The sequence below is a fragment of the Nocardioides ferulae genome, from assembly GCF_003660455.1.
Lineage (GTDB): Bacteria > Actinomycetota > Actinomycetes > Propionibacteriales > Nocardioidaceae > Nocardioides > Nocardioides ferulae.
Genome location: NZ_QZVR01000029.1, coordinates 1 through 55,571, shown reverse-complemented (window position 1 = coordinate 55,571; position 55,571 = coordinate 1). Strand labels below are relative to the sequence as shown.

The following is a 55,571-nucleotide window of genomic DNA, read 5'->3' as shown; positions in this document are numbered from 1 at the left end:
TGCCCGGCTGCTCCACGACGTCGACGCGATCTGCGTGCCCGGTGGCTTCGGCGTCCGCGGCATCGAGGGCAAGGTCGGGGCCCTGCACTACGCCCGCACCCACAAGATCCCCACGCTGGGCCTGTGCCTGGGGCTTCAGTGCATGGTGATCGAGTTCGCGCGCAACGAGGCCGGCCTCGAACGCGCCGACTCCACGGAGTTCAGCCCCGACGCGGCCGAGCCGGTGATCGCCACGATGGAGGAGCAGAAGACGATCGTGGCGGGCGCCGGCGACCTGGGCGGCACGATGCGGCTGGGCCTCTATCCGGCCGCGCTCAAGGACGGCACCGTCGTGCGCGGCGCCTACGGAGAGCCCACGATCCAGGAGCGGCACCGGCACCGCTACGAGGTGAACAACCGCTACCGCGACCGGCTGGAGGCGGCCGGGCTGGTGTTCTCGGGCACCTCGCCGGACAACAACCTGGTCGAGTTCGTCGAGCTTCCGGCCGAGGTGCACCCCTACTACGTGTCCACCCAGGCCCACCCCGAGCTGCGCTCGCGGCCCACCCGGCCGCACCCGCTCTTCGCGGGGCTCGTCGGCGCGGCCATCGACCGGCAGCGCGAACTGCGGTTCCCCATCGACGAGTCCGCGCTGCGCCGCGAGCCCGTCGAGGACTGAGCCGTGCCCGCGCCCCAGGACCGTCCGGAGCGGTGGCCGGCCGAGACCGTCGGCTACCCCTACGACGGGGGCGGCTGGGTGGTGCGGCTGCGTGAGGACCGGGTCCGCCGGCCCGGGCCCGGCGAGGAGGAGCCGTTCACCCGGCTGGTCGTCGAGCATCCGGGAGCGGTCATCGTGCTCGCGCTCGACGACCGGGACCGGGTGCTGTGCGTGTGGCAGTACCGCCACGCGGTCTCGGCCACCCTGGTCCAGCTGCCCGCCGGACTCTGCGACGTCGAGGGCGAGCCGATCGTCGAGGTCGCCCGGCGTGAGCTGGTCGAGGAGACCGGCTACGAGGCAGCCGAGTGGAGCCACCTGGCCTCGACCTACTCCTCCCCGGGCTTCTCCTCCGAGCAGAGCCACTTCTTCCTGGCCCGCGACCTGCGCGAGGTCGGGCGGGGAGACTTCACCCCCGAGCACGAGGAGGCGGAGATGGAGCTCGGCTGGGTCCCCTTCGCCGACCTCCACGCGGCGGTCCTCGCCGGGCGGCTGGCGGACGCGCACCTGGCGGCTGCCGTGCTGTTGGCGGCCGCCCGGGGCGAGGTTCGCGGGTTCCCGCGCGCGGGGCACGTCGCGGAGTAGTGTCGCCGCGGTAGCGATCGCCACAGCGTGGTGGCGACCCCGATCCGAGGAGCACAGCAGGTGAAGGTCGGCGTCCCGAAGGAAGTCAAGGTCCACGAGTACCGCGTCGCGATCACGCCGGTCGGCGTGCACGAGCTGGTCGCGCACGGGCACGAGGTGCAGATCCAGCGGGGGGCCGGAGAGAGCTCCTCGGTCACCGACGACGAGTACGTCGCGGCGGGTGCGACCATCCTCGACGACGCCGACGAGGTGTGGGGCACCGCCGACATGGTGCTCAAGGTCAAGGAGCCGATCGCCGAGGAGTACCACCGGCTGCGTGAGGGCCTCACGCTCTTCACCTACCTGCACCTGGCCGCCGACAAGCCCCTCACCGAGGCACTGCTCGCGAGCAAGGTCACCGCGATCGCCTACGAGACCGTGCAACTCCCCTCTGGCGGGCTGCCGCTGCTCTACCCGATGTCGGAGGTCGCCGGCTGCCTGGCTCCGCAGGTGGGTGCCTACGCGCTGCTCAAGGCCCGCGGTGGCCGGGGCGTGCTGATGGGCGGGGTCGGAGGCGTCGCCAACGCGAAGGTCGTGGTGATCGGAGCCGGCGTCGCCGGGCAGAACGCCGCGAACATCGCCCTCGGGATGGGTGCCGACGTCACGCTGCTCGACACCGACCTGGACAAGCTGCGGATGTCGTTCTGGCGCTACAACAACCGGGTGCACGGCCTCGCGTCGTCGCGGCTGGCCATCGAGCAGCAGGTCAAGGAGGCCGACCTGGTGATCGGCGCGGTGCTGGTGCCGGGCGCGCGAGCACCCAAGCTGGTCAGCAACGACCTGGTCGCGCAGATGAAGCCGGGCTCGGTGCTCGTCGACATCGCCGTCGACCAGGGGGGCTGCTTCGAGGACACCCGGCCCACCACCCACGCCGACCCCACCTACCCGGTGCACGGGTCCACGTTCTACTGCGTGGCCAACATGCCGGGTGCGGTGCCGAACACCTCGACGTACGCGCTGACCAACGCCACGCTCCCGTACGCCGTCGCGCTGGCCGACAAGGGCTGGCGGCAGGCCTCGCTCGACGACCGCAGCCTGGCGCTGGGCCTGAACACCCACGCCGGGCTGCTGACCAACGCCCCGGTCGGCGACGCGGTGGGCATCGGCTCGGTCCCGCTCGAGACCGCGCTCGGCACACCGGCCTGAGGTGAGCACCGCGACGACCGAGCAGCAGCAGCCGCCCGAGCAGCGGGCGGGCGGCGTGAGCCGCGCCGTGCGCGCCTACCTCGACCACCTCACGGTGGAGCGCGGCCTGGCCACGAACACGCTGTCGTCCTACCGGCGCGACCTGCGTCGCTACCTGGCCTTCCTCGCCGCCCGGGACATCGCCGACCTCGGCGCGATCACCGAGTCGACGGTCACCGACTTCCTGCTCTCGCTACGCGAGGGCGACGCCGACCACCCGCCGCTCAGCGCGACCTCGGCGGCGCGCACGGTGGTCGCGGTCCGGGGGTTCCACAAGTTCGCGGTCCGCGACGGGTTGACCGAGGCCGATCCCGCGGCCGCGGTGAAGCCGCCCGCACCGGCGAAGCGGCTGCCGAAGGCGCTCCCGCTCTCCGACGTCGAGGCGATCCTGGACGCCGCGGGTGCGCCGGGGACGACCCTGGCACTGCGCGACCGGGCCCTGCTCGAGCTGCTCTACGGCACGGGGGCTCGGATCTCCGAGGCGGTCGGCCTCGACGTCGACGACCTCGATCTCGTCGACGGCACCGTGCTGCTGCGCGGCAAGGGCGGCAAGGAGCGGCTCGTGCCCGTCGGGTCCTATGCCCGTGAGGCGGTCTCCGGCTACCTGGTGCGGGCCCGGCCCGACCTGGTGGCAGCCGGGGTCTCGGGAGGCACCACCGAGAGGGCCGGAGCGCTGTTCCTCAACGCCCGCGGCGGCCGACTCTCACGGCAGTCGGCCTGGACCGTGCTGGTCCGTGCGGCCGACCGGGCCGGAGTCACCCGCGACGTGTCCCCGCACACGCTGCGCCACTCCTTCGCCACCCACCTGCTCGACGGCGGCGCCGACGTGCGCGTGGTCCAGGAGCTGCTGGGCCACGCCTCGGTCACCACGACGCAGGTCTACACGCTGGTCACCGTCGACAACCTGCGCGAGGTCTTCGCCACCGCCCACCCCCGGGCTCGGGACTGAGCGGCCGGTTCGGGCTGGCGACCCGCACCAGGCAGGATGGGGCGCGATGACAACTCTGCGTGCCGTCTCTCTCCCCGCCGACGACCCGGCGTTGGCCGAAGCCGGCCGGGCCGCCCGGGAGACCTTCCGCTTCTGCTGGCGCCACGTCTCCTGGCGGCAGCGGGGTGTGGACCCCGGTCTCGGTCCGGCCATGGTCAAGGCAGCGTTCCCGGGAGCACCGGGCGAGCCGGGGACGGAGCACCTGTGGGTCGAGGTCGAGAGCTTCGACGGCGTCACGGTCGCCGGTCCCGTCCTCAACGAGCCGATCGAGAACTCGGCGCCGTCGGCGGGCACGCCGGTGGAGATCCGCCTCGCCGACGTCGAGGACTGGCTCTACAGCGTGGACGGCAAGGCGTGCGGCGGCTTCACCGTCCAGCTGATCCGCCTCGCGATGGGTCGCCGGCAGCGACGCCGGCACGACCGGACCTGGGGCCTCGACTTCGGCAGGACCGGCGTGATCTCACTGGTCCCGGACGAGGCGATGCGGGCCGACACCGACGAGCATCCGCTCTCGGTGGCGGGTCGGGACCGGCTCCGGCAGATCATCGCCGAGGACCCCGCGGTGGCGACCCGCGCCGACGAGAACGGCTGGACCGTGCTGCACCAGGAGGCGGTGGCCGGGAACGCGACGCTGGTCGAGGTGCTGCTCGAGCACGGCGCCGACCCGCACGCGCGGCTGTCCGGGCCCGGCTCGCTGTCGGGGGCGACCGCTCTCGACCTGGCCGTCGGCATGGGCTGGGAGCACGTGGCCGAGGCGTTCACGACCCGGGGAGGGGCCCGGTGAGCGACCTCCTCGACGACATCACCACCGCCGTTGCCGAGCGCGGGCTGGAGCTCTACCCGCACCAGGAGGAGGCGGTGCTCGCGCTGCTGGCCGGCGACAACGTCGTGCTGGCCACGCCGACCGGCTCGGGCAAATCGCTGGTGGCCGAGGCAGCGCACCGCGCGGCGCTCGCCGAGGACCGGGTCTCGTTCTACACCGCGCCGATCAAGGCGCTGGTGAGCGAGAAGTTCTTCGCGCTGTGCGAGGTCTTCGGCGCCGACAACGTCGGCATGCTCACCGGCGACGCCGCGGTGAACTCCGACGCCCCGATCATCTGCTGCACCGCCGAGGTGCTGGCCAACATCGCGCTGCGCGAGGGCTCGGACGCCGACGTCGGGCTCGTGGTGATGGACGAGTTCCACTTCTACGCCGAGCCCGACCGGGGCTGGGCCTGGCAGGTGCCGCTGCTCGAGCTGCCACAGGCACAGTTCCTGCTGATGTCGGCGACCCTCGGTGACGTCTCCGAGCTGGCCGACGACCTGACGCTCCGCAACGGCCGCGCCACCACCGTGGTCGACGACGCCGAGCGCCCCGTGCCGCTGACGTTCAGCTATGCACTCACCCCGCTGGCGGAGACGCTGGAAGAGCTGGTGACCACCAAGCAGGCACCCGTCTACGTCGTGCACTTCACCCAGGCCGCGGCCGTCGAGCACGCCTCGGGCCTGCTCAAGGCGGGCTGGGCGGGCGCGGACCGGGAGGCGCGCGACGCGATCGCCGAGCGGCTGGCCGGCTTCCGGTTCGGGGCCGGGTTCGGCAAGACGCTCTCGAAGCTGCTGCGCCGCGGCCTCGGGGTGCACCACGCCGGCATGCTGCCGCGCTACCGGCGTCTGGTCGAGCAGCTGGCCCAGGCCGGACTGCTCACGGTGATCAGCGGCACCGACACGCTCGGCGTCGGCATCAACGTCCCGATCCGCACGGTGCTGTTCACCGGGCTGGCCAAGTTCGACGGCAGCCGGCAGCGGGTGCTGCGCACCCGCGAGTTCCTGCAGATCGCCGGCCGCGCCGGCCGCGCCGGGTTCGACACCGCCGGCTATGTCGTGGTCCAGGCCCCCGAGCACGTCATCGAGAACGAGCGCGCCAAGGCGAAGGCGGAGGCGAAGAACGCCGCCGAGAACCGCAGCGCCAAGCGCAAGAGCAAGGCGCAGCTGAAGAAGGCTCCCGAGGGTGCGGTGGTGTGGAGCGAGCAGACCTTCACCAAGCTCGTCGAGGGGGTGCCCGAGCGGCTGGTGTCGCGGATGAAGGTCGACAACGCGATGCTGCTCAACGTCATCGCGCGCGACGAGGACGCCTTCCCGGTGCTGCGCCGGCTGCTCACCGACAACCACGAGGAGCGCCGCAACCAGCTGCGGCTGGCCCGGCGCGCGCTCCGGTTGGCCCGCAGCCTGGTCCGGTCGGGGGTGCTGGTCCGGCTCGACGAGCCCGACGAGCACGGCCGCCGCTACGTGCTCACCGTCGACCTGCCCGACGACTTCGCCCTCAACCAGCCGCTGGCCCACTTCGCGCTGGCCGCCCTGGACGTGCTGGACCCCGAGTCCGAGGAGCACACCCTCGACATCGTGTCGGTCGTCGAGTCGGTGCTCGAGGCGCCGCGACAGATCCTCTTCGCCCAGCAGTTCACCGCCCGCGGCGAGGCGGTGGCCGAGATGAAGGCCGACGGCATCGAGTACGACGAGCGGATGGCGCTGCTGGACGCCGTCACCTGGCCGCAGCCGCTCGCCGAGCTGCTCGGCGCGACGTACGAGATCTACCGGCAGACCCACCCGTGGCTGCCCGAGGACGCCCTGGGCCCGAAGTCGATCGTGCGCGAGATGTTCGAGCAGGGCATGTCGTTCACCGACTTCGTGAGCCGCTACCAGCTGGCCCGCTCCGAGGGGCTAGTGCTGCGCTACCTGACCGACGCCTACCGGACCCTGCGGCACACCGTGCCCGACCAGCACCGCACCCCCGAGCTGGAGGAGCTGATCGAGTGGCTGGGGGAGACCGTGCGGCAGACCGACTCCTCGCTGCTCGACGAGTGGGAGGCGCTGAGCGATCCGGCGGCGGTGCACCGGGTGGCCCAGGAGCTGGCCGAGCACCGGCCCCCGCCCAACCCGCGCCCGATCAGCCGCCAGGAGCGCGCCTTCACGGTGATGGTGCGCAACGCGATGTGGCGCCGCGTGGAGCTGGTCGCCCGCGACGACCTCGACGGGCTGATGGCGCTCGAGCGGGCCGCGGCCGACCGCACCGACCCGGCGCGCGAGGTGGTGATGACCCGATCGTCCTGGGACGCCGCGATCGAGGACTACTACGCCGAGCACGACCGGCTGGCCACCGACGCCGACGCCCGGAGCCCGAAGCTGCTCGAGGTGGAGGCGACGACCGGCGAGCCGGTGGGGGCACCCGAGGGGACCACCGCCAGGCTGTGGCGGGTGCGGCAGACCCTGGCCGACCCCGACGGCCACCACGACTGGGTCGTCGACGCGGTCGCCGACCTCGACGCCTCCGACGAGGCCGGCGAGCTGGTGCTGGCGACGGTGGCGATGCACCGGCTCGGCGGCTGACGCCCCGCGTGGTGGTCAGCGCAGGCGGCAGGTGCCGCTGGCGCACTGCTCGTCGAGCCAGGCGCGGCCCCCGCGCAGCGAGGAGAGCTGGCGCAGGTGGCGGGGATCGTTGCCGGCCAGGTCGTCGAACCAGAACATCGCCCACACCGGGCGGATCTTCCGAGCCCGGAGCGTGCGCGTGACCACGGCCGGGTCCCACCGGCCGGTGGTGCTGTCGTAGGGGCCGACCTCGGTGAGCGCCATGCGCTTCACCTTGCCGGCCAGCTCGCCCCAGCCGGCGAGCGGCAGCCGGTCGCGCCGCACGCTGCGGTCGCCGTCCTCGAAGTCGTAGCTGTCGAGGCCGGCCAGGTCGACCCGGCCGGCCGGCAGCAGGGAGACCGGCTTGCGCACCGTCTGGTCGTTGACGACGTTCGCGGAGTAGGCCCACACGATGTTGTGGACGCCGGCATCGCTGGCGCGGTCCTGCATCCTGGCCCACAGCTCGCGGTAGACGTCTCGCTTCGGGTGACCCCACCAGAACCAGCCGCCGTTCGCCTCGTGCAGCGGCCGGAAGACCACCGCGGCGGGGGAGTAGCGGCCGTCCTCGCCGGATTGGAGGCGGGCCAGGTAGCCGAGCATCGTGTCGTAGCCGGCCCAGAAGGCCGCGGCCTCCGTGGTGTCGCGCAGCAGCGCGCCGAGGTCGTGCCAGCTGCGGTCGGCGAAGCTGTTCTCGGCGCCGGTGTGCGGGTTGCGGGCGTGCCAGGTGGCGACCAGCACCGCCCCCTCACCGCCCGCCGCGCGCGGCGCGGCCAGGGTGAGCAGCTCGGCGAGCACCGCGTCGTCGGAGGGGTACTCGTGGTTGGCCGCCTGGTCGAGCTCCTCGAGGTCGAAGCCGACGACCGGCACCGGCCGGTCGCCGAGCTCGTCGAGCGGCGCCGTCGGATCGCCGTTGGAGACGTTGAGCTGCTGGCCCACCGCCATCCGCCGCTTCGCCCGCCACCGGTCGAGCCGCGCGGCCAGGCAGCGGGCCTCCGGGGTCGCGTCGGGGTCGACCAGAGCCGGACGCGGCGTGCAGTCGTCGACGGCACCGTCGACGGAGCCGGGCGGCGCCGGCGTCACAGGGACCGCCGGGGCGACCGGGGCGAGCGCCAGCGTCGCGGCGCCGACCGCGAGCGCAGCGGCGTACCGGAGCGGACGCAGACTCTGGCGTTGCACCAGGCCATTGTCACCAATGGCTGGTCGGCTGGGGAGCGAACGACCCACGGCCGTTCGTGGGACCGCTCCGTAGGGTGGGTCCATGAGCGACGTTTCGACCCGAGACAACCCGGACCGGCAGCGCTACGAGGCCTACCTCGGCGAGGAGCTGGCCGGCTTCGCCGACTACACCCTCGACGAGGGACGGATCACCTTCACCCACACCGAGGTCGGTGACGAGTTCGGCGGCAAGGGCGTCGGCTCGGCACTGGCCCGGGGGGCGCTCGACGACGTCCGCGCCCGCGGCGGGCGCCAGGTGGTGGCCCGCTGCGAGTTCATCGCCGGCTGGATCGGCAAGCACCCCGACTACGCCGACCTGCTGGCCTGACGTCCCGGCCGGAACCCTTGCGGCGCGCCGCGCGTCGTCCCGTGTCTAGAAGTCGACAAATGCTTGACTGAGCCGTGAGGCCAGGCAGGCCTCCTGGGTGCGATGCGAGGAGCGACGGATGAGCGATGGCGGGTTCGCAGGGTTCACAGGGAGCAGCGCCCCACAGATGCCTCCGCAGGTGTCCTCTCCGGTCCGTCCACGTGAGGACCAGGCGTCCGAGGCGCTGCCGTTCGAGCGTCCGCTGACGCCGGCCCGCCCCGCCTCCGCCGGCGCGAACGGCGCCGTCGCCGAGCTCGGCCCGACCGGCCGGCCGGTCCCGGACCTGCCCGAGCCGCCGCCGCGCTCCCGGCGCGGCGACGCCCGGGTGATCTCGATGTGCAACCAGAAGGGTGGCGTCGGCAAGACGACGACCACGATCAACCTCGGTGCCGCGCTCGCCGAGTACGGCCGCAAGGTGCTGCTGGTCGACTTCGACCCGCAGGGATCGCTGTCGGTGGGCCTGGGGCTGAACCCCCACGAGATGGACCTCACCGTCTACAACCTGCTGATGGAGCGCGACGTCACCCTCGACGACGTGGTCGTCCCCTCGGGCGTGCCCGGCATGGACCTGCTGCCCTCCAACATCGACCTCTCCGCGGCCGAGGTGCAGCTGGTGCACGAGGTCGCCCGCGAGCAGACCCTGCAGCGGGTGCTGGCTCCCGCGGTCGAGAAGTACGACGTGATCCTCATCGACTGCCAGCCCTCGCTGGGCCTGCTCACGGTGAACGCGCTGACCGCCTCCGACGGCGTGATCGTGCCCTTGGAGTGCGAGTACTTCGCGCTGCGCGGGGTGGCGCTGCTCAAGACCACCATCGACAAGGTCACCGAGCGGCTCAATCCCAAGCTCCAGATCGAGGGCGTGCTCGGCACCATGTACGACGGCCGCACGTTGCACGGCCGGGAGGTCATGGAGCGGCTGGTGCAGGCCTGGGGCGACAAGGTCTTCCACACCGTGATCCGCCGCACCGTGAAGTTCTCCGACTCCACGGTGGCCGGCGAGCCGATCACCACCTACGCCTCGGCGTCGGCGGGCGCCGACTCCTACCGTCAGCTGGCGAGGGAGGTGCTGGTCCGGTGCCCCGACGCGTGACCCTGCCGTCGGCCGACGACCTGTTCCGGCCGACCAGCCCCGAGCCCAAGGCGGTCCGGGCGGTGCCCGACCAGCCCGAGTCGGCCGAGCCGGAGCCCGAGGCCCCCAAGCGGCCCAGCGGCCGGGTGCGGCACGACGAGAAGATGACCGTCTACGTCACCTCCGACGAGCTGCTCGACATCGAGCACGCCCGGCTGTCCCTGCGCCGCGCGCACGGGCTGGCCATCGACCGCGGCCGCCTGGTCCGTGAGGCGGTGGCGATGGTGCTGGCCGACTTCGAAGCCGAGGGCGAGCGCAGCGCCCTGGTGCGGCGGTTGACCGAGGAATGAGCGGCGCCCCCGCCGCTCCCGAACCGACGCACGCCGGCGACGGAGCGGAGACCCCGGGCTTCGAGGTGCGGCTGGTCAACTTCGAGGGGCCGTTCGACCTGCTGCTCTCGCTGATCGCCAAGCACAAGCTCGACATCACCGAGGTCGCACTCTCGACGGTCACCGACGAGTTCATCGCCCACGTCAAGGCCGGCGGCCCGGTGTGGGACCTCGAGCAGACCACCTCGTTCCTGCTGGTCGCCTCCACACTCCTCGACCTCAAGGCCGCACGGCTGCTGCCGAGTGGCGACGTCGAGGACGAGGAGGACCTCGCGCTGCTCGAGGCCCGCGACCTGCTCTTCGCCCGGCTCCTGCAGTACCGCGCGTTCAAGCAGGTGGCCGCCGTCTTCGGCAACCGGCTGGTCGAGGAGTCGCGCCGCCACCCCCGCGCCGTCGGGATGGAGGAGCGGTTCGCCCGCCTGCTCCCGGAGGTGCTGATCGGCATCGGGCTGGGCCAGTTCGCCCAGCTCGCGGCGAAGGCGATGGAGCCCAAGCCGGTGCCCGAGGTGTCGCTGCAGCACATCCACGCGCCGAAGGTCAGCGTCCGCGAACAGGCGGCGATCGTGGTCGACCGGCTCCGCCGCTCGCGCACGCTCACGTTCCGGTCGCTGTGCGGCGACTCGCCCGACACCCTGACCACCGTGGCCCGGTTCCTCTCGCTGCTCGAGCTGTTCCGCGAGGGCGCGGTCGCCTTCGACCAGGTCTCGCCGCTCGGCGAGCTCACCGTGCGATGGACCGGTCCCGACGACGCCGACGTCGACGACCTGATCCACGACGAGTTCGACGGCGCCCCACCCGAGGCCGACGGCGCGGCGGCGACGCCCGGGGAGCCCGACACCGCAGAGGGAGGCCACACGTGAACGAGCACGACCACGAACCGGAGGTGTCGGCAGAGGTGCCGGCGGAGACGCTCGAGGTGCCGCTGGCGCCGTTGCGGCCCGCCCTCGAGGCGGTGCTGATGGTCGCCGACCAGCCGCTCGACGTCGCCACCCTGGCCACCGCGGTGGGCCACCCGGTCTCCGACGTCGACGCCGCGCTGAGCGACCTGGCCGAGGAGTACACCGCCCAGGGCCGCGGCTTCGAGCTGCGCAACGTCGCCGGCGGGTGGCGCTACTACACCCGCGAGGAGTACGCCGCGGTCGTCGAGGGGTTCGTGCTCGAGGGCCAGCAGGCGCGACTCACCCAGGCCGCGCTCGAGACCCTCGCGGTGGTCGCCTACAAGCAGCCGGTCTCCCGGGCCCGGGTCTCGGCCATCCGCGGCGTCAACGTCGACGGCGTGATCCGCACCCTGCTGGCCCGCGGGCTGGTCGAGGAGGCCGGCCACGACGCCGACACCGGCGCGCACCTCTACCGGACCACGGGATACTTCCTGGAGAGGATCGGGATCGGCTCGCTCGAAGAACTGCCCGAGCTGGCCCCCTACCTGCCCGAGATGGACGACCTGGAGGACGAGTTGGCCGAGATGTCCGGACCCCCCGCACCCGAGCCGACGCCCGCACCGGGCAGCGAGGCGGACGCCGAGACGCAGCACGCCCCGCACCCGGCCCCGCACAACGGGCCCGGCACCGAGCCCGACGGCGGGACCGAGCCCACGTGAGCGAGCCGAGCGACCCCGTCGGCACTGGCGGCACCGGTGACCGGTTGGCCGCCCTCGGTCTGGTCCCCGACGACCAGGGGCTGGTCCGGCTGCAGAAGCTGCTCGCCCAGTCCGGTGTCGCCTCCCGGCGCCGCTGCGAGGAGCTGATGCTCGACGGCCAGGTCGAGGTCGACGGCGAGGTCGTCACCCGGCTCGGCACCAAGGTCGACCCCAGCGCCGCGGTGATCCGGGTCGGCGGCAAGCGGCTGCCCCCGGTGAGCGCCAAGGTCTACCTCGCGCTCAACAAGCCCCGCGGCGTGGTCTCCACCATGTCCGACCCCGAGGGTCGGCGCACCATCGGCGACCTGGTGGCCGACCGGCCCGAGCGGCTCTTCCACGTGGGCCGGCTCGACACCGACACCACCGGGCTGCTGCTGCTCACCAACGACGGCGACTTCGCCCAGCGCCTCGCCCACCCGTCGTACGAGGTCGACAAGGTCTACGTCGCCGAGGTCGAGGGCACGGTCAGTCGCGGCACCGTGAAGCGGTTGCTGGCCGGTGTCACCCTCGACGACGGTCCAGTCACGGTCTCGAAGGTCAAGCTGGTCGGCGGCAGCGAGCCCGCCGCCGGGCGCTCCATCGTCGAGCTGGTCATCCACGAGGGCCGCAACCGCATCGTGCGCCGGCTGCTCGACGCCGTCGGACACCCGGTGCGCCGGCTCACCCGCACCGCGATCGGGCCGGTGCGGCTGGGCAACCTCAAGCCCGGCGAGCTGCGCGACCTCACCGCCGACGAGCTCGGCGCGCTGCTCGACGGCGTCGAGCTCTAGAAACGCGCCCTGACCCGCCGTACCTTCGGCGGGTGAGCCCCCACGACCCGCGGCCGGACCCGCACCCGGCCCTGCGCGGGCACGTGGTCAGCCTGACGGCGTACGACGTCGACCTGGGCGGTCCGGGCGTGCACCGCGGGCTGCCCGGCACCACGTTGACCCTCGTGCTGCCGGTCGGGGAGCCGCTCGACGTGGGCTGGAGCGGTGACGACGCCAGCCGGGCCGCTCGCTGGGGGACGCTGGCGGGGCTGCACACCGGACCGGCGGCGATCCACCACCTCGGACACCAGGCGGGCGTGCAGCTGGAGCTCACGGTGACCGGGGCCCGAACACTGCTGGGGGCGCCGGCGGCGTCCCTGGCGGGCACGATCGTCGATCTGGAGGACGCTGCTCCGGCGCTGCGGCACCTGCCGGAGCGGCTCGCCGCAGCCCCGGCCGCCAGTCGCAGAGCGGTGGTGGAGCGGGCTCTGCTCGGCGTCCTGCGAGACCGCCCGAGCCTGCCTCGCGCCGAGGTCGCGTGGGCGCTGAGACAGCTGCGGCGCGGCGCAGGGGTCGGCGCGGTCGCGGCCGAGGTCGGCCTGAGCCGCCGGCACCTGGGCACGCTGGTGCGCCGCGAGTGCGGTGTGTCGGCGCGGGACCTGCGGCGGCTGGGCCGGTTCGAGCAGGCTCGGGCACTGGTGGGCCGGATCCCCCTGGCGGAGGCCGCCTATCGAAGCGGCTTTGCCGACCAGGCCCACCTCTCGCGGGAGTGGTCGGCGCTGGCCGGCTGCACGCCCTCGACCTGGCTGCGGGAGGAGTTCCCGTTCGTGCAAGACCGGGACGCCGACTCGGTGCCAGGGTGAGTCGATGAGCAACCCGACGCAGACCCGAACCTGGCCCGCACTGACCTTTCGAGACACCGGGGCGATGATCGCCTGGCTGAGCGCGGTCGGGTTCGTCGAGCACCAGACCCACCGCGACCCCGAGGACCCCGACGTCGTGGTGCACGCCGAGTGGCTCTGGCCCGAGGGCGGGGGCGTCATGTTCGGCAGCGAGCGGCCGGAGGGAGCGGTGACCAACGTCGGCGGCTCCGCGGTCTACCTCGTCACCGAGGACCCCGACGCGGCGTTCGACCGAGCAGTGACGGCGGGTGCCACGGTCGTGCGCGGCATGGTCGACCAGGACTACGGCGGCCGCGGGGGATCGGTGGTCGACCCCGAGGGCAACAGCTGGTCGTTCGGCAGCTACCAGCCCGGTTGAGACGCGGCTGCCGGCTGTGTCGGCGGGGTCGATAGCCTTGCCCCGTGGCAGTCAGGGCAGTGCGAGGAGCGACCCAGCTCGACGACGACGTGCGTGACCACATGCTCGAACGGGTCGCCGAGATGGTGACCGAGGTGATGACCGCCAACGGGCTCGAGGTCGACGACTTCATCTCGGTGCTGTTCACCGCCACCTCCGACCTCCACTCGGAGTTCCCGGCCTACGCAGCGCGGCGGCTCGGCTTCAGCGACGTGCCGTTGATGTGCGCCCGCGAGCTGGAGATCGACGGGTCGATGCCGCGGGTGGTGCGGATGATGGCGCACGTCGAGACCGACCTGCCGCGCGCCGACATCACCCACGTCTACCTGCACGGCGCCGCCGCGCTGCGACGTGACCTGTCGCGCACCCGTGACGTCCCCGATGCCTGACCGGGAGGGCCGGGAGGCTGCCGGAGACGTCACCGGTCCCGTCCACATCGTCGGGGTCGGCCTGATCGGCACCTCGATCGGGCTGGCCTGCCGCCGCGCCGGGCTCGAGGTGCTTCTCAGCGACGTCTCCTCCGAGAACGTGCGCACCGCGTCCGGGCTCGGTGCCGGACGCCCGTTCGTCCCGGGCGACCGGCCGGGTCTGGTGGTGGTGGCCGTGCCGCCGGACCACCTGGCCGCCGAGATCCTGCGCGCGCTCGACGACGGGTCGGCGACGGTGACCGACGTGGGCAGCGTGAAGAGTGGCCCGTCGGCTGCCGTCGAGCACCACCCCGGCGCCGCTCGCTACGTCGGCAGCCACCCGATGGCGGGCAGCGAACGGTCCGGTCCGCTGGCCGGCAGCGCCGCGCTCTTCGACGGTCGGCCGTGGGCGGTCACCCCCCACCCGGGGTCGGCGGCCGAGGCCGTGGCGGCGGTCGACGCCCTGGCGCGGCTGTGCGGCGCGGTGCCGGTGCGGCTGAGCCCCGCCGAGCACGACCGCGCGGTGGCCCGCACCTCGCACGTGCCGCACCTGCTGGCCTCGCTGGTCGCCTCCCGGCTGGCCGAGGCGCCCGCCGACCACCTCGCCCTCTCCGGGCAGGGGGTGCGCGACGTGACCCGGGTGGCCGGCGGCGACCCTGCGCTCTACGGGCAGATCGTGGCGGCGAACGCCGACGCCGTGCTCGACCTGCTCGGCCAGGTGCGGGCCCAGCTCGACGCGGTGATCGACGCCGTCGCCTCCCACGACCGCGAACGCCTGGTGGGCCTGCTGTCGCGGGGCGTCGAGGGTGCGCGGGCGATCCCGGGCAAGCACGGGGCGCCGCGGCGGCCCACCGGCACGGTCTTCGTGTCCGTGCCCGACGAGCCCGGCGAGCTGGCCCGCCTGTTCGCCGAGGCCGGCGCCAGCGGGGTCAACATCGAGGACGTGCGCATCGACCACGACCCCGGCCGGCCGGTCGGCCTGGTCGAGCTGGTCGTCGACGAGACCCGCGCCGACCACCTGCTGGCCTCCTTGGAGTCGAAGGGATGGGTCGCGCACCGGTAGGCTGACCCCCCGTGAGCGCCACCCCCCACCCCGGTCAGTCCAGCCCCGTGCCGAGCCGCGAGGTCCCCGCTGACCTGCACGGACTCGTGGTGGCGGTCGACGGCACCTCCGGCTCGGGCAAGTCCAGCACCTCGCGCGGGGTGGCCGCGAGGTTGGGGCTGCGCTACCTCGACACCGGGGCGATGTTCCGGGCGATGACGTGGTGGATGCTGCGGCACGGGGTCGACGTCCACGACGCCGACGCGGTCGCCGCCCGGTGCGGTGAGCCCGGGCTCGAGTCCGGCACCGATCCGTCGGGCCCGACGATCACCGTCGACGGCGAGGACGCCGCCGCGCCGATCCGCACCGAGGAGGTCACCCGCGCCGTCTCGCCGGTGAGCACGGTGCCGGCGGTGCGGGCCCGGCTGCTCGGGCTGCAGCGCGAGATCATCACCGCTGCGCTGGACGGCCCCGGCATCGTCGTCGAGGGCCGCGACATCGGCTCGGTCGTGTGGCCCGACGCCCCGGTCAAGCTCTACCTCTCCGCCGACCCCGCGGCGCGGGCCGAGCGACGGGCCGCCGAGGAGGGCGGCGCCGATCTCTCCGCGACCCGGCAGCTGCTGCTCGACCGTGACCGCATCGACTCCTCACGGGCCACCGCCCCGCTGGTGATGGCCGACGGGGCGGTGCACCTCGACACCACGCCCTACACGCTGGACGAGGTGATCGCGCTGGTCGTCGGGATGGTGGCCGAGGCCTGCTCGTGAGTCCGCATCGGCTGCCTCCGCGCAGCGACCGGGTGCGGCATCCGTGGCGGGTCCTCCTGGCCAGCCCGCTGCGTCCGCTGGCCCGGTTCCTGATCCGGTTGCTGGTCCCGGTGCGCGTGCACGGTGCCGACCTGGTGCCGCAGAGCGGGCCGGTGATCTTCGCCGCGAACCACATCGGGGTCGCCGACGGCCCGCTGCTGGCGATCTTCGCGCCGGGCCGACCCGTGCACGCCCTGACCAAGGCCGAGATGTTCCGGGGCTTCCTGGGGCGGTTCCTGCGTGCCTCGGGCCAGATCCCGATCGACCGGTTCCACGTCGACGCGCGGGCGGTGCGGGAGTCGCTGCGCGTGCTGCGCGACGGCGGGGCGATCGGCGTGTTCCCCGAGGGACGCCGCGACGCCGGCGACCTGTCCCGCTTCCACCGCGGCGCGGCGTACTTCGCGCTGGTGACGGGCGCGCCGGTGGTGCCGGTGATCATCCTCGGCACCCGCCGTCCCGGGGGGCACGCGGGCGAGCTGCCGCGGCGCGGGAGCCGCGTCGACCTGGTCTTCGGGGCCCCCATCACGCTGGAGCCGCAGCCCTGGCCACGCACCAAGGAACAAGTGGGGCGGGCCTCGATGTTGCTCCGGGAGCACATGCTGGTCCACTTGGACCATGCGCGGACGTTGACCGGCCAGCAACTGCCTGGGCCACTGCCGTCCGCTGAAGTCGAACCAGACCCCGCCACCGGGGTCACCGAGCAAGGAGCACCATGAGCCAGGACCTTCCCGTCGCGCGTCCCGAACCCGGGGCGGAGGTCGACGGCACCGCAGATGCGCCCCTCGGGCCGGTGCCGGTGCTCGCGGTCGTCGGCCGCCCCAACGTCGGCAAGTCGACGCTGGTGAACCGGATCATCGGCCGCCGCGAGGCGGTCGTGCAGGACGTCCCCGGGGTCACCCGCGACCGGATCTCCTACGACGCCACCTGGAACGGCCGCGCGTTCACCGTGGTCGACACCGGCGGCTGGGACCCGGACGCCCGCGGGCTGGCGGAGCGGATCGCCGCGCAGGCCGAGGTCGCGGTGACGCTGGCCGACGCGGTGCTCTTCGTCGTCGACGCGACCGTGGGCATCACCGACGCCGACGAGGCGGTGGTGAAGATCCTGCGCCGCTCGGGCAAGCCGGTGGTGCTGGCGGCCAACAAGGTCGACGACATGCGCGCCGAGGCCGAGGCCTACGGCCTGTGGAACCTCGGGCTGGGGGAGCCGTGGCCGGTCTCGGCGCTGCACGGGCGGGGGTCGGGCGACATGCTGGACGCCGTCCTCGCCGCGCTGCCCGAGCCGCCGCCCGAGCGCGAGGTCGAGGTCGGCGGGCCGCGGCGGATCGCGATCGTCGGCAAGCCGAACGTGGGCAAGTCCTCGCTGCTGAACAAGCTGGCCGGCTCCGAGCGGGCGGTCGTCGACAACGTCGCGGGCACCACCGTCGACCCGGTCGACGAGCTGGTCGAGCTGGGGGGCAAGACCTGGCGGTTCATCGACACCGCCGGCATCCGCAAGCGGGTCAAGGAGGCCTCGGGCCACGAGTACTACGCCTCCCTGCGCACCTCCACCGCGATCGACCGGGCCGAGGTCGCGGTGCTGGTCATCGACGGCGGTCAGCCGATCTCCGAGCAGGACCAGCGGATCATCCAGACCGTGCGCGAGGCCGGCCGCGCGCTGGTGATCGCGTTCAACAAGTGGGACCTCGTCGACGAGGAGCGCCGCCACTACCTGGAGCGAGAGATCGAGCGCGAGCTGGTGCAGGTGCAGTGGGCGCCGCGGATCAACGTCACCGCCCGCACCGGGTGGCACATCGACCGGCTGGTGCCGGCGATCGAGCGGGCCATCGAGGGCTGGGAGACCCGGGTCGGCACCGGGGCGCTCAACGGGTTCCTGGGCCGGCTGGTCGCCGAGCACCCGCACCCGGTGCGCAGCGGCAAGCAGCCCAAGATCCTGTTCGGCACCCAGGCCTCGACCGCGCCGCCGACGTTCGTGCTGTTTACCAGCGGCAAGCTCGACGCCGGCTACGAGAGGTTCATCGAGCGGCGGCTGCGCGAGGAGTTCGGCTTCGTCGGCACCCCGATCGTGCTGCAGCAGCGGCCGCGGGAGAAGCGCAAGCGCTGAGCCCTCGTTCCGGCAGGACTGCCGCATCCTCCCGGCGTACCGTCGGGGGATGCGGCGTCGTGCGTGGTCTCCGGTCCTGCTCGCTCTGGCGGGGCTGCTCGCCGTTCCCCTGCTGGCGGGGGCGACGCCGGTGGAGGCCCCGCGCGGCCCGGCGAGGCCGGTCGCGGGCACTGGTTGCGCGGTGTTCCCCGACGACAACTGGTGGCACGCCGACGTGCGCGGGCTGCCCGTGCACCCGCGGAGCAAGCGGTGGCTCTCGCAGATGTCGACCGAGCGCGACCTGCATCCGGACTTCGGGCCGAACGCCGGCCCCGGGCCCGACTACGGCATTCCGGTGACCGTGGTGGGCTCGGAGCACCGGCGGGTCAAGGTCCAGTTCCGGTACGCCGCGGAGAGCGACCGGGTGCGCTACCCGTTGGGCCGCGACACCCGGATCGAGGGCGGGCGCCGCTCTGACGGGGACCGGCACGCGATCGTGGTGGACCGCGGCCGCTGCCGGCTCTACGAGACCTATGCGACGAGGGTGCGCGACGGCCGGTGGCGGGCAGGGTCCGGGGCGGTGTGGTCGCTGCGCAGCAACGACCTGCGGCCGGACGGGTGGACCTCGGCGGACGCGGCCGGGATGCCGATCCTGCCGGGGCTGCTGCGCTGGAACGAGGTGCGTGCCGGGGAGGTCGACCACGCGATCCGATTCACCACCGACGTGACCAGCAGCCGCCACCTGTGGCCGGCCCGGCACGACGCCGGCGCGACCGAGAGTCGCGCCTACCCACCGATGGGGGCGAGGTTCCGGCTGCGGGCCGGGTGGCGCCCGCAGGGGTTCTCGAAGCACGCGAAGGTCGTGGTGCGGGCGATGAAGCGGCACGGATTGGTGCTGGCGGACAACGGCTCGCCCTGGTTCTTCCAGGGCGAGCGACACCGGCGCTGGCCGGCTCGGATGATCGCCGACCTCAAGCGCATCCCGGCCCGGGCGTTCGTCGCCGTCGACACCTCGGGTCTGATGGTCGATCCCGACAGCGCCGAGGTGAAGCCCGCCGGATGACCGCCGGATCGGCTGCCGAAGAGGTCAGAAACTGACCTATTGGGCTCCTAGCGTTGCTGTCATGACGATCACCGAGAGCCACCCGACGACACCGACCGCCACCGCAAGCAGCGAGCGCGCCGACCTCCTCGAGACGCTGCGCAAGCACCGCGACTTCCTCCGCTTCACCGTCCGCGGCCTCACCGACGAGCAGGCCGGGCTCACCCCCACCGCGAGCGAGCTCTGCCTGGGTGGCCTGATCAAGCACGTGACCGCCGTGGAACGGAAGTGGGCCGACTACATCGTCAACGGCCCGGCCGAGCCGACGTTCGACTGGGCGACCGTCGACTGGAGCAACCCGCCCGAGGAGATCCGGGCCCGGATGGCCGACTTCGCCATGCAGCCGGGGGAGACCCTCGCCGGCGTGCTGGCGGCGTACGACGAGGCTGCCGCGGTCACCGACGGGCTGGTCGCCACCGTCGACCTCGACGCCCGGCACCCGCTGCCGAAGGTGCCGTGGTTCGAACCGGGTGGCAGCTGGTCGGCACGCCGGGTCTTCCTGCACGTGATCGCCGAGTCGTCGCAGCACGCCGGCCACGCCGACATCATCCGCGAGACGATCGACGGTCAGAAGACGATGGGCTGACACGGCGCGCGACACGGCCCCCGGTTCGGTGCCATGCGCTCGGCTGCGGTAAGGTTCACGCGGTCCGGTGGTCGACGACCGCCGGTCTTCGGGCTGTGGCGCAGCTTGGTAGCGCACTTGACTGGGGGTCAAGGGGTCGCAGGTTCAAATCCTGTCAGCCCGACAAAGAAACCGGCTCCGACCTGCGGGAACGTAGGTCGGAGCCGGTTCTGTCATTTGAACCCGAAGCCGCTATTCACGACTTATTCCCGAAGTATTCGGATCTGCCTCCGCCAGCTCGTCCAGGACGTGTGCGACGTCAGCGGCGATCGCCGGCTTGGAGATGTAGAACTCGCGGGTGATGGCGGGGGAGGAGTGGCCGAGTTGCTGGGAGGCGGTCTCAGCGTCGACCCGCTCCGAGATGAGGGTCGCCACGGTCTTGCGGAACGTGTGGGGCGTGACCCAGTCGAGGCCGGTGTCCTTGCGGATCTGCCGCCAGCGGCGCTCGACGTTGTTGACCTGTTGCCAGGTGCCGTTGCGGGTCGGGAACACCGCGTCATTCGGGTTCTCCCGCGCTGCCGCCTGGCGACGCTTGAGCACTGCGATGGCGAAGTTCGGAAGGACGACCGTTCTCACGCTGGCGTCCGACTTCGGGCTGGCCTTGCGGTATGTGCCCCTGCCAGGCTCGGTCTTGATCGTTCCGTTGATGGTGAGGGTCGGACGGGCGGCGTCGAGTGCGACATCGACCCAGCGCACGGCAAGGATCTCGCCGATCCGAGCCCCGGTGGCCAGCATCAGGTCGATGATGTCGGCCATGTCGCTGGACGCCTTTGGCCCGGGGCGCTGCTTGGCCGTCCACGCTCGGAGAGCTTCGCGGACGGTCGTGAGGTCCTCGAGTGTGAGCGACCGGGTCTCGGACCTTTCACGGTGGATGCGTGAGGTCTGCTGGACCGGGTTCACGGCGAGCGCGTCGTGACGCACAGCCAGCCCCAGCATCGCGCCCATCACCACCTTGGTCTTCCGTTGGCGGCTGACGCTCGTGGCCCGGAGTCGGACGAGGAACAGATCCAGTCGACTGGTCGTCACCTCTCGAAGACGGAGGCCACCCAGTTCCGGAATGACGACCTTGTCGAGCACGCGCTCGTACTCGTTGATGGTGGTGGCTTCGATCCGGCCCTCGGCGCGGAGGAAGGTCAGCCACAGGGCTGCGAGGGTCGCAATCGTGGTGTCGGCGGTGATCGCCTGTTGCGTCGGCGTCGCCCGATCGACGAGCTTCTCGCGCAACGCACGCTCCGCAGCAGCAATCGTGGTGCCCGTGGCTGTGACCTCGCGGGGAACGCCGTCCTTGTCCCGGATCCGGGTGCGAGCCCTGTACACACCCTCGCGGACCCGCGTCGTCCGGATCGTTCCCCAGGTGCCCAGCGATGTCGGTGGTCGTCCGCGTCCCATCTCGCATCCCCTTCAGCGCGGCCGGCTCGCTCGGGACAGCGAGACGCCGTCTCCCGCTCGCTGCTCCGGGACGGCCGGGGTGTCGTCGAAGCTCTCCAGGTGTTCGGCGACCCAGGCGTCCAGGTCGGAGCGGCGGTAGCGCAGGCAGCCCCCGAGCTTCACGGCCCGCGGCCCGAACCCCGCTCGCCGGGTCCGCCAGGTGTACAGCGTCGCCTTCGGAATCGCGAGGTACGCCGCCGCCTGGTCGATGGTGAGGATGGCGCCCTCGATGTTGGTGTCGACCGTCGTGCTCATGATGTGCTCCTTCGTCGGGACGAGAACAGGTTTGTCCTCGTGACTGAAGGTGTGCAGCGGGAACCGCCCTACCTGTGGAGAACCCCCTGATGAAGTGACGCCATGCAGGATCAGCGCTCGCCGCGCCGCGAAGTTCGTCGGAAGGTCGAGAACACCTTGGCTCTGACCGGCGACGGCATGATCTGCCGTGATCTGGTTTGCTGTGGCTTGATCTCTTAGCCAGAGGTCGCAGGTTCAAATCCTGCCCCCGCTACCAAATTCAGGCTCGGTTCCCTCTGGGAACCGAGCCTGAAAGCATTTGAACTTGACTCGGTCATCAGAAAGTCATCACCAACTCGTCCTGCAGGTGCGTCTCGCGGCCCGGTCCAGAAGCGGGCATGGACTGTCTCGGAACGTCTCGGAGCCACTCGGGGCGGCGTGGCCACCTAGTTGGCATGAAAACCCAACTCGAACCGATCAGCGGGCTCGACCCGTTGCTGAGCATCGAGGACCTCGCCGAGTACCTGGGCGTTCCAGTCGCGACGATCTACGACTGGCGTGTGGATGGGAAGGGACCCTGCGGGGTTCGGGTCGGTCGCCACGTGAAGTTCACGAAGCGCGACGTGCTGGCGTGGATCGAGGCGCACCGCGAGTCTCGCCCAGGCCAGTTGCCAGAGAGTCGGTGAGCTGAGATGGGCCGACCACGCACCGCAATCGGCACGTTCGGCGAGTTCACGTATATCACCGCACCGAACGGCAGGATCAAGGCGCGCGTCCGCTTCCGTGACGACGATGGGCAGCTTCGCCTCGTGCAGGCCACTGGCGACACCCGCAAGGGCGCTGAACGCACCCTGAAGGAGAAGCTGACACGTCGCGACGGGTTCGCAGCGGGAAGCCGCGATCTGTCGGCCGACAGCACGTTCTCTCGGCTGGTCGATGTCTGGCTCGCCGACCTCGATCTGACGGACAAGCTCGCCCCGAGCACGCGAGCCCTCTACGAACGGAACATGCGCCAACTGGTGATGCCAGCCTTCGAGAACTACACGTTGCGCGAGATAGACGTGCGCAAGGTAGACCAGTTCATCAAGCGGCTCGCGTCGTCCAAGAGCTACAGCACGGCGAAGCAGGCGCGGACAGTGTTGAGCCTCGCTCTCGGCTTGGCCGTCCGGTATGGCGCGCTCAAGGAGAATCCCGTGCGCGGGATCGCCAGGATGCACAAACCGGCATCCCAGGCGATGGCTCTCACCATCGACGAGGTGGATGCGATCCGCACGGCCGTCCGGTCCTGGCGTCGCGAGGGTGGCCTCTCGGGCCCGAAGCCGGACGGACAGCTTGAGCAGATCATCGAGGTGATGCTGGGCACGTCGGCTCGGATCGGGGAGGTACTCGCGCTGCGCAAGTGCGACGTGGACGTCACCAAGACGCCGGCGACTGTGCGCATCTGCGGCACGATCATCTCGCCGGCCGGGCGTCCGACGTACCGGCAGCACCATCCGAAGACCGAGAAGTCGACGCGGGTTGTGTCCGTCCCAAGCTTCACAGCGGAGGTGCTTCGGCAGAGACTGGTCGTCGTCGCACACGAGCCGCCGGAGCACCTGCTGTTCTTCACGAGGAACCTGACACCGCTGACGACGAACAACGTGCGTCGGCGGCTTCGGACGATCCTCGCGGAGGCAGGGATCTCAGGAGTGACACCACATGCGTTCCGGCGCACTGTCGCGACTGTGCTCGACCGAGCGAGTGGGCCGGATCTCGCCGCGGAGCTGCTGGGCCACACGTCCTCGAAGATCACGAAGGCGCACTACATCCAGCCTGATGAGGAGGTTGATCCGGTGACCGCGGAGATCCTCGAGTCGCTGGCACCCAAGCAGGCAGAGCAGTAGCCGCGGAGGGGATGCCTGATCACAGGGACAGGTCGGCGTTCGCTCGGCGTGGCTCTGGTCGGTGCACGAGAGCTGCTGCGAGTTCTTGGCGGCTAGAAGCTGCCGTCGTCGGCGCGTGGCGGACTGCCTGCCTTGGAAGTAGTTCGCTCCGCACGATGTCGAGGAGCTCTGGACACACGTTGGTGGTGATGGGCGTGTACCGCTGGCGCGTGGGCTTAACCAGCCCGGCGGCGTCGCGCTCGATCCGAGGCAACGGCACCCTGGTGAAGTAGAGGCGCTCCCGCGCGCCGCGTTGGATCGTCCCCGCGACTTGTTCGTCGATCTGCTGACCGAGTCTCGTAAGGTGCCGCAGTTGGTCCGGGTCGACCGCGGTGTTGCCGGATGTGGCGGAGCGCGCGAAGTCCTCCATTCGGCTTGCTGCCAACGCGGCCTCCCCGGCCGCGGCGCCACCATTGCCGATGATCCCGCCGATGTCGTGCGTGGCACGGATGAGCTTGAGGTAGGTCGATGCGCGCCGGGACCAGCCTGCCGATTCATCGGGATCGATGTTTGCGGCGTCGCGTGACACGATTCGCTGGGAGTCGAGCACGAACCGCAGGCTTCGAGCCTCCGGGAAGTCGGCGAGGTGCACGAGCAGGTTGTGCTGGGCCTGGAGCACGCCTGTGAGTCCGGGAAGCGCCGGTCCTTCCACCAAGGAGAGGCTGGGTTGCCAGCCACGCAGGTCGATCGTGTAGTCGGGTTCAGATTGTCCGGCGACGGTCGAGCAGGTCTCAGCTGCGCGGGCGAGCCATCCGGCGTTCTTGAGGTGTCGCCAGCCGGGGATATTGGAGTAGCGGCGGTCGAGAGCGACCAGTGCTTGGGCGACGTCGGCGGCGTCCTTCAGCAGGGTCATGCACTGGGCGGCCGTCAGGCTGCCATGTCCAAGCCCGGCGTCGAAGTCGTGCTCGCCAAGCGTCGTTGCTCGAGCGACGTGCCGCCAACTCTCAACCATCGCGAAGGCTTGCTCGGTCGTCAGCTCGTCGAGGCTCGGCGGCCCGCTGGAATGCGTGATCGCGGCTTCAAGTCGGTGTCGCAGTTCTCTTGCTGGGCCACTGCGGCCCGTGCTCGGGCCGTCGCGGTGCATGTGGGGGTTGGCTGCCCGAACGGCCTGTAGGCACCACGCCAGCGCGGAGTGCCTGTAGCGCCCGATCTGCTCGCCGAGGAGTACCCGCTCGTCGACTGTGGTCGTCTCTTTGATGGTGTGGCTGCCGGCGCCGCCAAGGCGCTGCTGAACTCGGTGCTGGCGCAGCAGGATGCTGAACTCGGCGCGTAGACGTCCGCCGTTCTCGGCGTACATCAGCTTGCGTCCAGGGCCTTGGCTGCGTCGAGCATGTCGAGAACGAGCTCGACCTGGAGGGCGTCGATGCCGTGGCCGACGAGGTCTTCGATCGCTTGCTCGGCGATGGCAAACAGCACGTCGCGGTGTTCGCCGGGGACCTCGGTGATGCCGGGGACATAGTCGCCGTGGATCCAGTCGAGCTGCAGCAAGACGCGCTCGTACTCCGCGGAGGCGTCCTCCGAGCTCGCCCGGTCTGCCAGCGCCGCGACGTACGAGCGGGCCTCGGCGAGGGTGACTGCGTGTGCGAGCAGCATGAGTGATTCCTTTCGACGAATCTGCTTGTTCAGTTCAGGTGGCCGGTCGCCGGTGGCGTGCTGTGAACCGTCTGGCTTGTGGATGGACGCGCCTGAGTTCCAGCGGTGCAGTCATCCCGCGAGGCTGGCTCTGACCCGCTCCTCGATCCGTCGTCGTGCGGCGATGTCCTCGACGACGAACTCGATGAAGTCCGCACCCCGGTCCTCGATGACTACTTCTGCCGCGGGCGGCTGCGGATCCTCGCCTGGCCACGACGTCTGGCGAGTCGCTCGGTCCTTCTCGAGGCGGGTGCCGCAGGTCGCGACCCACTCGCGAAGCCGATGGCGGGCGTCGGCGAAGTCGCGGTGCCACATCAGTGGCGCGGACGGCGATCCATCGGGGTCGTACGAGTTCAACCAGTGCAGGTGAAGTGCCGAGAGTTCCCAAACGAGCTCGTCGTGCCGATGCCAGAACGGCGGGATGACCGTCGGCGGCAGCCCGTAGGTCGTCCGGAGCCAGTCGACCCAGGCGTTGAGGTCGAGCCACTCCGACTCCGCCTCCTCGCTGGACAGGAGGTTCCAGTTGAGCGGCCGGAGCGGCTCCTCGGGGTCGTCAGGCCCGCCGTACTCGGTCGAGCCTGCGAACATCGAATGGACGCTCCCATCGAAGGCGGGCGCGAACAGTGACTCCTGTCCGTCGTTCTCGGGCATCTCCGGACTCCGTCAGAGGCCGACGACCCGGGGAGGCTCGCTGGCGACTGTCATCTGGTCGCTCGGCGGCTCGGGCTGGTTTGACGGCGCCCGGTCGACGGCGTAGCGCGTCCAGGTCGTGTCGTGGCCGATGTGGCGTGCGACGAACTGCTCGCGCGTCACCGTCTGCTCGTTCCAGGTCGACTCGTACTCGGTGACGTAGCCAGACGCCACGAACTGGTCGCCGACCCGGAACCGTGCGTACGCACGCTTGGCGGACTCGCCGTACATGACGAGGCTGTGGAAGCTCGGATCGAGCTTCGTGAACGAGCCGTCCGCCTCCTTGCGCCAGTGCTCGACGCCGATGCGGGCGAAGAAGCGCGCGTCCTTCGAGTCGGGCTTGCTCAGCTCAGGCGCGGTAGCGATGAACCCATGGAGGCTCAACTGCGTCGGAATGGTCATCTTTCGACTCCTGCGGTCTCGCGGAGCCTCGGGTGGCTTCCGCTCTCAGGAATCAGGTGGGCCTTCGGGCCCGCGGTCGACGGCCGCCACGGTTCTGATGCTCCTATTGGTGTCAAGCGGCTTTGAGCCAGTTTCGGTAGCGTTCGGTGAACTCCCTGTCGTGGGTGATTCCTCGCTCGATGCGGCTGATGTGGATCTGGCAGGTGCCGAGTGCTTCGACCGCTTTGCGCAGTGGCAGGTTCTTCTCGCGGCGGAGACGCCGCAGGTCATCGATGCCGGCGAGGGCATTGGGTTCTTGGAGAAGTTTGAAGACTTCCCGGGCGATGGCGCGCTTGAGGATGCGCAGGAGCTCGGGATTGCTTCGCTGCTTGGCCCGTTGCGCGGCGACGAACTGGCGAGTGCGGGGGTCGCAGGACATTCGCACGGTGGCGATGGTGTGCAGTGCGGCGTTGGCGTGACGGTCTCCGCCGCGGGAGAGCCGATACCGGGTCGTCTTCCCCGACGACGCGGGCACCGGTGCGGTGCCGCACAGTGCTGCGAACGAGGCCTGGCTGGTCAGGCGCTGGGGGTTGCCTCCGGCGGTGACGAGCAGTTGCGCGGCGGTCACCGGTCCTATGCCGCGTGCTGAGAGCAGGTTGAGGTTCACGGCGGCCACGAGGTCGCGCAGCTGGTCCTTGAGCAACTGCGCTTGCTGGGTGAGGAACCGGTGCCGTTGGGCCAGCATCTTCAGCGCGAGCAGGACGTTTGCCGCGACGCCGGAGCGCGCCCTTGGCCGGCAGGTCGCGAGAGCGTCGACGAGTCGTTTGTCGCTCAGTTGCCGGTACTTCTCGCGGACCTCGGCGGGCGCAGTGATCATCTGGGCGTGGATCTGGTTCATCGCCGCGGTGCGTGCCTTGCCCGCTGACCGGTGGGCGTTGAGAAGAGCTCGGAGGCCCTCGATGTCGTCGTCCTTCGGGGCGGTCTTGGCGCGACCTGTCAGCGCGGCGCGGGCGGCTTGGTATGCGTCGATCGGGTCGGACTTCCCCTGCATCCGGCGCACCGTCGCTTCGGGTCTGATGACTTCGCGGACCTCGATAGCTGCCGTGCGGGCGGCGACGGTCAGGCCGGCGCCGTAGGAGCTCGTTCCCTCGATGCCGAGGATCTCGACCGATCCGAACGACCCCAGAAACGCTAGAGAGTCGCTGTAACCCGCAGGCGTGGTCGGGAACTCCCGATCCCCGAGTTCGCGCCCGAACCCGTCGATCGCCGCAACGTGGATCGTGTCGGCGTGGGTGTCAGCGCCGCCGAAGACGGGCGAGGCGGCTGGTGGTGCCACTGTCATGATGGAACTGCCTTCCGTGTCGATTCGGTTGGTCGACGCCGGTCGGGCGAGCAGACAGGACATTGATGAGGCGCTTGCCAGGCTCTTATTAGGTCATGTCCGCCCGGCCGGCGCGCGGACCCCGACCGCCGGCCGGACCACAAGATGGTCAACCCAGCAGGGCGACAGTCGGCGGCTGAGACACGACGGTCGGGGCAGGAACATCATCAATGTCGGTGGTCACGGTCATGATCGGAAGCGATCGGACGAACGAACGAGGACAGAGACGATGACGCAGGACCGAATCACGCAAGCCGACCTCGAGTGGTGGCTCTCCCTTGCCGGCGAGCTCGAGTGGACCTTCGCCAAGACGTACGCCGAGACGGCACCGCACCACTACGTGGTGGAGAACCGCACGCCCGGCGTGACCCACGACGACATGGTCCGTGCCGCGCGCGTGATCCACACCTTCGGTCAGCCGGGCAAGTACTACTCGCTGACGAAGATCTACCTGGTCAGCCCCGATGGGAAGTACCGCTGGTGGACCGAGGATCGACACTTCACTGACACGACGCTGGTGAACAGGGCGACGACCTCGCTGTTCTACGGAATCCAGAATCAGCAGGCCACGCTCACCGAAGTCGAGTCGCCGTACGACGGCATCGCGACATGGTGGGACGCTGAGCACCCGGTTGACGACAGCGAGCCCGAACGGGTCAAGCAGCTTCTCGCAAGCGTTCGCGGGACGTACCCGCCGCACGTGCTGGACATCGGCTGCGGCACCGGGCGCGTGCTTGACCTTGGGATCGTTGCGCCTGAGCGCTACGCAGGCGTGGATTCGAGCCAGGCAATGCTCAACCTGCTGCTTCGCAAGCACCCGAAGGCCGCCGCTGTGTACCCAGCCGACATCCGGAACCCGCTGCGCGCTGGGACGTTCACGCCGGGGCAGTTCGACTGGGTCGTCGTGGACGCGTCTGTTCAGCTGACTCGCGCTGAGCGGCAGCAGGTCGAACAGATCGCTCGTCTCGCCGTGATTGATGTTGACGGAGGCGATTGGGTGGTCGAGGACGTGTCAGAGGCGTCTGTTCAGCGGATCCGTGCACTTCGGGATGCCTCATGACGCTCGGTGCAGCGACTGAACTCTTGCCGGCTCCCGTCGTGTCGGTCGGGGTGGATGCGGAGTCGTGGCTTGCGAACCTCACGGCGGTTAGCCCGGAGCGGCCCATCGTCTGGTGCCCTCACGGTTACCGCCACGGCGCTACTTCCGTGCGCAGTGTGGTGCACCTGTCAGTGCTCGTGTCGAGCCTGCCAGAGCCTGGTGAGTGGGCAGTCGTCGAGTGGTCGGACGGAGACGTACGGCGGTGGTGCCAGACGATGCGATACCCCACTGGCTGGGTCGTTGACGCTCACGACGGCACCCCTGACGGCTTCGCCAAACGCGTCTACCGCGGTGGCCCGGGCGACTACCCGAAGCCGAGCGGGCGCCGCCCGGCATTCGACTTCAAGCTCTGGCAGTCGTACGCCGCAGCAGACCTGATGTGGACCTGGCTGCACGGCAGTCTGCCCGAGGGATGCTCGCGGACCATGCGGCACATGATCAGCGGAGTCTTCGACCACGGACTCGGCTGATCGCCGATACGGTGATGACGGTCGAGCAACGACAAGCAGGAGAACGCGTGGAGGCAACTCTCGAGCCGAGACTGGTGATGAAGGGCGAGGAGGGCAAGCCGTTCGTCTCCGGGGACTTTTTTGTCGCCGCATACCAGCGCGGGTACCGCTGGGGCCGGGACGAGGTTCACCAGCTTCTCGACGACATCAAGGCGCACGCACGTGCGGCCGAGAAGCGCCGCGAGCTTCCTTCCGACTACCTCCTGCAGCCGATCGTCGTGCTCAAACGCGACGACGGGACATGGGAACTGGTCGATGGGCAACAGCGCCTCACCACCTTGTTCCTGATCACGAAATTCGTCGCCACGAAGTTCGCTGACGCCAAGGTTGAGTACAGCCTGACCTACGAGACCAGGGACGCCAGCCGGAAGTATCTGGAGGATCTGGATCCTGCCCGATCCGACGAGAACATCGACTTTTTCCATATCGCCAAGGCGTACGAGGCGATCGTCGAGTGGTTCGGCAAGCAGTCGAGCGCGGGACAGGCGGCGATCGACGTGCACTCGGCGTTGTCGAAGTGGGTGCACGTCATTTGGTACGTCGCGCCTGCGGGGACGAATCCCAACGAACTCTTCGCGCGTCTCAATCGTGACCGGATCCCCTTGACTGACTCTGAACTGATCAAGGCGCTCGTGCTCTCGAAGAGCGGCGCTGCGGAGGGCAGCGCGAACCGACAGCAGGAGATCGCGGCGCAGTGGGACAGCTTCGAACGAGACCTTCGAGATGATGACTTCTGGGCATTCCTGACGGGATCGACCAAGCGCAGGTCAACTCACATTGACTTCCTGTTCGAGACCATGACGCCAACTTCGGGATCGGGATCGCGACCCCGCTACTGGACGTTCGGCGAAGTCTGGAAGGACATCGACCGGCGAGGCGCTGGCGCGTTCTGGCGCGATGTCGTCGAGCGCCATGGCTTGTTGATCGGCTGGTACCGCGACCGCTTGCTGTATCACCGGATTGGGTATCTCGTCGCCACTGGGGCGTCGATTCCCGCCTTGATCGCTGAATCCCGATTGCAGACCCACTCGTGTTTCGCTGACGGACTGGTCGAGCGGATCCGTCAGCAGCTCGATCTGACGCCAAGTGCTGTCTCGCTGCTCAGGTACGACAATCAAAGGGAGAGCGGGAAGTGCAGCGACGTGCTGTTGCTGATGAACGTCGAAACGGTCCTCCGCAGTGAGGACCCAGGCAGCCGGTTCTCGTTCCACGCTTACGGTGCCCAGGGGTGGTCGCTTGAGCACATCCACCCGCAGAACTCCGAAGGTCTCAAGACCGAGCCGGAGCGGCGCGACTGGCTGCGCGCTCACCGGACCAAGATACGTGCCACGGACTGGGACGCCACCGTGCAGTCGGAGGTGGATGGCGTCCTCGGGCTGATGGACGCTCACTTGGCGATGGCACCCAACAAGACGAACGATCTTCAATTCCAGAACATCCACCAGCGCGTGCTCACCCTCTTCAGCGCGCCGGGGATGGGCCAGGACGGGGGAGACATGCATGGGCTCCGCAACCTGGCCTTGCTCCAACGAGACTTCAACAGCAAGCTGAACAACGCTGTGTTCGCCATCAAGCGGGAGCGCATCCTGGAGCTTGACGAGGCGGGTGCGTACATCCTCCCTTGCACCCGAAACGTGTTCCTCAAGTACTACACACCGAGCGCAAAGCAGCAGTTGTCGCTCTGGAGCCCGCAGGACCAAGACGCCTACTACGAAAAGCTCATGACGACGGTCAGCAACTTCCTGCTCCCTGACCAACCTGCTGGCGACGACGAGTCGATTTCGGAGGACGAGGTGGCATGACCGACCATCCCACGTCGGGCTACAAGACCACTTTCCTTGGCCTGTTCGATCAGCCGGATCAGGTCCGGCCGCCGATCCATGCGATCGAGATCCCGATCATTCAGCGTGACTTCGCGCAGGGCAGGCGTGACGACGAGACAAGCACAATCCGCGATCGTTTCGTTGACGCCATCGTCGACGCACTCACGTCCGACCGGAGCATGGGGCTCGACTTCATCTATGGCGATGTCAAGGACGGCGTGCTCCGCCCGCTGGACGGGCAGCAGCGCCTCACGACCTTATTTCTCCTGCACTGGTACATCGCCTCGCTGGCGGAGGAGCTGCAGCCGAACCTGCCTTGGCTGCACTTCAACCCGAACGAGGCGGCCTTCTCTTATGCCACAAGGCCAACGGCGCGCGACTTCTGCACCGCGCTAGCGGAGAACCCGTATCCGACCGATGCGGCGACCCCATCCCTTTGGATCACGGATCAGCCTTGGTACGTCTACCCCTGGCGGCAAGACCCAACGATCACTTCCATGCTCGTGATGCTGGACGCAATCCATGACCGGTTGCGGCCGGCCACGACAGACTTCCGTGCCCTCTGGAGTCGGCTCTCCCAGCGGACGTCTGAAGATGCCGATGGTGCGATCTGGTTTCTCTTCCTCCCGGTCGTCGATGCCGACCTTGGTGAGGACCTCTACATCAAGATGAACTCCCGGGGGAAGCCGCTCACCACCTTCGAGGTTTTCAAGGCTGACTTCGAAAGCATCATGAAGTCTGTCGATCCTGGGAGGCACAAGCACCTCGTCGACAGCATGGATGGGTCGTGGGCCGACACCCTCTGGCAGTACGAACGGCGAAACGGCGGCGACTTCAAGACGGACGACGAGTTCGAGCGGTACCTGACGTTCATCATCGACATCTGCGAATGGCGCGATGCGGCCCCGGAGCGCAAATGGCATGACAAAGCCACGCGACGCACCTGGCCGATCGAGAAGCGAGCGGAGCTCGCCTTCGCAGACGCCGCGAATCCGAACGCCGAGCGAAACCGCGACTTCTTCTTCCATGCGTTCGACACGTGGGTGAACACCGATCCCCGTGCCGAGTTGGAGCAACTCTTCAAGGCGGGAGGCGTCGGCGACGGCCCACTCCCGCTGTTCTCCGCAACCTCCGATCTATTCGGTTCATGCATCTCCACGTACGGCGCGGAGTTCTCGCTACAGGAGACGTTGCTGCTCTTCGCGGTTCTGCTCGCCCGGCAAGGCAGCAGCGCCACCACCGCCGAAGACGTCTCGATGCGACTGCGATCGCTTCGCAATGTCTCAGCTGCCTTCCTCGATCGCGAGCGCATGTCGAGCTACGTCGCATCGACCGAGACGCTCATTGTCAGCGGAGAGTTCCCCGATCAGCCTGGGTTCCGTGAGGCATGGGTGGCCGACGAGATTCACAAGTGGGAATGCCTCGCGGCGGAGCCCGCAATTCAGGCCGCGGTCCACCAGCTTGAGGACGACCCACTGGTTAGAGGACGAATCATGGCGTTCGACCTCGACGCAGAAAAGGTGTCCTCCCGCGCGAACGCATTCGGGGCAGTCAGTGACCCCGAGCTGCGCGATCTGCTCGCGGCGGCGTTGCTAACGAAGGGTGACTACTCCCGCGACGTGGGTTGGGATGGGCAGAAGCGCCAACTGGGTAGCTCCAAGAAGAGTGACTCGTGGACCGACCTGCTGACGACCGGCACGCGAGCAGCACTGGACAACATCAGAGGTCCCCTGATGCTCCTGCTGGACGACGTCGCCCACCGGGCTGCAGACAGTCCGGATAGCACGGCAGAGGACCTCCTCCAAGAAGTCTGCGACGCTTGGCTTGCCGAACGGGAGTCCCGCAACTTCTATGACTGGCAGTATTACCTCGTGCGCTATCCGGGAGCCCGGAGCGCAGAGGGCAACGGGTACTACAACGGCCATTACGATGCCGCGTCAGGCTTCAGCTACGGCCAACTTCGAATCCTGCATGGCGATCACTATGGCGCGTCGTACACCGACGCAATGTTGCACGCGGCTTGGGTGGATGGCGCCCTTGGGGCCTATGCCGATCCTCCCACCTGGTGGCAGCCAGAGGCCCGGCAAGGCCGTGACAACCCTGGGCTCACTCTGAAGCGGTCCTCGGTCGAGGTTCGCTGCAACGACGACGCGCTCGAACTTGTGCTGCGGACGGATGATAAGGATCTTGAGGCGAGAATCCGGCAAGCGGTAGTGAGCGCCGGCCTTGCGCTTGATGCGTGGAAGGTCCCGGTTGAACAGAACGCAGATGGCATTCGGCTCGTGGATTGCGAGGACCGTGTCCAACTCTGCACGCGGCTTGTGAAGGCACTGGTTGCCGCGGAGTTGTGATCTCTCAATCGCCTCGTCGTGGCGTGGTGCTTCATCGGCGACGGAGCGCAGCCTCGATCGAGGAACGGTCCGCGGAGAGCGCATCAGCATCGCGACGCTTCGTCCACGGCCGCAGGTCCGTCACGATCGGCGGCGCACTGCGGAGCAGCACGAGCGCGGTGCCGAACGGCAGCGTTCGGATCACCTCGGGCGGCATGACCGGGACGCGCCTCATCGATCGCTGTAGGGAGCGGGAGCCGTAATCGCCAACAGAGATCGTGTCGGTGCGTTCGTCGCGCTCGCCGATCAGGGATGACAGATCCTGGAGGTCGCGTGCCGCCGAGGTGCCGCCGAGGACGACTTTCACGATCGACGCGTCCCAGATCGCGCCCGCAGCGTGGTCACCCCACTTGTCTCTTGCCTGCGAGAGCGACTGCAGCACGGGCATTGTCGTGATCCCGGTGCCGCCGCCCTCTGCCATGAGCACTGGCAGGGAGGGGAGTGGCGAGAGGTTGCCGATCTCGTCGAGCGCCATCAGCAGGGGCGGGTCGAGCCGCGCCCCAGGTGAGGCGGCGGCGAGGTGCCGAGCTGTTTCGACGAGGTCCTCGACGAACGCCGCGACGAGAGACCACGACGCGCCGGCGCCCGCGCCGGTTGCGAGCAAGTAGAGCGTGCCGTTGCTGGTCAAGAACTCGCTCGGATCGAACTCCTCGCCGGGGCCGGGGGAGACGGCGTCGAGGACCCTCGGGTCCGCGAGACATGAGAGCGCGAGCGATACTCCCATCCAGATCGAATCCCGTGTTCGTGGGTCGGAGTGGATCATCGACTCGAGCGAATCGGCCCATCCGGGGGCGGCGTCCCTGTGGCTGCTCAGGATGGCGACCGCGTCCGCTGCGGCCGACGGGGAGAGTGTCCATGCGAACAGTTCGGCGGGGCTGCGTCGGTCAAGCGCCGCCGCGTGAAGGAGCGACTGCAGCGCCGTCCGCGTCTTGCCCTCCCAGAAGCCGCCGGACTCAACTCCGCCGGTAGAAAGGCCCGTGGCCGAGGCGAGCCCTGTTGCCCGGATCATCGCGGTGAGTGGGTCCTCGCATCCGCGCACAGGGGACCACCGCAGCCCTGCAGGAAGACCGTCGGCCAACCGTTGCGGGTCGAACACTGCGACCGGTCCGCGAGCGCGGCGGGCGGAGATGGTCGCAGCGATGTTGTCGGGGCGAGTGGCGGTCGTGATGACCGCGCCGGGGGCGTCGAGGATCGAGTTGATGACCAGGTGCAGGCCCTTCCCCGAACGTGGCGGGCCGAGCAGGAGCACTGAGTCTTCGACGGACGCCCAGACCTCGGTGCCGCGGGCGCGCCCGAGCAGGTACCCGACATCGGCCGCCGATGGGTGCGGTAGAGACGGACGGAGTGTCCGCCCGCGACTGAGCAACGCCTTGCGCGAGGCGGTCGCGCGGACGTCGTGGTGGGAAGCAACACCGGCCAGACGGTGCGGGTCCCGCCGGTTGCGGGACTGAAATCGGCTCACTCTGCGCCATGCCACCCAGGCGGTTCCTACGACCGCGGCGATCAGCAGCGCCATGACGCCCCAGTACGCCCAAGCTGAGAGCTCTGGAGTGCCGAGCGCCACGCCAGGAGATCTGGGGTCCGCGAGCACTCGGAGGCCGGAACTCCAGCCACGAATCGGCTGGTCGGCGCCCGTCACCCAGGCGGCCAGCGTTCCCGCAAGTCGCAGGATGGCGGCGAGCAGACCTGTGAAGGCGATCGCGATCAGCCCGAGGTTGACCAAGTCGTTGTCGACCGACTGGCTGTGGGTGTTCATTCGCCGAGGACCCTGATCGCACCGGATGTACGACCAACCAGAACGACATCGCCTCGGTGGGCTACCAGGAGCGCCGGCGGAATTCGAGGGGCATCGCCTGCGTCGCCGCGCTGCCGGGCGACAACGACGGCGACAGAGACCTCCTCGTCCGGCAGAAACGGCTGCTCGCTCTGCTTTCGGGCCGGGCGCTTCGGCGGCGCCGTGCGCTCTGGTGGCCTTGTTGGCGTGACGATGTCGGTGAAGGCGGAGCCGTCGGTTTCGTGGACTTCGACGCGCAGCGGGGTTCCGAGGTCGTTCGCGATTGACTCGAGTGTCGACTTAAGGTCGTTGCGGTGGAGGGCGCCGTCGGGGGAGTAGGGCTCCCGGTCGAGGCGGACGTCAAGATGGCCTCGGTCGTCAACGGTGACCTCAACGAGCGGCATGACGACGGGCACGCGCAGGGTCGCGTTCTCGTCGCGCCGGTACGGCGTTGTGCTGTTCAACATCGCTAGATCCCCAGTGCTTCGCTCGTCTGGCGTCGAGCGGCTGGCGCGTCGACTGCCGTGGTTCCTCGCTGGGCGCCGATGGAATCTCTGTCGAGGCCAGGTGGCGTGCCGTCGCCGATCTTGGCCGTCGGGAGGTTCTCGAGGATCTTCAGCGATGCGGCCCGCACCCTGTCCGCGGTGGCTTGAACGACCTCGACCGGAGACTTGCCCGGGACATCGCTGGCCCAGGTCGACACGTAAGGGACCGTGTAGCTCGACGTGTCGAGTCCGTGCGCAGCGCCGACCATGAGAGCGACCGACTCGGCTTCCACCTCCGCCACGCCGCGGTGCATGACTGCATCGATGTTGTCGGGTCCGTGGAGCAACACGTGGCCGAGTTCGTGGGCCAGCGTCTTCACCTGGGCGGCGTCGTCCATGTCCATCCGGACCGACACCTCATGGGTCAGGTAGTCGGTGAGGCCGTTCGCGCCGCCGATCGACCGGGAGCTCGACACCAGTCGGAGCTCGAAGCCGGCGGCAACGATCTGGTCGGCGAGACCGTCCCAGAGGCCGTCGGGTGCCTGGCCCTGTAGGAGCGCGGGCCGCAGAGGCTCGGGGATCGGATCTCCCTCGGTTTGGCAGATGTCCCAGACGTGCGCGGGCTTGAGCCCGACCAGCCGAGATCGAACGGATTCGCCCCACTTTGGTTTCTCGCCCCGCGCGAGCCGCCGCCAGGACTCCGGGTTCTCCGGGCTGGCGGAAGCGAAGCGAGCCGTGACTGGCGCCAAGATCGCGTATCCGCCCTGGCCCTTCATGACATGGCGGTTGAGGCTGAGCCACTGCTTGAAGCCGGCGACGTACGTCGGGACCGGGCTGGGCACTCTGCCCTCTTGGTACGCCGCGTTGTGCTGGCTGTAGATCAGGAGCGTGTTGTTGAACGACCGGGACCGGAACCGTGCCGCGAACTCCAGCGCGCGGCGCCAGTCCTCGCCCGTTACCAGTGCGCTGACTGAGTCCGTGAGCTTCTGGTGGAGTGCGTCGAGCTTCGCTTCACGCGCCTCGACATCTCGTGTCTGCGTCCGCATCACAGGCCTCCGTCCGTCGTTGCCTCACCAGCGAGGTGTCCGGACGGTGCCGTTGTCTCTATGCATGGCGGTTCGCTCTGCGGTTCTGGGGATGGAATCCGCGTTCGCGCAGGTGGTGCGGGTTCCTGAGATTGAGACGATTCATTGATCATCGGTCGCCTTTCCTGACGGTTTAGACGTATCCTCGGCGCATGGCCGACATTGACGAACTGAGTTCCTGATGAGCCTGCGCGTCCTGCCAGGCGGTGCGGCCGTGTATGTCCTCGCGACGCCGCAGGAAGTCGAGGACTTCGAGCAAGAGCTGGTCGACCAGTACGCGCTGGCGATGGTGGCCGCGGGTCTGAGCGACGGACACATTCGCAACAGCCGCGCCATCGTTATCGAGTTCGCCCGATCGATGACCGGCCCGCTGTGGGCAGCGACGCCTCAGCACGCTGACCAGTTCCTTGCCGAGCAGCGGCGGCTGGGACGCAGCGTGTCCACGCGTGCCGGCAAGGCGGGCACGCTGTCGGTTTTCTACGAGTTCGTCATCGACCGCTACGCCGGAGACATCCGCCGCGCGACCGGAGTCCAGGTTGAGCAGCCGATCGACGAGTACAACCGCCAGTCCGGCACCTCCCTGGGGAATGTTCGGGTGCCGCCGTCGGATCAGGAGGTCGACGCGCTCTTCACCGGGTGGCGTGAGTCGGTCCCGCACGCTCGGAAGTACCTCCCGGCTGCTCGGGACTACTTCGCAGCCTCGCTGTGGCGTCGACTCGGGTTGCGGATCAATGAGTCCGTGATGCTCGACATCCGCGACTGGCGGCCCGACCTCGGCGGATGCGGCAAGCTGCACGTCCGCTTCGGCAAGGGCAGCCGCGGCCGCGGACCCAAGCCGCGCCTGATCCCAGCCATCAACGGCGCCGACCAACTCATTGAATGGTGGCTGGCCGAGGTCCGCCCGCAGTACGGCGCTGACTGGGCAGACCCCGACGCGCCGTTGCTGCCCTCCGAACGACTCGACCACGAGCTCGGGCGCTGCCGTCGCGCCCGTGCCGACGTCCTCCGCAGGACACTCAACAGCCAGGTCGACCAGTGGCTCCCAGCCTGGTCGGGCCGGATGACACCGCACGTTCTGCGGCACTACTGCGCGTCCTCGTTGTACGAGGCGGGGATGGACCTCAAGGCCATCCAGGAACTCCTGGGCCACCTGTGGCTGGCGACGACCTCGGGCTACATCCACGTGCGCAGCGACCACATCCAGCAGGCCTGGGACCAGGCCAACGAACGACTCGAGAACCGCTTCGGCCAGCGACGCCTGACCGGACCACCGACACCCTGACCCGGCCGACAAGCCCGAAGAAGCACCGAGGAAAGAGAGGAAGCAGATGCAGTGGAATCTGCGGCTGCGTGCCGCCGAGCGAGGGATCTGGAAGTCCGCCGAGCTGCGCCGGATGCTCGCCGAAGCCGGCCTCGAGATCTCCGCGGGGAAGATGTCATCGTGGTGGGCCGGCACCCCGATCACGATGCGCTTGGACGACCTCGACGTGCTGTGCGATGTGCTGGGTTGCACGATGAACGACCTGATGAGCCCTGAGCCCGACAAGGTCGCGGCCCGTCGGCCCCACGCAGCCGACGCAGTCAACGGCGACGACCAGCCAGCAGGCAGCAGTCCGAGCCAGACACCGGTACGGCCGCGGCCGGGCACACCTCGCTCGACGCCGCCGCTGTAGACGCGGACATCTCGGGTTCGGCGGATGGGACGGGACGTGGGCTGATGCCAGGACCTGGGCCGAATGCTCCGCTGAGGTTGCCTCCCAAGTGCACTCGCTGTCAGATCAACCGCGTCGCGTGGACCAGTCCGCGGGTCGACTTCTGCTACGGCTGCCTGCCCGGTGGACCGTTCGCGGCGCCGCCCTGTCAGCGATGCGGGGGCCGGGCCGACTACTTCAGCCAGGGCCTGTGCAGTCGCTGCCATCCCCGCAGTCCGGAGCACATCGACGCCTGCAAGGGCTGCTTGGCTTGGGGCGTGTACCCGCGTTACAACTGGACCTGCTGGTCCTGCAAGTGGTGGGAGGGCCACTACCCGAAGGGGACGTGCAAGCACTGCGGCCGGGTCACCCACGTCAGTGACACCCGCGCCTGCCGCCTGTGCCTGGAGAACGCTCGCTTCGACCAAACGCCCGGCCGCGCGCCCGACGTCGCTGGGGCGAACAGGCACAGCCAACAGCTGTTCTTCGCCAACATGGCCTTCAAACGCCGCGTGAGCGAGCTGCCCGCCTACGTCGCTTGGGACGGCCGCTGGTCGCAGAAGAACAAGAACCAGCTGCCCCACCAGCCGGGCACTCGGTTCGATGAGGACGCGCCCGAGCAGCTCATGCTGTTCGCCGTGGACCCCGATCCCGAGGTTCTGCGACAGCGCATCTTGATCGAGGACAGCGATCTCACCCGCTACTGCGCCGCGATCCTGGCTGACCACGCCCGCCGGTACGGCTGGAGTGTGCGGCAACGCAACGCCGTCATGCAGACCCTGCGGATGCTGCAGACCGTCCGGCCCACCCCGACCGCGTTGATCCGCGCCAGCGACGTCGTCGCGATGCGCCGCTACGACGGCACGATCTCCTCGACCATGGACGTCCTCGCCGAAGCGGAGCTCTTGATCGAGGACGTCCCAACCCGGGTCGAGCGCTACTTCAGTACCAAGTTCATCGACTCCGGCGCTCTGCCCGACGCCATGCGCCAGAACCTTGAGCTGTGGCTGCAGATCATGCTCGGCGGGTCTCGGCACGCGCCCCGGCAGTTCCCGCGCGAACCAGAGACCGTCGAACTGCACATCCAGGGGCTCGCCCCAGTCGTTCAGGCATGGGTCGAGGTCGGCCGCCGGTCGTTCGCCGAGATCACCCAGAACGACATCCGCAGCGCCCTCGCGGGCCTGCCGAAGAACACGAGCCATCGGCACTTCGCCGAGAACGGGCTGAAGTCGCTGTTCAAGATCCTCAAGGGCCGACGCCTCGTCTTCGTCAACCCCATGCGCGGCATCGACCTGACCCGGGTCGCCACCAACATTCCACTCCCGCTCGACACGCAACTGATCCGCGCCGAGCTCGACTCTCCGAACCCCGCGACCGCACTCGCCGTTGCCCTGATCGCCTTCCACGCCCTGACCGGCAAGCAGGTCCGCGAGCTCCAGTTGACCGACATCGTCGACGGTCGACTCCGCCTCAACGGCCGCGACATCCCGCTCGCCGCACCCGTGAGGAGTCGGCTCGCAGCTTGGCTCGACTACCGCAAGCGAACCTGGCCGAGCACCGCCAACCCGCACCTGCTGATCAATCGACGCACCGCACCGCGGCTCGTCCCCGGCGGCCACTCCTTCCCCTGGAAAGACAGCGCCATCCGACCGAGAGCCCTGCGCGAGGACCGCATCCTCCACGAGATCCACGCCACCGGCGGCGACGTACGCAGGATCTGCGACCTGTTCGGCATGAGCGTCGAAGGTGCCACCCGCTACCTCGCGACCATCGAGCACCCTGACCTGACTGGTGAGGACCGACGCTGACCCGCTGAAAAACGCTCCCCGCCAAGCGGCTTTAGGGTGGGCACCGTGGAACCGTGGGGAGCAGCCTTGTTCGGCGAACCGTGTCGTGAATGTGGCTTCGGGTGGTCGATTGCTCCACCAGAGGCCGTCGCCTGGGTGCGCGCCTTCGAGGACCATGCTCGGGACGCGACTGGCTACCTGACAGGTGAGGAGCGCCTCGACGGCTGGTCGGTCGCCGAGTACGTCTCCCACGTGGGAGACAACCTCCGCCAATGGTCCGAGCGGATCCAGGCCGCGCGGTTGACAGGGCGACCCGACGTAGCCGGATACGACCCTGACGCCCTCGCCGAAGCGAGAGGCTATGCCTTCATTCCGCTCGAAGTCGGACTGTGGTCGGCGGGCAACGCTGCCCAGCGATGGGCAGATGCGCTGGCAGCTGCCATCGAGGAGGGTGTGGAGTTGCAGCACGCCACGCGGGGGCTGCAACGCGCGGAAGACGTCGTGCGCAACAACTGCCACGACGCCTACCACCACATCTGGGACATCAGGCGAATCGCTGAAGCATCCGCGTCCAACGGCCGCCGACCGCTCATGGCCGAGCCGCCGAATCACTACCTCGGAGCCGACCCGATCGTCCAGAGCGACCACCCCGACGTCGTCGCTCTTGGCCAGGAGTTGCGTGACCGGCATGCTGGCGACGCCGAGTTCGCCAAGGCCGCCTTCAACTGGGTCCGCGACAACATCGCCCACGCGTACGACGCCCAAGACCACCGCGTCACCCTCACCGCATCCCAGGTACTCGCCGAGGGCGTCGGCCTCTGCTACGCCAAGTCGAACCTCCTCACTGCGATCCTGCGCAGCCAAGGAATCCCCGCCGGCCTCTGCTACCAACGCCTGGGCGACCCCGAGGAAGGACACGTCCTCCACGGCCTCGTCGCCGTCCACCTCGACGGCGCCTGGCACCGCCAAGACCCACGCGGCAACAAGGCCGGCATCGACGCGCAGTTCTCGCTGGGGAATGAGCAGCTTGCCTACGTCATTGACGAGAGAAAGGGCGAGCGGGACTACCCGCGCCTGTACTTTTCCGCAGCGGATGAGGTCGTCGAAGCCCTGGGGAAAGCCACCGACGTGCTGGCCTGCCCGCTCCCTTCCGACCTGAGCGCCGGTTAGGTTGGGCGCATGATCACGGGACTCGACCACGTGCAGGTCGCCATTCCAGTTGGCGGCGAGCCGACCGCGCGCGAGTACTACGGCACCGCCCTGGGGATGGAGGAGATCGCGAAGCCGCCCGCACTCGCCGTGCGGGGCGGCTGCTGGTTCAGCTCCGGCAACGCCGTCCTCCATCTTGGAGTCGAGGAACCATTCGCTCCGGCCAAGAAGGCCCACCCGGCCTTCCTGGTCACCGACCTCGACGCCCTTGCCGCAGAGCTTGAAGAAAGAGGGGCGAGCATCACCCACTCCGACGGCGAACTGCCCGGCACCCGCCGCTTCCATACGTTCGACCCGTTCGGCAATCGCCTCGAGTTCCAGCAGACATAGGCCATGGACTACTTCTGCTATCACCGCGATCGGATCGGGTCGATGACGCTCAGGCACGAACTGCTTGAGCAGCACTGGGCCTATATGGACCAGTTCGATGCGGTAATGGTGGCTCGCGGACCAACGTTCACCGAGGACGGCACGTTGACAGGCAGCGTGCACATCCTGGACCTGCCTGACTCGGACGCCGCTCGCTCGTTCGCCTTCAACGAGCCCGGATACCAGGCTGGGGTGTATCGCGACGTACTCCTTCGCCGATGGCAGAACCTCCAGGGCGCGACGATGTGGGACTACGCCGGCGACCCCGACGGAAGTCGGTACCTCGTTCTGGGCTTCACCTCCGCGCTTTGGCTGGGCGATTTGCAGTGGTCGGCCGATGAAAGCTTCATTGCATCCGGACCGCTGCTGTCGGACGACGGCACCCGCATGCTCGGGGCCGCTGCGCTCCTCACCGCCCCCGACGCCGAAGCGGCTCGCAGCGCGCTGAACGCTGGGCAGTACGACGGGATCGAAGTCCATCAGTGGCGACCAGGCGGTCGACCCGCCTGACTCCGTTACATGGACCGCTGGCGCGGTAACGATGAGATAGTTCGGTGAACTTGCATCAAGACGCGGCGAACCCACGCCGAGGATGTGACAGTTCGACGCGAAACCTTCAGAAATCCAACGAACAGTCATAGGGCTCCGGTCATCCGTCCGGTGGTGTCGAAGAGGTCGAGCTCGGCCGGGTGCATCTGGTGCTGGACGACGAAGGAGCGGTGCTTGATCCGCCACAGTCCCTGGCCCGTGCCCAGGGTGGGGATGAGGGACTGCTCGGTGCCGGTCAGCCCGAGCGCGGCCGAGGTGGCGCCGAGCTGGTCGGACTCCTGGCGGTAGACGATCCGGGTCTCGGCGTTGGCCAACAGCGACGACGCGAGCGCGCGCATCGCGGACCCCTGGTCGCCGACGTTGTCGAGGTCGGTGAGCTTGTGGAAGATCAGCATGTTCGCGATGCCGTAGTGGCGTGCGAGTCGCCAGTGGGCGTCCATCCGTCGCAGGAGCGCGGGGTGCGACATGAGCCGCCAGGCCTCGTCGTACACGACCCAGCGCTGACCGCCGGCGGGGTCCAGGAGCGCTGACTCCATCCACGCGGAGGCACAGGTCATCAGCACCGAGATGAGGGTCGCGTTCTCGGTGACGCGGGAGAGGTCGAGGGAGATCATCGGCAGGGTCGGGTCGAAGGCCACCGTCGATGGCCCGTCGAAGAGGCCCGCGAGGTCGCCGGCGACGAGCCGGCGCAGGGCGTGTCCGACGAGTCGGCCGTCCTCGGTGAGGCGCCCGTCGGGGTCGTCAATCTGATCTGGGGCGAGGAGCCGGTCGACCACCATCGGAAGGACGGGGACCTCGCAGCCGCGGACCGTGCGGTCGATCGCGATGTCGACCGCGGTGTGCTCCAGCGGGGTCAGCCGCCGGTCGAGCACGGTCTCGGCGAGCGCGCCGACGAGGTCGCGGCGGCGGGCGGCGATCTGGCTGGCCCACTGTGCGTCGTCGAGACCGGAGGGGCGGTGGCCCGCGTCGAGTGGGTTGAGCCGGTTGGCCATGCCGTGGCCCAGCGCGATGGCTCGACCGCCGACGGCTTCTGCGACCGCGGTGTGCTCGCCTTTGGGGTCACCGGGCACGTACACGCGGCGTCCGAAGGGGATCGACCGGGTGTAGAGGCTCTTGGCGAGGCAGGACTTGCCGGATCCGACGATGCCGGCGAGGACGAGATTCGGGGCGGTGATGAGGCCGCGGGCGTAGAGGATCCAGGGGTCGTAGACGAACGAACTGCCCGAGTAGAGGTCCTGACCGACGAACACGCCCTCGCTGCCCAGGCCGCCCTCGGCGAGGAACGGGTACGCGCCAGCCAGGGTCGCCGAGGTGTCCTGATGGCGCGGCACACGGAACCGCCCCGGGGTGCGTAGTGCCGCTGGCCCTGGCTCGCCGGAGCGGGGGAGCGTGACGGTCGAGCGCTTCTCGGCGACGAGCTCGTCGGCCCTGCGTCTCGCCTCGGCACGCCGGGCCTCGCGGTCGGCGGCCAGCAGATCTCGCGCCGCCGCCTTGCGGAGCTTCCGCTCACGCCGTCGTTCCCGGCCGGGGGAGACCAGGACGGCCGAGTGCAGGCGTCCGTCGTGCCACCCGGTCACAGCGACAGCCCCGGCTGGTCGCGTCGGGGCAGCTGGGCGGCCATAGCGCGGGCGGGCGAGTCGTAGGCGATCGTCGCCTCGATCTCGTGCGCCCGGTCCACGCACTCGGCAACCTGCTGGACCATCTCTGCCGCCCTGTGGAGCTCCCAGGACTCCCGATACGCCGCCGCGCGGCCAGCGTTGGCATCGTTCCTTGTCGCGGCCCATTGGGCTGTAGGCCCGTCATGGACGGCGCCGATCTGGTGCAGCGACTGACTCAACGACGCGAGCGCGGAGCTTACCGAGCCGAGCACCGCGTAGATCGTGGCCGGGTCTGCGATGGAGCGCGTCGCGTGGGCGAGGCCGCGAACCGCCTCCCGGAGCTCGTCCGCGTCGGCCACCGGATCGGTGAAGGTCGGCATCGCAGCCTCCTCGGTCGATGGGTTCTCATCGAGAAGGTGCGCGCGGCACGCCGCCGCGTGCGCCCCCAGAGGCGTGCTCGCCGACCTACGCTGTGACGGTGGCTGATCTGACAGAGCCCTGCCCGAACTGCGACACGATGATGCGCTGGGAGACCTCCCATGAGCGCTGTGACGGTTGCGGCTACATCCGTCCGTGCTGCGAGGGCGCTCCCTGCAACTGAGCGTGGCGAGTCTTCAGCGGAATCGTCCGCCGTCGGCGGCTGGGTCGGCGGCTGGGTCGGCGGCTGGGTCGGCGGTGGGGACGATCACGCACGGGCCTCAGGCGCGCTGCGCGTAAGTCAGGTAGCGGTCAGTGAATCTGGCCTGCCAGTCATCGTGGCCCTGCACGGATGCGACGACGTCCTCGATCGAGCAGAAGCGAAGTCCGGCCGGCTCGGCCAGTTCGGCAGCGACGGTCGCGGTCACTTCCCGGGCAGAGTGATCGGCCGCGCATGCAACTACGGCGCTGAACCCTTCGTCATAGTCACCCGAGGAAAGGACGACTTGGGTGAGGAGTTGGTTGTACCAGAATTGGCGAAGCTTGGGCTTGTCGAGCCGCTCCACAGCCCCGGTCTTCCAGAGACCGGTCAGCGTAGGGCTCTTGTACTTGTCGCTCGCCGGCTTGCGTTGCGCTGCGGCCAGGTCCTCGGCGTACTTGACCTCGACCCCGATGAAGCCGTGGTCCCCGCCGACGGTCCTATACGCCACGAACGCATCGAAGGCGGAACCACCCAGTGTCCCAGTCGCGGGTGCCCACTCGAGCCGGACGTCCTCGATGGATGCAGCCTCCGGCTGGATGGTTCGAGCCCACGGCAGTAGCGAATGCCGGTGCGCGCCAAGGTAGCCAAACAGGTTGAAACACATTGGCTGAGAGGACAGAAGGTTGCGCCGGAGCCGCTCCTCCTGGATTAGGCCCGGGCGGCCCTCTGTCTTCAGCGCCACGAGAGCGTTCTGCGCTGCATCGACGGCCTCGGGCCACATGAGGTTGATTGAGAGGTCGACGTCGCTGGGAAGCATCGACGACACGAGGCGACCATCGCCGACTCGTGGTCCGGCGGGCAGCCCGAGACGTTCCTCCCTCCACCATGCTTGCTGTCGTCGGAGTTGCGCCTGCCACGTGTTGTCCGCGCGCTCTGACCAAGCAGCGTCGTTCCAGGGCAGCAGCGACGGATCGATGGCGCTCATGGGCCATGTGTACCGCAGGTGTCGGCAGGATGTACCTGTTCCAGTTGCCGCCCTGGTGCTCCTGTGGTTTAGAGGCCTCTGCATAGAGGTAGTGCCGCCGCTGCGAATCCTTGAGCCTGCTGTCCCCAGAGCCGCCGTGTCTCGCACGAGGCCTGGATCGCGGCCTGCTCGATGGCTGCGACCGCTCGCTCAAGCTCGTCGGGATGGGATGCGCTGACGGCGACCAGGCCGGTGCAGCGGAGAACGCCGTGGCCGGCGGTGAGGTCGGCCTCCTGCTGAAGGACGTCTTGGTACTCGGCGGTCTGCTGGGCGTCCTCGATCTGGCCGATCTTCTGTCGCTGGGCGGCGTCGGAGATGTACTCGGTCTTCTTGCGGCGGATGTCTCTGGCGGCGCGGTCGGTGCGCATGGGCGTGTAGAGGAGCGTGAAGGTGCGCCGGATGCCTGAGGAGAGGAGAAGTGGGGCCAGGAACCCCGGGAACACGAGCGAGCGTGGCCACTCGCTGATCCAGAGGACGCAGTGGTGCGCTGAGTCGCTGCGGAGGCTGCCCCAGGACTCGGTGACCGCGACCGGGCCGGCGGTGGCGAGGTCGCGGCCGACATCGCCGTGCCGCTCGAGCGCACCCGCGACGGCGGGGTCGTAGGCCGACCGGAGGATGATCGCGAGGTCGCCTGGGGTGAGCCAGTCGGAGGGGGAGAGGTCTGCGGATCGCAGGGCGGCGAGCATCGTCGACATCTCCTGTCGGAGGACGGCTCCGGCGCCGCGGTTGCCGCCGCCCGCGGCCCGGATCGCTCGTCCGGCGGACTTGAGGTCGAGGCAGAGCGAGATCGTGCTGGCGTGCCGTTCACCGGCAGGTCCAGCCCGGTCGACGAGTTCGCCGTACGTCGTCGAGGCCCAGGCATCCGTGCGGTTGCCGTGCTTCTCCCACCAGTCCGTGAGGCCCTTGCCGGAGTCCGGGAGCGTGCGCTCCATCACCTGGAGGGAGGCGAGACGGCCGGATCGGCAGGCGGTCGCGAGCACGCGTCCCCAGCTGACCACCCGGCGTTCCTGCTCGGCCGGGTCGAGGAGTACGAAGGCGGGGTGGGAGACGCCGACGATCGCGGTGAGCGTGGCGGCGTGTGGGTCGTGCACCATGACCGCGCCGGTCTCGGGGTCGATCCACTGCCTGAGCCGGGCGGCGTCGCCGGGCAGTGCCAGCGTCCCCGCCGGGCGGGGCTTGACCACGCGACGGCGGTACAGCAGCTGGCCTCCGGAGGAGCGCCAGAGCCAGATCGCTGCGATGGGTCCCCACTCGACGAGCTTCCGGCCGCCGACGCCGAGGAACCCGAGCGCGACGAAGACGAGGATGATCGGGAACGCCGCGATGACCGTGCCGAGGTAGAGCCCGAGGATCAGGGCGGTGGCGGCCAGGCTCGCCATCACGAGCTGCGGGCCCGACAGTCCGACTAGGACTCCGCGCTTGGTGAGGCGGGAAAACTTGACCGGCGTCAGGGACGGTTCCGCGCTACTCGAGGTGCTCACGGACGATCACCTCCGTCGAGCAGGTTCGCCGAGCGTCGACTCCGCGGCCGGTGGCGGAACCGTCGAGGGTGCCGCCGACTCGTTTGCCTGGGCCTGTCCAGTCGCCTGGGCAGCCACGAACCCTCCGAGACGGGGTCCGGCGGCCGCCGCCTCCTTGGCGACGACCGCGCCTGCCGCGACCGCACCGCCTGCAGCGGCTGCGCCACCCGAGCCCCCTGCAGCCGACGTACCGCCACCAAGACCGCCCGGGGCGCCTCCAGCCGAGGTGGCACCGGAGGGCGCACCACCGCCCGGGGTGACCGCGGGCGACCCGCCGCTCGTCGTACCGCCCCCGCCTTGGAGGATCTTGGCGGGCTCGCTGCCGGCGCGGCGCGACAGCGGGATCGGCATCGGGCGGTTGAGGGAGGCTTTGGCTTCCTGCTCGGCCGACATCGCGTGGTACATGTCGAAGCCCATGAAGGCGATCGCTTTGTAGGTCAGGTACGGCGCGAAGCCGGCCATGAGCATGAGGACGACTCCGGCCATGGGTTGGCTGACGGACTCGAGGTCCGCGTCGATGGGTGCGGAGACCTGCGCGGTGGCCAGCAGGAAGATCACGACGAGCACGACCTTCGACAAGATCATCGCGATCACGAAGGTCGCCCACCGGGCCAGCCAGCCGCGGGTGTGGTCCCAGCTCGACCCGGCGAGCGCGATGGGTGCGAAGACGATCGCGATGAGCAGCAGGGCCTTGCGGATCAGCAGGCTGATCCAGACGACCATCGCGCCCATGATGGCGAGGCTGGCGAGGAAGATCGTCAGGATCGAGCCGGCCCCTGGGGCGGTGAGGTTGATGGCGCTCAGGCCGGCAGCGAGGACGGCGACCTTGTCGCCCATCTCGTTCATGTTGGTGCCGGCGGCGTTGACGATCCCGATACAGAGCTGGTCGGTGATCTCGAGGGCGGTGCCGACGAGGGCGAGCACGACGAAGGGCCCGAGGATCGACTTCGCCAGTCCCAGCGCGGCTCTCGACAGGGCGGCTGGTTCGCGCCGGATCATGCCGCCGATGACCTGCAGCATGAAGAAGCCGAGCATCACGAACACGCCGACGCCGAACATGATGTTGTAGACCTTCGTGTACTCGCCGCTGGTCACGTCGACGTACGTCGTGGAGTCGATGACCTTCCAGACGGAGGTGAACATCCACTCGGCGGCGCCGCCCATGCCCTGGGCGAGCCAGTCGAACGGCGCCGTGACCACGGCACCGGCCGCGTCGCCGGCGGTGTTGCACACCGAGTGGATCACCGGCACGTCGCAGACACCCATGACCTGACGCCTCAGACCTGCTGGCCGACGTTCCAGAAGAAGTTCACCAATGTCACCGAAGCCCCGCAGACGATCGCGGCACCGAGGGCAACGAGTACGCCGAGCTTGCCACGGCCTGCCAGGTGCGGGTTGGAGGAGTTGGCGCCGAGCGCCCACACGATCGCCGCGAGGATGAGCGCCAGCACCGCGAGGATCAGGCCGATCGTCATCGAGGCGCCCACGATGTTGCGCAGCTGCTGGATGCCCGGCAGGCCGTTCGAGTTGGGACTGATGCTGATGTCGAGTGGGAGCAGGAGGACGGGTGCGGGAAGGCTCATCGGGGGCTCCTGACGTCAAGGGCGGACGTTCTAGAGGTGTGCGCCGAGGTCCATCAGCCAGTTCGCCCAGGTGAGCGCGGCACCGGTCAACGCGGCGCCACCGATGGCCACGAAGCAGCCGGTCTTCGCCTTCTGGGCGGTCTGCCAACTGCCCGAGCTGGACGCGATCGCCCAGGCCGCTGCGGAGACGACCACCATCAGGACGGCGATAATCAGGCTGTAGGTCAGCAGCGCACCGACGATCAATCGGAGATCGCCTGCGCCCCTGACGGCGCCGAAGTCTGGGCCCACGTTTGCGACAGGGGGTGATTCGTGGTTCATGGTGCCGAGGTGTGCATCGTCGGCCGTCGACGTTCCTCCACGTGCGATGATGCGGCCTTACCCGATCCGGACTGGCTCGGTGGTCCGCGACTATGAAGAGGCAACGATGTCCACACCGCTCAACTCCGACCACCAGATCGTGCTTCGACTCACGACGACCACTGCGATCGGGCGTCTCCAGGACGAGGGCATGGGGCCGATGGAGGCCGCTGAGTTCCTGGTTGAATCCGCCGCCCGGCACGTTCTCGGGCTCGATGGCACTGGACGCTTCTTCCCCGCGTCCTCCGTTGGCGATATGACACAGATCCTTCAGGCGGCCGTGTCAGGTGCATGGGAGGGAGGCTTCATTACCGATGAGCAGCACGACGCCGCGCTGACATACCTGAACCGGGGTGAGCCTCTTCACGGGGCCAGTTGAGTCGATGACCTGAGCCCGGCGCCGTCCTCGCTGAGTGCCGGTCACTAGCCGAGGCGTCGAACGGTGACGACCTCGCCCGCGAACTCGCCGATCTTCCCGTAGCGGACGACGTCGCCGGTCCGGGGTGCGTGGAGGATCCTGTCGCCACCGACGTAGATGGCGACGTGGTGTGGTCCGCTGGCTCCGGGGTAGCTGAAGAAGATGAGGTCGCCGGGCTGCTTGTCGTTCCAGGCGATGTCTTGGCCGGCGTGGATCTGGGAGCCGCTGTAGTGGGGGAGTCGGATTCGGCCGCCGGAGGCTTGGTAGGCGGCGTAGAGCACGAGGCCTGAGCAGTCGTATCCGCCTCCGGTCGGTCCGTTGAAGTCGCCGCCGCCCCAGACGTACGGGGTGCCGAGTTGCGAGGCCGCTGCGGCGATGAATGCCCCTGGGAAACCGGGCGGGAGGTCTGCGGGTGGGTCGCCGGCGGGCTGTGCGCAGTCCAGGTCGCTGGTGAGCGAGGCGCCGCTGAGTGCGCTCAGGACCTTCTCCGCGACCGGCTGGTTGACGGCGTACCGATCGGGATACGCGGAGACCTGCACCGCTTGGGCTGCGGCGCCGGGGTCCATGGACTGCCAGCCGTCGATGTCCAGGAGTCCGCGGGGGGAGCCGTGGTTGGGGCCGGTCGGCCCGCCGTAGAAGGCGCGGGATGACCAGACCGGGTCCATCAGGTTCTCGACGGTGCCCCACCCGGCGGCGGGTCGCTGTTGGAAGAGCCCGACCGAGTCGTGGTCGCTGCCGTCGCCGTCGTTCGGGATGTCGGCCGAGGCGGGATAGGCGCTCGTGTTCGACAGGACCCGCAGGGAGGATTCCGTCAGGGCGGTCATGATCGCGATCAGCTGACCGCGAGCGGGGATCTTCTCGGTGTTGCCGACGGCGATGACCGTCGCCGCGCGGGTGAGCTGCTGCTTGCTCAGGGTGACGGTGTCGCCATTGGTGTTGATCGCGGAGAGCCCTTCTGGCACAGGCCCGGTGACGCCGATGCTGCCGGATGCCTGCTCGTCCCACAGGCAGCTGCCTGATCCGGCGGCTGCTGGGCTGATCAGTGTCGCTACCCCGAGGGCTGCGGCCCCGGGGGCGAGCAGTATCGCGGCCGCGGTGCCGGCGGCGATGATCTTCATGCCCATCGCTGACTCACTCCAGTGGGTTGTCGAGCTCGGACAGGCGCAGGACGTGACAGCGGTCGAAGGAGGGCTGACAGGCGACGAAGACCGTGAAGGAGACCGGGTGGGAGGACTCGACGTCGTCGTCGTTCCAGGCTCCAGTGCGGTGGCGGGTGCCGGTGATCGTCACGGCGGTCGTCCCGGGGCGCAGGTGCCCGTGGGCCTGCTCGACGGCGCTCGCCCAGGAGCGGGGCACGAACGCCTGGTCGATGTTGATCGACTGCACGACCTCGATCGCCCCCAGGCTGAGCCACTGCTCGACGGTTGGCAGGTACGTCGCGACGTCGTCGAGCAGGCCGGGAGTCTCCTCCCCGGACGGGTCGGCGTCGGCGAGGACGGCCGCGGTGTAGTCGGTCGGCAGGAAGCCCGCCGTGGTGTCCCAGTCGAACAGCGAGGCCGCCACCGCCCGTGCGTAGGCGACGGGATCGTTGGTGTGCGGGAGGGACCGTGCCCGCATCGCAACGTCGGCGTTGGCCGGAGTCGCGAGGGTCTCGAGCTCAGCCGGCTCTGCGGTGGGTGAGGCAGCGGTCGTGCCGGCAGGTCCTCGTGCCAGGCCGTAGATGCCGACGGCGGCGGTGACGAGGGCGAGCGCACAGCCCACGAGGAGGATGACCTGGCGGCCGGTCAGGTTGGACATCGCAACTCCCGAGGGACGGCGGGACGGGACGTGCGATAGGTGCGTCGGCTACGCCGAGGCCGCGGCCTCGCGTCGCGCCGCGACGAGCTGGTCGCGGAAGGCGAGCGTGGCGGTGACGACGCGGTCGAAGCGCTCCCAGTCGCTCGAGGTGAGCTGCGCGGCGAGAGCGTCGACGTCGTATAGCTCGGTCCAGCCGTCGAGCTCGCTCCAGGTGAGGTTGAACGACCGGATGCTGCGGAAGTGGCTGCTCGATCCTTGGTTGCGTTTGAGGTTCTTGCGGCCCTTCTCGCGGACTTCGCGTTCGGCGCGGTCGCGTGCCTCCCGTGCCTGCCGAGCAAGGTCGGTCTCGAGGTCGGGTTGCGGCTTCTGGCTCTGGTCGAGCGCCTCCTTGACCTGGAGGTAGAGGGGCTTGACCGGTTCGCCCTGCTCGATCTTGCGGAGGGCGTCGTTCGCCATGGCTCGGATCGCTGGCGGTGTGGCCTTGCGGGTTGCCCAGTCCATGAGTGCGCAGACCCGTTCGTGGGTGTTGTACGACGCCTTGCCGGTGATCGCCAGCGCCGCCTGCGCGCGGGCGTCGCCGTGCTCGCCCGGCTCCGCACCGGGTGCGGAGCCGGAGCTTCCGCCGGTTCCCTGCGAGCCGAACTGGGTCGACCGCATCCGGCGCTCGGCTTCTTCGGCGCGTAGTGCCTTGAGCTCGCGGTAGAGCGCGGCCTTCTCGAGTTCGTTGAGCGGCTTGTGGAGCTGGTTCTCGTCCTGCTGGGCGAGCAGGCTCTCGAGCCGGTCGGAGATCCCGGAGCGGACCCAGACCTTCATCGAGCGCCAGCCGAGCCGGCGTACGGCCTCCAGGCGCCGCCATCCGCAGACGAGGACGCCGTCCGGGGTGATCGTGACCGGCTGCAGCAGACCGAGCCGCTCGATCGACTCCATGAGCGTCGCCAGGTCACCGGGATCCTTGCGATGCCGGACTCCCACGGTGATTGAGTCGAGGGCCCGGTCGAGCTCGATGTGGCCCCGTGTCTCAGGCATGGATCCGAGCCTTCGGACGCGGGGCGCTCTCGCTGATCTCGAAGACCAGCAGGTCGTCGTCGAGGAGCTCGGCGACCGGGTGCCCGACCAGTAGGCGCAGGAGGACGCCGTGCCCGTCGGAGGTGCAGACTTCGTCGGGGTTCGGGTTGCCGAGCACGACGCGCAGGACGGTGGACCAGGAGTCGCGGTCGATGTCGAGGAGGGCACGCGCGGTGTTGTCGCGCCGCAGGGCCGCATGAGCCTTCGGGCGCGATCCGGACTCGACGAGGCGGGCGCAGATGTAGTCGAGCGTGCAGGTCGCCGTGTCCCGCGGCCACCCCAGGGCGGTGAAGAGATCGATGGTCGCGTCGAGCGCTTCGTACGCGCCGGTCGGTGGTGTCTGGTCGGGGTCGAACGGCTCGACGGCGAGCGCCGGGAGGAACTCGGGCAGGTCGGCCTCGGTGTCGCAGAAGCGACGTACGTCGTGGTGCCGGGAGATCTCCGGGCGCCGGGCCTGGTCGACCGAGCACAGGAGCCCGTCGGCGCGTTCCTCGGCGATCAGGGTGACCTTGACCGCCATGGTGACGACGGCCCACGGGTCGTCGGCGGCGCGGACGGCGTAGGTGCGCATTGCCTCGAAGGCCGCGGCGGCGCCGGCGGTCGGGTCGCAGCGGTGTTTGACCGCCAGGGCTTCGCACTTCTTCGCGGCGTAGCGCATGAGGTCGTGGGCTTCGGGGTCGTGCTCCCAGGCGTGTGGTCCGGAGACTCGAAGGCGCATGAGGAGCCGGCGTAGCCCGGTCGCGGTCTCGAATGAGTGGTTCACAGCGACGGTCCTTCCGTTCGCGTTGTCGATGGGGTGGCTGCCGGAGAGTGGGGGATGCCTCGCTGTAGGACGCGGGCGGTGGTGGAGGGAGTGCGGCGTGAGCGGCGGATCAGCTCGGCTTGGAGGTCGACGCCGCGCCCGACCAAGGGTGTGGAGTACGCCGCGAGCTCGGTCGGGCGGACCCACGCGAGGCTCTTGGCCGTCGACGTCGGCGGTCTGTTCGGGGACAGTGACGGATCGCGGTGGTAGGCGAGTTCACTGGTGACGCTCTGGGGGGCATGCGTCGGAGCGGTCGGCTCGGCGGCCCGGTAGGCGTGGCGGCGGTACGCGGCGTGGCTGTTCACAGCTGGATCGCCTCACTCCGTCGGGTAGGGCCCAGGCCGCTCTGGCCGAGCCGGGCGGCGATCCGATACGCGGAGTCGATCGTCGACTCGATCTCCCGCTCGGGAAGGCCGGCGTGTTGGGCGGCGGGCATCAGGTAGCTGACGGCGTCTGCCCGGATCTGGCCGTCCTCCGCCATCCGGCACGACGCCCAGAACAGCGCGCGGTTGCGACCGCCCTCGGGGGTTTGCGCCACCACCCTGGCCAGCGCCTCGGGTCGGCATCCTTTGAGCGGAAGACCGGAGGCTGGATCGACTGGCTTCGGTCGGGGAGGCTCGAGGAACTGGCGCAGCTTCGCTGCGTCGACGGGCTTGGCTGGCCGGGTGGCCGTGGCAATGACCTCGTACGTCTGCGGGATGCCGTCGACCTCGAGGCGCGACGGGGGAGCGATGACGTAGCCGCCGTCGCCACGGAAGTCGACGTGGGCGGACGGGACCTGCCAGGAGCGCTGTTCGTGCCCGGTCGCGGCGGGGTAGTAGGCGTGGACCCCGCCCGATGGCGTGCGGACCAGCCAGCCCCAACCGTCGGCGAGCCCATCGGAGCGTGCTCGCTCGAACGCCGCGAACCCGCTGCCCCCGGGGTGGACGTCGATGTCGACCACCAGGACGCCGGTGCTGAGGCCTGTGGGCAGCCCGATGTTCGCGTCGGGGGTTCGCTGCCACCAGGCGTGGACGACGCGAGCCGACGATGTCGCGTCGTGGAAGCCGTTCGGCGTCAGCGGCTGCTTGCCCGCGGGAACGCAGGGGAAGACCGGGATCCCGAGGTTGGCGTACCGGACCGCGGCAAGGGCCAAGCCCGGCTCGGCGGCGACGCTCTGCATCGTAGACCGGTCCCAGTCAGGGGTAGCGCGGTTCGGGTTGAACATGCCCGCAGACTGCTCGGGGAGGGTTACCACCCTCCGGTAACAGCGAAGGGGAACCCGGGACCTTGGCACGTGTTTGCGCAGGTCAGCAGGGTTCCCTATCCGGCTGGCCCTTTGACTGCGAAGTGGTGCCCGTTAGCGCAAGGACTTCGCTTTGCTCGTGCGTTGGGGGGTGGCGGGCTGTCGGGGGTCCTGCGGCTCAACTCAGGACTTCCGTGCGGCACTTGACCTCAACAGGATGGGCGCTTCCCGACTTCTGACGGCTTCATCACGCCTGTGTCGACGCAGTGTGCGACCCTGCAGGCATGGCTGCGGCCTTCGAGGACGACATGGTGCTGACGGGCGATGTCATGAATCTCGGAGAGCTTGAACGCCACTGGGCCGACCTGGACAGGGCCTATCGCCGCTACCGCCGGCTTCCTGAGAGCAGCCGCATGGTCAGATTGACGGCCCGTCGTTTTGACGAAGCACAGCCGGCGGGTCATCGAGCCTACTTCGCAGCCGAGCGGTACCTCGGCGTTGCCATGGACAACCATTGGGCTCTCTTGGCGCTTTTGAAACACCACGGCGTCACCCCGTCGGCGCCGTGGAGCCTCCTACGGCCGTCCTTCGAGTGTTCGTTCCTTGCAGGCTGGGTGCTCGACCCTTCAGAAGGCCGGCAGCGGCGTATCAGAGGCCTCCGCCTAGAGATCCTCGATGAGCGGGAGCGGCTCAGCCACACACGCGCGTTCGAAAGACTCCCCGAGGTGGCCGAGATGATCGACGATCACTCGAGGGGCGGAAGAAGGCAGAGGCTGCATACCGACGTGACGCTGACGCACTGGGTGTGAACTGGAAGCAGGTGAGCCAGAAGGTCAACGTGGTTGACGAGCTTCCCCGCCTGTCCTGGATCGCCGCGGAAGAGCCGCTCGTGCAGGCGACCATGGTCGCGCAGTGGCGGATGCTGTCGGGCTTTGAGCACGGGCTTGGGTGGGCAATGCTCCGCGGGTCCGACGCCACCGAAGAGGTGGCCATTCCTGGTGGCGCTCAGATGCGGCTGACGATCAACGACGACGCCTTCAGTGTGGCGGCTCAGTGCGTTGTGTGGCTCATGCGCAGTGCGCTGGCTCGACTCGAGCGCCTTCACATGGACCCCTAGTCGGACGGCATACGCCTGCGCCGTGGTCACGTTCTTTCGGTTCTGGGTGTAGTGACCTCTCGCCCAAGCCGTGCAAGCCGTCGCACTCGTTCGAGCCAGGTGACTGTGAGGGGGGCGTGCGGCGCTATGGCGGGGGGTGGACTCCATGCAGTCTGAGTACATCTGGTCGGCACCTACCAACCTTCTCCCGAAGACGGAAGGCGTCGAGGTCAGGGAAGAAGATGTCTGCACCGCCCCCAGAGAGGGCCCATTTGCCAGTCGTCGTCAGGAGGACGTGGGACTGCTGCAGGTCAAGTCCCGGGGCGTGGTGTACGAGGTTGATCCTTCGGTTGGGCGTGTCGGTCAGG

60 protein-coding genes and 1 tRNA gene (1 of these 61 running past the window's edge) are annotated in these 55,571 nt (G+C 69.3%); 38 read left to right on the top strand and 23 right to left on the bottom strand.

The genetic code is table 11. The features are described from left to right. The 6 genes from D6B71_RS20790 to D6B71_RS20765 all read left to right on the top strand — a co-directional run. Positions 1–658 carry the end of a CTP synthase gene (locus D6B71_RS20790; protein WP_121258684.1) on the top strand. Its footprint begins 1,046 nt before the window's first position, so only the last 658 of its 1,704 coding nucleotides appear in the window; its start codon lies beyond the left edge, outside the window; its stop codon occupies positions 656–658. 3 nt (positions 659–661) lie between these two features. Further along, entirely contained in the window at positions 662–1,279 is a 618-nt protein-coding gene (locus D6B71_RS20785; protein WP_121258682.1) for an NUDIX domain-containing protein, read from the top strand. Between the two features lie 60 nt (positions 1,280–1,339). After that, positions 1,340–2,464: an alanine dehydrogenase gene (gene ald / locus D6B71_RS20780; RefSeq protein WP_121258680.1), complete on the top strand. Its 1,125-nt coding sequence runs from the start codon at positions 1,340–1,342 to the stop codon at positions 2,462–2,464. Positions 2,465–2,531: 67 nt separating this feature from the next. Then, the gene (gene xerD / locus D6B71_RS20775; RefSeq protein WP_206051891.1) at positions 2,532–3,452 is read left to right on the top strand and encodes a site-specific tyrosine recombinase XerD; all 921 of its coding nucleotides are present in this window, start codon (positions 2,532–2,534) and stop codon (positions 3,450–3,452) included. Between the two features lie 46 nt (positions 3,453–3,498). Beyond that, the gene (locus D6B71_RS20770; RefSeq protein WP_121258678.1) at positions 3,499–4,275 is read left to right on the top strand and encodes a DUF2314 domain-containing protein; all 777 of its coding nucleotides are present in this window, start codon (positions 3,499–3,501) and stop codon (positions 4,273–4,275) included. Beyond that, on the top strand, positions 4,272–6,854 hold the full coding sequence (locus tag D6B71_RS20765; protein ID WP_121258676.1) for a DEAD/DEAH box helicase: 2,583 nt from the start codon (positions 4,272–4,274) through the stop codon (positions 6,852–6,854). Before D6B71_RS20770 ends, D6B71_RS20765 begins: the two co-directional genes overlap by 4 nt. 15 nt (positions 6,855–6,869) lie before the next feature. On the opposite strand, the gene D6B71_RS20760 is transcribed toward D6B71_RS20765, so the two are convergent. After that, entirely contained in the window at positions 6,870–8,048 is a 1,179-nt protein-coding gene (locus D6B71_RS20760) for a glycosyl hydrolase (protein ID WP_164519762.1), read from the bottom strand. An 82-nt stretch (positions 8,049–8,130) separates the two neighbouring features. Between D6B71_RS20760 and D6B71_RS20755 the strand changes: the two genes are divergently transcribed. The 16 genes from D6B71_RS20755 (at position 8,131) to D6B71_RS20680 (ending at position 19,782) form a co-directional block, all read left to right on the top strand. Further along, positions 8,131–8,415, top strand: a complete 285-nt coding sequence (locus tag D6B71_RS20755; protein WP_121258672.1) for a GNAT family N-acetyltransferase — start codon at positions 8,131–8,133, stop codon at positions 8,413–8,415. Between the two features lie 166 nt (positions 8,416–8,581). Beyond that, a complete protein-coding gene (locus D6B71_RS20750) occupies positions 8,582–9,544 on the top strand; it encodes a ParA family protein (protein ID WP_121258670.1) in 963 nt (320 codons plus the stop codon). Further along, positions 9,529–9,873, top strand: coding sequence for a hypothetical protein (locus D6B71_RS20745; RefSeq protein WP_121258668.1), 345 nt, complete (start codon positions 9,529–9,531; stop codon positions 9,871–9,873). Before D6B71_RS20750 ends, D6B71_RS20745 begins: the two co-directional genes overlap by 16 nt. Then, positions 9,870–10,772 (top strand): segregation and condensation protein A, encoded by a 903-nt coding sequence (locus D6B71_RS20740; protein ID WP_121258666.1) that lies wholly within the window; start codon positions 9,870–9,872, stop codon positions 10,770–10,772. Before D6B71_RS20745 ends, D6B71_RS20740 begins: the two co-directional genes overlap by 4 nt. After that, positions 10,769–11,509: an SMC-Scp complex subunit ScpB gene (gene scpB / locus D6B71_RS20735; protein ID WP_206051892.1), complete on the top strand. Its 741-nt coding sequence runs from the start codon at positions 10,769–10,771 to the stop codon at positions 11,507–11,509. Before D6B71_RS20740 ends, scpB begins: the two co-directional genes overlap by 4 nt. 44 nt (positions 11,510–11,553) lie before the next feature. Beyond that, entirely contained in the window at positions 11,554–12,318 is a 765-nt protein-coding gene (locus D6B71_RS20730) for a pseudouridine synthase (protein WP_121258716.1), read from the top strand. 32 nt (positions 12,319–12,350) lie between these two features. After that, positions 12,351–13,160, top strand: a complete 810-nt coding sequence (locus tag D6B71_RS20725) for a helix-turn-helix domain-containing protein (protein WP_240641612.1) — start codon at positions 12,351–12,353, stop codon at positions 13,158–13,160. A 4-nt stretch (positions 13,161–13,164) separates the two neighbouring features. Next, positions 13,165–13,557 (top strand): VOC family protein, encoded by a 393-nt coding sequence (locus D6B71_RS20720; protein ID WP_121258664.1) that lies wholly within the window; start codon positions 13,165–13,167, stop codon positions 13,555–13,557. Between the two features lie 44 nt (positions 13,558–13,601). Next, the gene (aroH, locus tag D6B71_RS20715) at positions 13,602–13,985 is read left to right on the top strand and encodes a chorismate mutase (protein ID WP_121258662.1); all 384 of its coding nucleotides are present in this window, start codon (positions 13,602–13,604) and stop codon (positions 13,983–13,985) included. Further along, complete coding sequence (locus D6B71_RS20710; protein ID WP_121258660.1) at positions 13,978–15,066, top strand: prephenate dehydrogenase; 1,089 nt, start codon at positions 13,978–13,980, stop codon at positions 15,064–15,066. Before aroH ends, D6B71_RS20710 begins: the two co-directional genes overlap by 8 nt. Positions 15,067–15,077: 11 nt before the next feature. Beyond that, entirely contained in the window at positions 15,078–15,812 is a 735-nt protein-coding gene (cmk, locus tag D6B71_RS20705; protein ID WP_240641611.1) for a (d)CMP kinase, read from the top strand. Further along, positions 15,809–16,567: a lysophospholipid acyltransferase family protein gene (locus tag D6B71_RS20700; protein WP_240641610.1), complete on the top strand. Its 759-nt coding sequence runs from the start codon at positions 15,809–15,811 to the stop codon at positions 16,565–16,567. Before cmk ends, D6B71_RS20700 begins: the two co-directional genes overlap by 4 nt. Then, on the top strand, positions 16,564–17,952 hold the full coding sequence (der, locus tag D6B71_RS20695; RefSeq protein WP_240641609.1) for a ribosome biogenesis GTPase Der: 1,389 nt from the start codon (positions 16,564–16,566) through the stop codon (positions 17,950–17,952). The genes D6B71_RS20700 and der overlap by 4 nt, the downstream gene beginning before the upstream one ends. Before the next feature lie 49 nt (positions 17,953–18,001). Next, entirely contained in the window at positions 18,002–18,994 is a 993-nt protein-coding gene (locus D6B71_RS20690; RefSeq protein ID WP_121258656.1) for a hypothetical protein, read from the top strand. A gap of 61 nt (positions 18,995–19,055) precedes the next feature. Next, positions 19,056–19,619, top strand: coding sequence for a DinB family protein (locus D6B71_RS20685; RefSeq protein WP_121258654.1), 564 nt, complete (start codon positions 19,056–19,058; stop codon positions 19,617–19,619). A gap of 89 nt (positions 19,620–19,708) precedes the next feature. Continuing rightward, a tRNA-Pro gene (locus D6B71_RS20680) sits at positions 19,709–19,782 on the top strand. Positions 19,783–19,850: 68 nt separating this feature from the next. Here D6B71_RS20680 and D6B71_RS20675 read toward each other — a convergent pair. Both D6B71_RS20675 and D6B71_RS20670 read right to left on the bottom strand, forming a co-directional pair. Beyond that, positions 19,851–20,882 carry a tyrosine-type recombinase/integrase gene (locus tag D6B71_RS20675; protein WP_206051886.1) on the bottom strand — a complete coding sequence of 344 codons (1,032 nt, stop codon included), beginning with the start codon at positions 20,880–20,882 and terminating at the stop codon, positions 19,851–19,853. A gap of 177 nt (positions 20,883–21,059) precedes the next feature. Continuing rightward, positions 21,060–21,341 carry a helix-turn-helix transcriptional regulator gene (locus D6B71_RS20670; RefSeq protein WP_121258650.1) on the bottom strand — a complete coding sequence of 94 codons (282 nt, stop codon included), beginning with the start codon at positions 21,339–21,341 and terminating at the stop codon, positions 21,060–21,062. A gap of 434 nt (positions 21,342–21,775) precedes the next feature. On the opposite strand from D6B71_RS20670, the gene D6B71_RS20665 reads away from it, so the two are divergent. Together D6B71_RS20665 and D6B71_RS20660 are read left to right on the top strand one after the other, a co-directional pair. Continuing rightward, the gene (locus D6B71_RS20665; protein WP_121258648.1) at positions 21,776–22,006 is read left to right on the top strand and encodes a helix-turn-helix transcriptional regulator; all 231 of its coding nucleotides are present in this window, start codon (positions 21,776–21,778) and stop codon (positions 22,004–22,006) included. Positions 22,007–22,012: 6 nt separating this feature from the next. Next, positions 22,013–23,203, top strand: coding sequence for a tyrosine-type recombinase/integrase (locus D6B71_RS20660; protein ID WP_121258646.1), 1,191 nt, complete (start codon positions 22,013–22,015; stop codon positions 23,201–23,203). A 19-nt stretch (positions 23,204–23,222) separates the two neighbouring features. On the opposite strand, the gene D6B71_RS20655 is transcribed toward D6B71_RS20660, so the two are convergent. The 5 genes from D6B71_RS20655 to D6B71_RS20635 all read right to left on the bottom strand — a co-directional run bounded on the left by D6B71_RS20655 (position 23,223) and on the right by D6B71_RS20635 (position 27,350). Then, positions 23,223–24,539, bottom strand: coding sequence for a hypothetical protein (locus tag D6B71_RS20655; RefSeq protein WP_121258644.1), 1,317 nt, complete (start codon positions 24,537–24,539; stop codon positions 23,223–23,225). Then, complete coding sequence (locus D6B71_RS20650; protein WP_121258642.1) at positions 24,539–24,835, bottom strand: hypothetical protein; 297 nt, start codon at positions 24,833–24,835, stop codon at positions 24,539–24,541. Before D6B71_RS20650 ends, D6B71_RS20655 begins: the two co-directional genes overlap by 1 nt. A gap of 111 nt (positions 24,836–24,946) precedes the next feature. Next, positions 24,947–25,525: a hypothetical protein gene (locus D6B71_RS20645; RefSeq protein WP_206051885.1), complete on the bottom strand. Its 579-nt coding sequence runs from the start codon at positions 25,523–25,525 to the stop codon at positions 24,947–24,949. A 12-nt stretch (positions 25,526–25,537) separates the two neighbouring features. After that, the gene (locus D6B71_RS20640) at positions 25,538–25,966 is read right to left on the bottom strand and encodes a single-stranded DNA-binding protein (protein ID WP_121258640.1); all 429 of its coding nucleotides are present in this window, start codon (positions 25,964–25,966) and stop codon (positions 25,538–25,540) included. 112 nt (positions 25,967–26,078) lie between these two features. Next, entirely contained in the window at positions 26,079–27,350 is a 1,272-nt protein-coding gene (locus D6B71_RS20635) for an IS110 family RNA-guided transposase (RefSeq protein WP_240641608.1), read from the bottom strand. 205 nt (positions 27,351–27,555) lie between these two features. On the opposite strand from D6B71_RS20635, the gene D6B71_RS20630 reads away from it, so the two are divergent. The 4 genes from D6B71_RS20630 to D6B71_RS20615 all read left to right on the top strand — a co-directional run bounded on the left by D6B71_RS20630 (position 27,556) and on the right by D6B71_RS20615 (position 33,108). Beyond that, positions 27,556–28,386 (top strand): methyltransferase domain-containing protein, encoded by an 831-nt coding sequence (locus D6B71_RS20630; protein WP_164519761.1) that lies wholly within the window; start codon positions 27,556–27,558, stop codon positions 28,384–28,386. A 254-nt stretch (positions 28,387–28,640) separates the two neighbouring features. After that, entirely contained in the window at positions 28,641–28,895 is a 255-nt protein-coding gene (locus tag D6B71_RS22515) for a hypothetical protein (protein WP_126688338.1), read from the top strand. A 47-nt stretch (positions 28,896–28,942) separates the two neighbouring features. Further along, a complete protein-coding gene (locus tag D6B71_RS20620) occupies positions 28,943–30,736 on the top strand; it encodes a DUF262 domain-containing protein (RefSeq protein WP_164519760.1) in 1,794 nt (597 codons plus the stop codon). After that, positions 30,733–33,108, top strand: coding sequence for a DUF262 domain-containing protein (locus D6B71_RS20615; RefSeq protein ID WP_121258630.1), 2,376 nt, complete (start codon positions 30,733–30,735; stop codon positions 33,106–33,108). The genes D6B71_RS20620 and D6B71_RS20615 overlap by 4 nt, the downstream gene beginning before the upstream one ends. 31 nt (positions 33,109–33,139) lie before the next feature. Here the strand turns inward: D6B71_RS20615 and D6B71_RS20610 are convergent, their stop codons facing one another. Genes D6B71_RS20610 through D6B71_RS20600 form a run of 3 tightly spaced genes read right to left on the bottom strand, consistent with a single transcriptional unit; the run spans position 33,140 to position 36,452 of the window. Continuing rightward, the gene (locus D6B71_RS20610; RefSeq protein ID WP_121258628.1) at positions 33,140–34,903 is read right to left on the bottom strand and encodes a TraM recognition domain-containing protein; all 1,764 of its coding nucleotides are present in this window, start codon (positions 34,901–34,903) and stop codon (positions 33,140–33,142) included. Continuing rightward, complete coding sequence (locus D6B71_RS20605) at positions 34,900–35,388, bottom strand: hypothetical protein (RefSeq protein WP_121258626.1); 489 nt, start codon at positions 35,386–35,388, stop codon at positions 34,900–34,902. The genes D6B71_RS20610 and D6B71_RS20605 overlap by 4 nt, the downstream gene beginning before the upstream one ends. A gap of 2 nt (positions 35,389–35,390) precedes the next feature. Then, on the bottom strand, positions 35,391–36,452 hold the full coding sequence (locus tag D6B71_RS20600) for an ArdC family protein (RefSeq protein WP_121258624.1): 1,062 nt from the start codon (positions 36,450–36,452) through the stop codon (positions 35,391–35,393). Between the two features lie 220 nt (positions 36,453–36,672). Here D6B71_RS20600 and D6B71_RS20595 point away from each other — a divergent pair, with 220 nt between their 5' ends. The 6 genes from D6B71_RS20595 to D6B71_RS20570 all read left to right on the top strand — a co-directional run bounded on the left by D6B71_RS20595 (position 36,673) and on the right by D6B71_RS20570 (position 42,057). Further along, complete coding sequence (locus tag D6B71_RS20595; RefSeq protein WP_121258622.1) at positions 36,673–37,773, top strand: tyrosine-type recombinase/integrase; 1,101 nt, start codon at positions 36,673–36,675, stop codon at positions 37,771–37,773. Positions 37,774–37,819: 46 nt separating this feature from the next. Continuing rightward, the gene (locus D6B71_RS20590) at positions 37,820–38,164 is read left to right on the top strand and encodes a helix-turn-helix domain-containing protein (RefSeq protein WP_121258620.1); all 345 of its coding nucleotides are present in this window, start codon (positions 37,820–37,822) and stop codon (positions 38,162–38,164) included. 296 nt (positions 38,165–38,460) lie between these two features. After that, on the top strand, positions 38,461–39,990 hold the full coding sequence (locus D6B71_RS20585) for a site-specific integrase (RefSeq protein WP_206051884.1): 1,530 nt from the start codon (positions 38,461–38,463) through the stop codon (positions 39,988–39,990). A gap of 45 nt (positions 39,991–40,035) precedes the next feature. Beyond that, the gene (locus D6B71_RS23650) at positions 40,036–41,139 is read left to right on the top strand and encodes a transglutaminase-like domain-containing protein (RefSeq protein ID WP_240641607.1); all 1,104 of its coding nucleotides are present in this window, start codon (positions 40,036–40,038) and stop codon (positions 41,137–41,139) included. A gap of 9 nt (positions 41,140–41,148) precedes the next feature. Beyond that, complete coding sequence (locus tag D6B71_RS20575; RefSeq protein ID WP_121258616.1) at positions 41,149–41,508, top strand: VOC family protein; 360 nt, start codon at positions 41,149–41,151, stop codon at positions 41,506–41,508. Positions 41,509–41,511: 3 nt separating this feature from the next. Continuing rightward, positions 41,512–42,057, top strand: a complete 546-nt coding sequence (locus D6B71_RS20570; protein WP_121258614.1) for a YciI family protein — start codon at positions 41,512–41,514, stop codon at positions 42,055–42,057. 125 nt (positions 42,058–42,182) lie between these two features. On the opposite strand, the gene D6B71_RS20565 is transcribed toward D6B71_RS20570, so the two are convergent. From D6B71_RS20565 to D6B71_RS20535, 7 genes are all read right to left on the bottom strand, one after another. Continuing rightward, positions 42,183–43,673 (bottom strand): TraC family protein, encoded by a 1,491-nt coding sequence (locus tag D6B71_RS20565; protein ID WP_121258612.1) that lies wholly within the window; start codon positions 43,671–43,673, stop codon positions 42,183–42,185. Further along, positions 43,670–44,074: a hypothetical protein gene (locus tag D6B71_RS20560; protein ID WP_121258610.1), complete on the bottom strand. Its 405-nt coding sequence runs from the start codon at positions 44,072–44,074 to the stop codon at positions 43,670–43,672. The genes D6B71_RS20565 and D6B71_RS20560 overlap by 4 nt, the downstream gene beginning before the upstream one ends. Positions 44,075–44,392: 318 nt before the next feature. Further along, positions 44,393–45,298 (bottom strand): PGN_0703 family putative restriction endonuclease, encoded by a 906-nt coding sequence (locus tag D6B71_RS20555; RefSeq protein ID WP_126688337.1) that lies wholly within the window; start codon positions 45,296–45,298, stop codon positions 44,393–44,395. Between the two features lie 68 nt (positions 45,299–45,366). Beyond that, positions 45,367–46,818 (bottom strand): SCO6880 family protein, encoded by a 1,452-nt coding sequence (locus tag D6B71_RS20550; RefSeq protein WP_121258606.1) that lies wholly within the window; start codon positions 46,816–46,818, stop codon positions 45,367–45,369. A 6-nt stretch (positions 46,819–46,824) separates the two neighbouring features. Beyond that, positions 46,825–48,123, bottom strand: coding sequence for a TrbL/VirB6 family protein (locus tag D6B71_RS20545; protein WP_206051883.1), 1,299 nt, complete (start codon positions 48,121–48,123; stop codon positions 46,825–46,827). A gap of 11 nt (positions 48,124–48,134) precedes the next feature. Continuing rightward, complete coding sequence (locus D6B71_RS20540) at positions 48,135–48,440, bottom strand: DUF6112 family protein (protein WP_121258604.1); 306 nt, start codon at positions 48,438–48,440, stop codon at positions 48,135–48,137. 30 nt (positions 48,441–48,470) lie between these two features. After that, a complete protein-coding gene (locus D6B71_RS20535; RefSeq protein ID WP_121258602.1) occupies positions 48,471–48,761 on the bottom strand; it encodes a DUF6112 family protein in 291 nt (96 codons plus the stop codon). 106 nt (positions 48,762–48,867) lie between these two features. Here D6B71_RS20535 and D6B71_RS20530 point away from each other — a divergent pair, with 106 nt between their 5' ends. Then, positions 48,868–49,179: a hypothetical protein gene (locus D6B71_RS20530; RefSeq protein WP_126688336.1), complete on the top strand. Its 312-nt coding sequence runs from the start codon at positions 48,868–48,870 to the stop codon at positions 49,177–49,179. A gap of 44 nt (positions 49,180–49,223) precedes the next feature. Here D6B71_RS20530 and D6B71_RS20525 read toward each other — a convergent pair whose 3' ends face one another. The 5 genes from D6B71_RS20525 to D6B71_RS20505 all read right to left on the bottom strand — a co-directional run bounded on the left by D6B71_RS20525 (position 49,224) and on the right by D6B71_RS20505 (position 54,089). Further along, the gene (locus tag D6B71_RS20525; RefSeq protein ID WP_121258598.1) at positions 49,224–50,342 is read right to left on the bottom strand and encodes a C40 family peptidase; all 1,119 of its coding nucleotides are present in this window, start codon (positions 50,340–50,342) and stop codon (positions 49,224–49,226) included. 7 nt (positions 50,343–50,349) lie between these two features. Then, positions 50,350–51,015 carry a hypothetical protein gene (locus D6B71_RS20520; protein WP_121258596.1) on the bottom strand — a complete coding sequence of 222 codons (666 nt, stop codon included), beginning with the start codon at positions 51,013–51,015 and terminating at the stop codon, positions 50,350–50,352. A 48-nt stretch (positions 51,016–51,063) separates the two neighbouring features. Continuing rightward, positions 51,064–52,041 carry a ParB N-terminal domain-containing protein gene (locus tag D6B71_RS20515; protein ID WP_121258594.1) on the bottom strand — a complete coding sequence of 326 codons (978 nt, stop codon included), beginning with the start codon at positions 52,039–52,041 and terminating at the stop codon, positions 51,064–51,066. Next, positions 52,034–52,843, bottom strand: coding sequence for a serine/arginine repetitive matrix protein 2 (locus D6B71_RS20510; RefSeq protein ID WP_240641605.1), 810 nt, complete (start codon positions 52,841–52,843; stop codon positions 52,034–52,036). The genes D6B71_RS20515 and D6B71_RS20510 overlap by 8 nt, the downstream gene beginning before the upstream one ends. 340 nt (positions 52,844–53,183) lie before the next feature. After that, positions 53,184–54,089: a bifunctional DNA primase/polymerase gene (locus D6B71_RS20505; RefSeq protein WP_121258592.1), complete on the bottom strand. Its 906-nt coding sequence runs from the start codon at positions 54,087–54,089 to the stop codon at positions 53,184–53,186. Positions 54,090–54,391: 302 nt separating this feature from the next. Between D6B71_RS20505 and D6B71_RS20500 the strand changes: the two genes are divergently transcribed. The 3 genes from D6B71_RS20500 to D6B71_RS23225 all read left to right on the top strand — a co-directional run. After that, entirely contained in the window at positions 54,392–54,916 is a 525-nt protein-coding gene (locus D6B71_RS20500; protein ID WP_121258589.1) for a hypothetical protein, read from the top strand. Continuing rightward, the gene (locus D6B71_RS20495) at positions 54,913–55,224 is read left to right on the top strand and encodes a hypothetical protein (protein ID WP_121258587.1); all 312 of its coding nucleotides are present in this window, start codon (positions 54,913–54,915) and stop codon (positions 55,222–55,224) included. Before D6B71_RS20500 ends, D6B71_RS20495 begins: the two co-directional genes overlap by 4 nt. Positions 55,225–55,369: 145 nt before the next feature. Next, the coding region (locus tag D6B71_RS23225; protein ID WP_206051882.1) for a hypothetical protein at positions 55,370–55,571 on the top strand (202 nt) is incomplete at its 3' end.

Bases quoted from the DNA above. Each gene is read 5' to 3' on its own strand.
- D6B71_RS20770 (WP_121258678.1), top strand. From the start codon at position 3,499: ATGACAACTCTGCGTGCCGTCTCTCTCCCCGCCGACGACCCGGCGTTG.
- D6B71_RS20755 (WP_121258672.1), top strand. From the start codon at position 8,131: ATGAGCGACGTTTCGACCCGAGACAACCCGGACCGGCAGCGCTACGAG.
- D6B71_RS20750 (WP_121258670.1), top strand. From the start codon at position 8,582: ATGCCTCCGCAGGTGTCCTCTCCGGTCCGTCCACGTGAGGACCAGGCG.
- D6B71_RS20740 (WP_121258666.1), top strand. From the start codon at position 9,870: ATGAGCGGCGCCCCCGCCGCTCCCGAACCGACGCACGCCGGCGACGGA.
- D6B71_RS20720 (WP_121258664.1), top strand. From the start codon at position 13,165: ATGAGCAACCCGACGCAGACCCGAACCTGGCCCGCACTGACCTTTCGA.
- D6B71_RS20710 (WP_121258660.1), top strand. From the start codon at position 13,978: ATGCCTGACCGGGAGGGCCGGGAGGCTGCCGGAGACGTCACCGGTCCC.
- der (WP_240641609.1), top strand. From the start codon at position 16,564: ATGAGCCAGGACCTTCCCGTCGCGCGTCCCGAACCCGGGGCGGAGGTC.
- D6B71_RS20690 (WP_121258656.1), top strand. From the start codon at position 18,002: ATGCGGCGTCGTGCGTGGTCTCCGGTCCTGCTCGCTCTGGCGGGGCTG.
- D6B71_RS20685 (WP_121258654.1), top strand. From the start codon at position 19,056: ATGACGATCACCGAGAGCCACCCGACGACACCGACCGCCACCGCAAGC.
- D6B71_RS20670 (WP_121258650.1), bottom strand. From the start codon at position 21,341: ATGAGCACGACGGTCGACACCAACATCGAGGGCGCCATCCTCACCATC.
- D6B71_RS20665 (WP_121258648.1), top strand. From the start codon at position 21,776: ATGAAAACCCAACTCGAACCGATCAGCGGGCTCGACCCGTTGCTGAGC.
- D6B71_RS20660 (WP_121258646.1), top strand. From the start codon at position 22,013: ATGGGCCGACCACGCACCGCAATCGGCACGTTCGGCGAGTTCACGTAT.
- D6B71_RS20655 (WP_121258644.1), bottom strand. From the start codon at position 24,539: ATGTACGCCGAGAACGGCGGACGTCTACGCGCCGAGTTCAGCATCCTG.
- D6B71_RS20650 (WP_121258642.1), bottom strand. From the start codon at position 24,835: ATGCTGCTCGCACACGCAGTCACCCTCGCCGAGGCCCGCTCGTACGTC.
- D6B71_RS20645 (WP_206051885.1), bottom strand. From the start codon at position 25,525: ATGCCCGAGAACGACGGACAGGAGTCACTGTTCGCGCCCGCCTTCGAT.
- D6B71_RS20640 (WP_121258640.1), bottom strand. From the start codon at position 25,966: ATGACCATTCCGACGCAGTTGAGCCTCCATGGGTTCATCGCTACCGCG.
- D6B71_RS20635 (WP_240641608.1), bottom strand. From the start codon at position 27,350: ATGTCCTGTCTGCTCGCCCGACCGGCGTCGACCAACCGAATCGACACG.
- D6B71_RS20630 (WP_164519761.1), top strand. From the start codon at position 27,556: ATGACGCAGGACCGAATCACGCAAGCCGACCTCGAGTGGTGGCTCTCC.
- D6B71_RS22515 (WP_126688338.1), top strand. From the start codon at position 28,641: ATGCGATACCCCACTGGCTGGGTCGTTGACGCTCACGACGGCACCCCT.
- D6B71_RS20615 (WP_121258630.1), top strand. From the start codon at position 30,733: ATGACCGACCATCCCACGTCGGGCTACAAGACCACTTTCCTTGGCCTG.
- D6B71_RS20610 (WP_121258628.1), bottom strand. From the start codon at position 34,903: ATGAACACCCACAGCCAGTCGGTCGACAACGACTTGGTCAACCTCGGG.
- D6B71_RS20605 (WP_121258626.1), bottom strand. From the start codon at position 35,388: ATGTTGAACAGCACAACGCCGTACCGGCGCGACGAGAACGCGACCCTG.
- D6B71_RS20600 (WP_121258624.1), bottom strand. From the start codon at position 36,452: ATGCGGACGCAGACACGAGATGTCGAGGCGCGTGAAGCGAAGCTCGAC.
- D6B71_RS20595 (WP_121258622.1), top strand. From the start codon at position 36,673: ATGAGCCTGCGCGTCCTGCCAGGCGGTGCGGCCGTGTATGTCCTCGCG.
- D6B71_RS20590 (WP_121258620.1), top strand. From the start codon at position 37,820: ATGCAGTGGAATCTGCGGCTGCGTGCCGCCGAGCGAGGGATCTGGAAG.
- D6B71_RS20575 (WP_121258616.1), top strand. From the start codon at position 41,149: ATGATCACGGGACTCGACCACGTGCAGGTCGCCATTCCAGTTGGCGGC.
- D6B71_RS20570 (WP_121258614.1), top strand. From the start codon at position 41,512: ATGGACTACTTCTGCTATCACCGCGATCGGATCGGGTCGATGACGCTC.
- D6B71_RS20560 (WP_121258610.1), bottom strand. From the start codon at position 44,074: ATGCCGACCTTCACCGATCCGGTGGCCGACGCGGACGAGCTCCGGGAG.
- D6B71_RS20555 (WP_126688337.1), bottom strand. From the start codon at position 45,298: ATGAGCGCCATCGATCCGTCGCTGCTGCCCTGGAACGACGCTGCTTGG.
- D6B71_RS20545 (WP_206051883.1), bottom strand. From the start codon at position 48,123: ATGGGTGTCTGCGACGTGCCGGTGATCCACTCGGTGTGCAACACCGCC.
- D6B71_RS20540 (WP_121258604.1), bottom strand. From the start codon at position 48,440: ATGAGCCTTCCCGCACCCGTCCTCCTGCTCCCACTCGACATCAGCATC.
- D6B71_RS20535 (WP_121258602.1), bottom strand. From the start codon at position 48,761: ATGAACCACGAATCACCCCCTGTCGCAAACGTGGGCCCAGACTTCGGC.
- D6B71_RS20530 (WP_126688336.1), top strand. From the start codon at position 48,868: ATGTCCACACCGCTCAACTCCGACCACCAGATCGTGCTTCGACTCACG.
- D6B71_RS20525 (WP_121258598.1), bottom strand. From the start codon at position 50,342: ATGGGCATGAAGATCATCGCCGCCGGCACCGCGGCCGCGATACTGCTC.
- D6B71_RS20520 (WP_121258596.1), bottom strand. From the start codon at position 51,015: ATGTCCAACCTGACCGGCCGCCAGGTCATCCTCCTCGTGGGCTGTGCG.
- D6B71_RS20515 (WP_121258594.1), bottom strand. From the start codon at position 52,041: ATGCCTGAGACACGGGGCCACATCGAGCTCGACCGGGCCCTCGACTCA.
- D6B71_RS20505 (WP_121258592.1), bottom strand. From the start codon at position 54,089: ATGTTCAACCCGAACCGCGCTACCCCTGACTGGGACCGGTCTACGATG.
- D6B71_RS20500 (WP_121258589.1), top strand. From the start codon at position 54,392: ATGGCTGCGGCCTTCGAGGACGACATGGTGCTGACGGGCGATGTCATG.